This is a genomic window from Fibrobacter sp. (assembly GCF_017551775.1).
Classification (GTDB): Bacteria; Fibrobacterota; Fibrobacteria; order Fibrobacterales; family Fibrobacteraceae; genus Fibrobacter.
In genome coordinates, this window is record NZ_JAFZKX010000038.1 from 1 (window position 1) to 52616 (window position 52616).

The following is a 52616-nucleotide window of genomic DNA, read 5'->3' on the forward strand; positions in this document are numbered from 1 at the left end:
AAAAAAAAATGAAACTCTTCCGCGATTATTGGCGGTGAAATCGACACTTTTTACTCCATTTCACCGCCACTTTCACATTTCCAATTGCGCGAGCGCGAAGCGTCCCTCGTAGCAAACATTACCTGAATAAAAGCAGTTTAATCTTTCCCCTGCAGTTTAAAGGAAATCCGAAGTGACTAACAGTCACGAGGATTTCCTCCCTCCGCTCATCTCCTACATGCGCCATAGCAATAAACTATTCCCAAACAGAGCCTTTATCGTTTTTTTTGCGGAGAGGGGCTCTTCGCAAAGCGAATACTTAAACGAAGTGATTGTGCGAGCGTGCGGGGCGTGCCCGAAGCCAACATTTTTACTAAAAAAAACTAAATTTGGCGGCATGCCGTTCTACCCCAACGAAATTATTCAGCAGCTCAAATCACAAGCGGACATTTCGCTCGTGATCCAGCAGTTCTTGCCGCTGAAACGCACGGGTACGAACCGCTACGTGGGCGTATGCCCCTTTCATGATGACCACTCCCCTTCCATGACGGTGAACCCGACACTCGGCATCTATAAATGCTTTGCGTGCGGAGCCGGCGGGGACGTATTCAAGTTCGTGCAGGAGCACGAAAAAATCGACTTCAACGGTGCGGTAGAATGGGTCGCGAACTTCGTGGGTTTCGACCTCCCGAAATTCACGACGAAAGAGAACGCCGAAGTCACCGAAGAACGCGCCATGGTCCGCAAGCTGAACGAACTCGCCTGCGAATGGTTCGAACAGCAGCTCACGCTCAGCCCCAAGGCACTCGAATATCTCGCCAAGCGCAATGTCAGCGAAAAGACGCGCAAGGAATTTCACATCGGCTACGCACCCGATGGTCGCGAAGGCTTTATCGCCTATGCCGCGAAGAACGGATTCTCGCCCCGCGACTGCGTGAAGGCGGGACTCGCCACCGAAAAGAAAAACGGGGGAATCGCCGACAAGTTCCGCGACCGCCTGATGATCGCCATCCAGAACCAGTCGGGAATCGTGGTCGCCTTCGGCGGCCGTGACCTCGCCCCCAAGCAGGAAGGCTTCGAGCGTCCCAAGTACATGAACAGCCCGGATACCGCGCTCTACAACAAGAGCGAAATCCTGTTCGGCCTGAACCATAGCCGCGCCGCCATCTCCAAGGAGAACGCAGTCATCATCGTCGAAGGCTACTTCGACCTCATCAGCCTTTACCAGGGCGGCGTGCAAAACGTGGTGGCCGCATCGGGCACCGCGCTCACCGAAATTCATGCAAGCATCCTCGCACGCTACGCCAAGACGGCCTACCTCGTGTTCGATGGCGATGCAGCCGGCCGCAAGGCAACCCGCCGCTCCCTCGAAATCGTGCTTCCCAAGGGAATCGTCCCGAGGGTATTCGCACTCGCCCGCCCCGACGGCACCAAGATAGACCCGGACAACTTCGTGAACGAGCAGGGAGCCGACGCCTTCCGCGAACAACTCAAATACGCCGAAGACTGGCTCAGCTACCTTTCCAACAATTCGGACCTGCAGAGCATCGAGGCACGCGCCTCGTTCGTCACCTACGTCAAGTCCATCGTGAAGAGCATCCAGGACAGCGAACTCCGCAACCAGTACGTGAAGCTCATCTCGGAACGATTCAGCACCACGCGCTCGCTCGAAGGCATCCAGAGCATCAAGCCGCAAAGGGCGCCCAAGGCACCCGCGCCCCAGCCCCAACCGCAGCCTGATCCGGAATTTGCGGAATACGGCGATATGCCCCAGGTGCAGCAGGAACCCGAGCGCGTCCCGTGGGAAATTCTCTCGCCGGTCGAAATAAGATTCGCGAACCTGCTCGTGAGCAACCCCACCCTGATGGACCGCGCCTGCGAATATTTCGACGTGGAACTCGCCGCCAGCGGAATACAGTTCTTCGAATCCTCGCTCATCGAGGAATTCGTAAACACGATTATCGCAAACTACAGCGAAACGGGATACTTCTCCCCGAAGGTCCTGTACGAACAGCTTTCCCCCGTACTGCAGCAGTTCATGGAGAACCTGCCCGAAGAATCGTGGACGCCCCCGAAGGAAATCATCGAGCTCTACGAAAGCCTCATGGTGCTCACCTTCAGGCTGTGCGACCGTTTCCGCAAGACCATCGCGCTCGACACGCCCGAAGGCGTACAAAAGCGCATGGACCTGAACAAGTTCATGCAGAACATGGAAAAACTCGACAGACAGTACAAGGAAGGCCGGCTTTCTATCGACACGCTCGCCGACCAAGTCATCTCGAGCAAAAAAGCACTTATACCCATCCTAGCCGCCACACAAGGATAAAAACATGCTATCTATCAAGAACCTCAAAGCAAGCATCGAAGACGGGACGCAGATCCTGAAGGGAATCAACCTCGAGGTGAGACCCGGCGAAGTCCACGCCATCATGGGTCCGAACGGCTCGGGCAAGAGTACCCTTTCGAAAGTCATCATGGGCCACCCCGCATATAAAGTGGACGACGGTTCCGTGGAACTCGACGGCAAGAACCTGCTAGAGATGGAAATCAGCGAACGCGCGAACTCCGGGCTGTTCATCAGCACGCAGTACCCGACCGAAATCCCGGGCGTGAACAACGTGGAATTCCTCAAAATGGCGCTCAACAGCAAGCGCGCCTTCCTCGGCGAGCCTGAAATAAGCGACAGCGACTTCAAGAAGCTCTGCGAAGAAAAAATGGAACTGCTCGAAATGGACGAGCGCTACCGCGACCGCGGCGTGAACGAAGGCTACTCCGGCGGCGAAAAGAAGCGTAACGAAATCCTCCAGATGGCGATTCTCGACCCGAAGGTGAGCTTCCTCGACGAAACGGACTCCGGCCTCGACATCGACGCGCTCCGCATCGTCGCAAACGGAATCAACCACATCATGAGCCCGGAAAAGGCGGTCATCCTCGTGACGCACTACCAGAGGCTTCTCGACTACATCAAGCCCACCTACGTGCACGTGCTGCGCCACGGGAAAATCATCCTGAGCGGCGGGCCGGAACTCGCCCTCAAGCTTGAAGAACAGGGCTACGACTGGATCGAGGAGAAGTAATGGACGCACTCTCCCGCATACAACAACTGGGAATGCCCCGCAGGAACAACGAGCTGTGGACGTTCTTCCCCGTTTCTAAGATTCCTACGCCGGAATTTCCGGACGCATGCGCCTGCGCCGAAGACTTTTCTAGCGAAAACGATTTCGCGGCGCTCCTTCCCATCGCAAGCAACGCACGCACGCTCGAAAGAAGCATCGCCGACGGCGACAGCGAAATGGCGCTCCTGAAGTGCAACAACGACTTCGGCCGCACCGTGCTGAACATCGGCAAGAACGCGAAGGCCAGCTTCGAGATTCTCGACAACAAGGTGATGCACGCCCTCGACGCCGAACGCTTCGACCTCCATGTGGGTGAAGGCGCCGACGTGGAGATTTTCTTCGCCAATCCGGCGAACGACCTCCCCCTCAGGTTCCGCCACTTCAACATTGAGCAGGCGGCAGGTTCCAACGTGCGCTTCTCGAGCATCGAACGCGGAAACGGCATTTCACGCGTGAGCCTCGACTGCCACCTGCGCGGGGCCGGCGCCCATTTCGAAATCCGCACTCTGAACATTCTCGACGGGACGTCGGAGAGCCACCACAGGTTGCACATCTACCACGACTCCCCCGAAACGACAAGCGTACAGTTCTCGCGCAACCTGCTCGACGGCAGTTCCCGCGCAAGCTACGACGGCAGCGTCGTCGTAGGGAACGGATGCACCAAGGCGTATTCCAGCCAGCTCGTGAACACCATCCTCCTCTCAGAAGACAGTTCCGTCTCCGTGAAGCCCGTGCTCAAGATCTACCACGACGACGTGGAATGCACGCACGGCAATACCGTAGGCGAACTCGACGCAGATCAGATGTTCTACCTCGTTAGCCGCGGAATCCCTCCGGAAAAAGCGAAGATGATGCTCATATCGAGCTTCGCGCGCGAGTTGTTCTACCCGCTGCCCGACTCCCCCGCCAAGAAGCGGCTGCTACAGATCCTGCAATAGCGGAACTCGCACAAATTAAAAAAGGAACGGCACATAGGCCGTTCCTTTTTTGGGGGGGTCTTGATTGAGAGTTATTACGTAAAATTAGTCAGCAGAAATAAGGTAACGCCCATAAAGGCGACCATGAAGTTGGCGAAGAACGTGGTGGAGGCGAGGTCTTTCATAATTTGTGCTTTCATCCAGATTCCCTTTTGTTTTGTTCGTAACTCTAATATAGAATGGAAAAAACCTAATTACAAGTAACGACAATCACACTGAGACTGGGCTCACATTCATCTATCTGTAAAACGAGGGGATTGAGACAAATCCCCCCGAAAAATTAAAAATGTCACAAAAAAAACAGAAAAATTATTTCTCTTCTATCTTGACAATGGGCTCATCCATCATCTTTTCGGCGATGACTTCGGGCGTTTCCTCGGCAACAGCCGCGTTGGATTCTTCCGGCATCCACGGCCTATCGAGACTCTTTTCCCAAGAAACAGTCGGAGCGCTCTGCAATTCGTGAGCGGGGTCAACCACCGGCAGTCCGAGCAGCTCGCGGGCGCGGTTTAGAGCGGCATCGATATTGCCAAGAGCATTCTCTTCGCCGAGTTGCTTCAGCACCCCTGCGCGGGTAAGCGCCACCACAGGCTGGGCATGCACGCCACTGAGCAGGAGCTGCGTGCCTTCGCGCTTGCAACGGCCGAGCAAATCCTCGATCATCTGGATACCGGCGGCATCGATACTCGAAACGCTGCGCATGCGCAAAATGAGGATCTTCGGCTTGTCCGAGATGCGGGCCATCGTATCCTTGAACTTGTCGACCGCACCGAAGAAGAGCGAACCGGCCAGTTCGTAGACCACCACGCCCTTCGGCACCTGGCGGGAAAGTTCGTTGTGCGCGGCCTCCTCGTCGTCGTCCTTGAGGGCCTCGGTCACCGTCTCCATCTCGGAAACATCGCTCATGCGCTTGATGAACAGCACGGCGGCCAGCAGCACGCCCACTTCGATAGCGACCGTGAGGTCGATAATCACCGTGAGGAAGAAGGCCACGAGCATCACGATAACGTCGCTCTTGGGGGCCTTGAACATCTTGATGAAGCTGCGGTAGCCGCACATGTTGAACGCCACCTGGAACAGCACGGCAGCGAGGGCCGCCATCGGGATCATTTCGGCATACTTGCCGAGCACGAGCATAATAAGCAGGAGCACCACCGCATGCACAAGGCCCGAAATCGGGCTCACAGCGCCGTTACGGATGTTCGTCGCGGTACGGGCAATCGCGCCCGTCGCAGGAATACCGCCAAAAATCGGGGAAAGGATATTCGCGACGCCCTGGCCGAAAAGTTCGGTATTGGAGCGGTGCTTGGTAGAAGTCATACCGTCGGCAACGACCGCCGAAAGCAGGGATTCAATAGCGCCGAGAATCGCAATCGTCAAGGCCGGCTGGAACACCTTCTGCATCATCTCGATGCTGATATTGGGCAGGTGCGGCATCGGGAAGCCGGTCGGGATGTGGTTCTTCATGCCGATGGTCACGACGCCATGGCCGGTAACCGGGTCGTCCCAGCCAAGGACCTTCACCAGGAGCGTTGCGACGATAATCGCAATCAGCGAGCCGGGAACCTTCGTGGTAATCTTCGGCCACAGGATGCAGACGGCGAGCGCCACGAGACCGACAATCACGGCATATATATTAATAGTATCGAAAGAAGTCGCGTAAAGCTTGATTTTGCCGATGGCGTCGGCAGGGTCCTTGGCCAAAAAACGCAGCCCGAAGAAGTTCGGGACCTGGCCGAGCGCAATGATGATGGCGATACCGGCGGTAAAGCCCACGGTCACCGGGTAAGGAATGAACTTGATGATGGCGCCGAGCTTCGCGATACCGAAGATAATGAGCAAAATGCCCGCGAGGAGCGTCGCCGAGGCAAGGCCGTCGTAGCCGTACTGGCTCACGATGCCGTAAACAATCACGATGAAGGCGCCCGTGGGGCCGCCAATCTGGAAGCGGGAACCGCCCAGCAGGGAAATGGCAAAGCCCGCGATAATCGCCGTGTAGAGGCCCTGTTCCGGACCCACGCCCGAAGCGATGGCGAACGCGATGGCGAGCGGGAGAGCGAGAATGCCGACGATGACGCCCGACATGAGGTCACTCACGAAGTTCTTCTTGGTGTAGCCCCTGCGCAGAGCCCTCACGGACTCCGGGGTGACTGTCGCTTTGACACCCGAAAGGAAGTTCTTGAAGGATTCCTTGGCGTGAATGTTGGTCATTTTGCACTCCGTTCTGAGAGAGAACGCGGCCAAATTTAGAAAATTTTACAATTCCCGTTAAGGGGGTAAATAAAAAAATAATTTCTACATTTTCCCGCGAAATGAGAATCCCGCTTCAACTTGCCGTCATTTTTGCCATCTGCCTTGCAGGCGAATTCCTGCACCGCGTCGTGGGCATACCCCTGCCGGGGAACATCATCGGCATGGTCCTGCTGCTCATTCTCCTCTGCCTCAAGGTGCTCAAACCCGAGCAGATTTCGGGAGTCTCGGGATTCTTCCTGAACCACCTCGCGCTGTTTTTCTTGCCGCCGAGCATCGCCATCATGGCCGTAGGCGACGACATCCTCGCGAAATGGCCCCTGCTGCTTGTGCTCTGCATCACATTCACGCTCGTGACCATCGCCGCCACGGGAATTTCCACGCAGATCCTCATCCGCCTGCAAGAAAGGCACGAAGCCAAACGCGGCAAGGCCCGCATTCAGGCCGCAAACGACAACGGGGGCAAGGAATGAACGAACTCGTCAACACACCCCTGTTCGGCATCCTCCTCACGCTCGTCGCCTTCGAAATAGGCGTCCTCGTAAGCAAGAAGTGGAAACTCGCCATACTGAACCCCATCCTCATCGCGAACGTACTCATCGTGGGGTTCCTGCTTACGACCGGCATCAGCCTCGAAAGCTACAACATCGGCGGAAACTATATCTCGGTGTTACTCTCCCCCGCCACCGTCGTGCTCGCCGTCCCGCTATATAGGCAAATCTCCAAGCTCAAGCAGTTCTGGAAACCCATCCTCGCGGGCATCGCCATCGGGAGCCTCACCTCCATCGCGTGCGTCATCTTCTTCTCCAAACTGTTCGGCCTCGGCCGCACGCTCATGCTCTCGCTGCTGCCCAAGTCCATAACGATTCCCATGGGTTCCGTCGTCTCCGAGCAAATCGGGGGCATACCCTCCGTCACCATCATCGCCATCACGGTCACGGGAATCACGGGAGCCGTCGCGGCACCCGTCGTATGCAGGTTCTGCCGCATCAAGAACAGGGTCGCCCAGGGTATCGCCATCGGCACGGCAAGCCATGCTCTCGGGACCACCAAGGCAATGGAAATGGGAGAAGTTCAGGGCGCGATGAGCAGTCTGTCCATCGGGCTTGCCGGGCTATTCACGGCAATCGTCGCACCGATAATCGTAACGTGGTTCTAAGCCAGTTTATCGCCCGACCAGGACTTCGCAGAGCAGCGTTTCTTTCTCGGGGAAACGGCACGCCTTTTTAAGGTCTTCCTCGCAGAAGAACGGTTCGCGGCGAGCGAACTTGCCGAGCCCGCGGGCCGATTCGCGCAGCATTTCCGCCACGTATCCCGCATTCATGTTCAGGTAGCGGTAAGCGCGTTCACCGAGCATCTTGCAGGCTTCTTCCAGGTCGGCGGAGAAAACGACCGCGAAAGAAACGTTCCCCGCGGTTTCCCTATCCAGATGGCACTTCGCGAACTTCTCGCGATCCTTGAAATTCGTGCGCAGGTAGAGCGTCTTCTTGAGCGGCAGGTAACGGTACAGCCCGGGGTAAACGAGCTGCACGTCGAAACTCACCACCCAGATTTTCAGGAGCCCCGCGCCGAACGAATTGAGGTTGCAGATTTCCATCCAGCGCAGCACCGTCGAGAAATCATCGAGCGACGCCTTCCAGGGCTTGAAATTGCGGAAACTCACCGCGCCGGGCCCGAGAAACTCGTACTCGCGGAAGAAATACTCGTTCGGGAACTTGAGCGGCGTAAGCGGGAATTCCTCGCCTTCTACGGGCTGGTTCACCACGCGGCACACCTTCATGCAACGCGAAAGATCGGTAATGCATTCCACACGGTTCTGCATAAAGAACCGCGCCATGTAACGGCTGCCGCTCCCCGCAGTTTCGGGGAGTTCGCTGCGGTTGCTATAAGCGAATTCAGATACCGTCTCGTACTTCTTGAGCGACTTGGGCATTATGCAGAGCGCCGCCAGCGGCACCTCCGAAGGCGAAAGCCCGAGCGCCACCGCGACATCGTCGTCCACGAACGCGCTGAACGGGATAGCGGTGCCCCCGAGCGACCTCGCGAGAATCGAGACAAGCCCGGCGTAACTGCCCGCGTCGATTTGAAGTTCGCGGTACGCGGCCTCCTTGTAGCGCCATACCACGCGGTCAAAGATTCCCGTAAAGAACAGAGTGATGTTCGCCCCGCGGATATAATCACCCGTCGGGAACGCGGCACACAAGGTCTCGATATTCGCACGGCGCGCCTTCGCACTGTTTGGTGAGCCAGTCGAACCGCCGGCAGGCAAAGCGACCAGTTCGCCCGAAGCGCTATCAAAATAATATAGTCCGTCGGGAATGCGTTCACCCTGCAAAAGCGCATACACGCCGATGGACCTGAGAGCGTCGGCGCACACGTCGTTCTTGAGTTGCAAAAACACGCGGTTCAGCATCGAGGACGGAGTGCCGACCAGCGAAAACAGGTCTCCATCTACAGGTGCCGCGTGATTCTCGGCGATGGAATAGCGCTTCGCGCCCGCATAGCTCTTGTCGGGCGGCACGCGCTGTTCCCAGTGCAACGTCACCGGGTCCCCGGCAGACCGCGGGGAATAGCGAACGGATTCATGATATGCGATGGAAAAAAACGGCACTGGCGCAAAATATACTCACTTTTATCCCATTTTCGGGCAAACATCACACTTTTTTGTCTTTTTTTGGCCCGCGGGTGCCGTCCCGGAGTAAAACACTTGATACAGTTTGAAACATTCACATTCAATCACGCATAATTCGGGCTCTCCGAAAGTGTATATTAAGTTCGTAAAACAACAAGCGAGGCCATCATGTCTTTCAAGAAACTCATTACACTTTCGACAGCAAGCATCATCGCGCTGTCCATCGCCGCCTGCGGCGATTCTGAATCCGGCGAGCCGCTCGCCCCCCTATCCAGCGATTCCGTAGTCGATCCGGGTTCGTCTTCCTCCGTCATCGATACTGCGACGATTGACACGAGCAAGCAGGTACCCCCCGCCCGCACCGACACTACGCCTAGCGCCAACATCCCGGCCACAACGGGCCCCGGCGTACTCGTCGACGACTTCGAAGACGGCGACGGCGGCACCCTCATCGGCACCGGTTGGTACACCTACGACGACCACGACAACGGAGCCGAATCCGTCATCACGACACCGGAAGTGAGCGACAAGGGCTACCCCCTGCCCACAGCCACGAACAACGGCACACAATTCGCGTTCAAGGTCAACTACACGCTCAACAAGGGCGAATACGCCTATGACCCGTACGTAGGCTGGGGCGCACAGGTTCCCGACTCTCTCGACTGCAGCCGTTTCGGCGGAATCAGCTACTGGTACGTGGGCGGCAAGCACGAAATCCACGTGGAAACCTCCGACGTGAAGGACTACGACGTGCATCTCGCGACCGTCAAGGCATCCCGCACATGGACGCAGGTGTTCATCCGCTTCAAGGATCTGGCCCAGGGCGGCTGGGGCGAGGAAGTCGAATTCGATCCGTCACACATCACCGCCATCAGCTTCCAGGCAAAGGGCAACAACATCACCGACTCCGTCGTCATCGACCAGGTTTACCTGCAGGACACCAGCGAGATCGAGAAGGACAAGCCCGACATGACGATCATGGACCCGGTCATCCCCGAAGTGACCATCGGTGACGTCGCCATCGCCAACCCGCTCCAGGAAAAGGCGATGAAGTACCTCAACAAGGGCATCAACATCACCAACTGGCTCGAAGAAGCCACGACCCTCTTCAAGGGCACCTTCAAGTTCGACGAGAGCGACGTGAAACTCATGGCCGAGAACGGCATCAAGTCCCTGCGCTTCCCCATCGACCTCGACAGGTACGCCACCAACCGTGACGAGTTTGTCGCCGACACCACCAACACCGTAGAACTCAAGTTCGACGACGCGAACCTCTTCGGCGTGCTCGATTCCTTCGTGGAATGGACCGGCCGCAACAACATGTCGTTCGTCATCGACTACCACGAATACGACAACAGCTACAACGCAAAGAGCGCAAAGGACCCGAGATACACCAAGATGATGGCGAACGTCTGGAAGCACGTGGCAGCCCACTACGCCAGCAACGAACGTGAAGACATCTTCTTCGAACTCCTGAACGAACCCGACATGACCAATGGCGCCGTCAAATCCGACGTCTGGCGCGCCGCAGCGCAAGAAGACATCGATTCCATCCGCACCGTCGACAAAAAGCACACGATTATCTTCGGTGACGCGTCGTGGTACTCCATCGACCTGCTCGCTAAGGGCAAGCCGCTGAACGACGACAACATCGTCTACGCGATCCATACTTACGAACCGTTCGTGTTCACGCACCAGAGCGCAAGCTGGGCCGAGACCAAGACCATCAAGAACCTGATGTTCCCCTACGACAAGGAAAAGTGGTCGGAATACAGTGCCGACTTCGGTGTCAGCAAGAGCACTCCCAGCTGGGTCAAGACCGCCGTCAAGAACTACTACAAGAACGGCAGCAAGGAAGCCATCTTGAAGATTGTCCTCCCCGCCAAGGAATGGGCCGTCAAGAACAACGTCCCGGTGATCATCAACGAGTTCGGCGCCTACAACCTGAAGACCGACAAGCAGTCCGTGCTCAACTACATGGCCGCGATGAAGGAAATCAGCGACACGCTGCAGATTCCGCTCACGCACTGGGGCTACACCGGCGGCTTCGCCCTGTTCGAATCCGAAGGCGCAAGCCCGAAGGGCACCAAGCTCATCGAAGGCATGAAGGAAGCCTTCGGCCTGTAACCGAATACATTAGAAAGTACTCCTCCTAAACAAAAGGCTGTGCGGAAAACCGCGCAGCTTTTTTTGTGAAGCAAAGTTAAGGACGCATATAAATTAATCGCCCTAGAATTGCAAATGACCGAGTCCTACAGCGGAGGAATAAAGCATCTGCTCAAAACGATGCAAAAGACATCCATCTGCGGGAATGTCTAGACTTGTACGCCTTGTGAACGATATCAAATTCAAATACAGTCTTTTTCCCGTCTTTTGTAACAACAATTTTGAGACGACTTGAGGGTTCGGGCATTCTTTTGTCAATAAATATGCCAAGTTTTCCGTCTATGACAGTCCTATATCTGACAAGGGATGAATCGATCTTTTCTGTATTGCCATCATACGTAATGTAAGCTTCAACAAAGACCGGCATACTGAGGTTATATACATTCACAGAATCAATGTATAAACAAGAAGTTTTATAATAGTGCTCTTGAAGTGTATCGTCTACAAATTCATATGATCCATGATTCAAATAATAATCAACATCACGATATTTTTCGACGGCATCGACATCCACTGATTTTTCGATGGTATAGAAGCAGTCGCTCCCACAAATCGGACAACAATTCCAGAAGAACAGACAAAGGATTAGGCACGCAATTTTTTTCATAACCGAAAACCCATCCAAGAATCATATCTAAAAAGTCAAGCCTTTCACAAAATGAATATAAATAATTCTTTTCAAGTTAGCACACGAAAGCTATCTTGACAAGGCTTCCTCATACTCACGGAGCTTTTTGTAACCGGGGCTTTCAAGCGGGAGGATGGAGGGGTCGAGTTTCAGGGGCTTGTAGCCTTCAAGGTCCTTGGGGTTTGTACGAATAGTCAGAGAACGGACTGCACCTGTGGCAGGTAACGAAATCTCATAGAAAGGTCCGCCATAATACATTCGATCTCTTTTTTTCTCAAAATCTTTATCGAATACACATTTATTCCTATCCTTCTCGGCACAAATCATCCTATGATTGCAGTAAGTCCCAGCCACGACCTGTGCGCTATCGCCACTGTAAAGAATTCGATAGACAGAATCTTTCTTGACCCATAACTTTCGATAATTAGGCAACATTTTTCCTACAAAAATATCAATAAACCTATCCGTATTGATTGGATATGGTGGTTGGTAATAGCATTCTATCATCAAAACGTCCAATCTATCATTTAAAACAAATCGGGCTACATCAGAACTACTATGAATATCGCGACATACTTTTTCAAACGAAGAATCGCCTGGTACAAAAGTTCCAGCCCTTTTCGAAACAACCCCATACCCTGTTATTCGGAATACGCCCCATTCTTCAAAAAAAACGACTTTCACCTCACTGGCACCATAGATTTGTTCTTCCGGATTTGTATAAAAAAGTCCGGCACAAGAACATAGCAAGAAAAACGCAATAACAGGCAGAATAAATTTCATCGGCACTCCGGGAAAGCAATGGAACTACTCAATTTTTCGACAATCTTAAAGACTTTTCCATAAACGGCAAAATACTCAGGTTGCCTTTCCCAAAAATCCTCGTATTTAATGTAATAGAAGTATCGCCGTTTTCCAGCCTTTTGCGAAAAACCCAATATCACGTGATTCTGATCCTTCTTTATTTCGGTTGATGACACGCTTTCATCTTCAAAGTAGGGGTCGACATACAGATGCGAATCCAGCTGCAGCGAGTCTAGCTGTGGCAAAACAGAACTTCCGTCAACTCCGAGGTTCATGCATTTGTTTCTCGAAATACCGGCTTTCTGCAAACTGTCGCGTTTTTCCATATATTGTTCCGGATGCAACCACGGAATAATCTTTGTTTCCGGGAGTTGGAATACTGTTATTTCACCCGATTCATTTGAATTGAATATAAATAAGCGCTGGATCCCATCACGTTCATAGAAAAGATATATGGCATCTTTATTTTCATCGAACAACGAATCGCCAAAAAAAGCAGTAAAACTCTTTTCACGATAATCATATGTCGGTTTGCTTTTTTCAAGGGCATAAAAGTAGTAATTCTGTATGCGAATTTCCGCATCTACAGACAACGACATCAACAGCATGATCAAAAAACAACAGCTCAATCTCATAAAGCCGGACAATCCTTTTTTGTTAATATCAGTTCATATCCATTAATATGATATTTTTCTGCTGAAAACTTTTGGGGATCAGAAACAAGGTTATACCAGCTACATTTCTGAACATCGTCCCCAAAAATATCCACAATTATGGAATCCGCTGAATTGAACCGTCTGAAAATCGGTTCAATATCGAATCGAGATCCCAAAACAGACAAATCTTCTATTTCAGCCACACGAACAGTCCCGTCATTTTTCTTTTCATATAGTATTGCGCTATATTTTTGGTTACGCCAACAATAATGTTCTATGCCAACATAGTTCCCATCCATAATTGAAGTCAATCTAGCATAAATATCTTTTGACACCTTTGTCTGCTTGATACATGTTTTCGAAAAAAAATCAATATTAGCCTTAACATGCTTATCGATACACGGGAAAAAACGGTTTATGGCTGGAACGCGTTGAATTGATGGTTCCATGTAGATTTTTACATAATCTGAATCTTTAGGCATATAGGCAAAAACATCAACTTCAATATTCCCAAATGTGCCCAGAATATACAGACCAGGTTTAAAATCATCTAAAAAGGAAATATTGGCATAAACCCTAGAATAGTTTATCTTTCCATCATAGATGTGCATTGGAGTTTTTTGAGCATAATAGTCCTTTGTCTTATATATAAAGTAATCGCAGTTGTCTTGAGAAAAAACAAAAGCCGCAAAGAACACGCAAACAATTAAAAGAATCTTTTTCACAAGAATAACCTTATTCATAACCCGTTAAGGTCAAATATATCTATTTTTTCATATAAAATGGCATACCATTATTTGCGATACGGCCTATTTTGGCAGACAGTATTTCACCGAATCGAACGTCATTCAAAAAAGTTTTCCGAGGGATTCCTCGTACTCGCGGAGCTTCTTGTAGCCAGGGCTTTCGAGCGGGAGGATGGACGGGTCGAGTTTCAGGGGCTTGTAGCCCCAGCCCGGATTATTCTGAACGGTAATCGAATAAACCGGAGCATCCAGCGGAAAAACAAGTTCATAGGCGTATTCAGGACAACCCTTTCCTCTTTCGTAATCGGGATTAATGCTTCTACGTATATATTCTGCACAAACAGAGCCTTTTTCCTCGTCGTTCAGTTTTCTATGAACAAAATTTGAATCTTGTACCACACTAATTCTTTCACCGATATAATATGCGTGGAATTGCGCATCAACAACGTTCATCAAGAAAGTACGTCGAAAAGCGTGCCGAAAAAAAGCTTCCATACTTTCAAAATCATCCTGTCGCAAAGATCTCATTTCGTAAAGGCACTCTGCACTCAAGGACGATTTATCTCCATTTGAATTAAAAATCCTCTCTCCAATCAAGGCTCCGTGCACACCATATTTCGGGCAAAAACGAGACAACGCAAGAGAGTCGGGAACCTCATTGTTGATAGCTTTCACAACTGATTCGGAAAACTCATTCGACTTGTAAATCTGCAATCTATCTCCTAGAAGTTGCACTTCGCCCAACTCCCAATAGATATTCAACGTAGTCTTTTCTGGATCAATAAGATTTTCGCCAGAACCATTAAAAATACATACATTTGCGGGAAAAAAACTTGTCCCCCAGAAACATCCTTGCAAAAGAACCGCAATCATTAAGAACGACTTTTTCATTTGCATCCCTCCAATTCTACCGTAAATGGGTATTGTTCTAGTTTTTCAAAGATTGCGACAAATTTATTTAAGGGATACTGTAATTCAGCTCCTTCTTGCCGGAAATCCGTAAAACGGAAATACCTTGATTGGCCTTCACGTTTTACGTAGCCACAATAGAAAGCCTTATTATATGAAGGAACATATTTATATCTATAAAACGAATAAGAATTTTGTTCTTTTGCCCTTACCATTGGATAACTATCTAGATCCATCGAAAGAAGCTCTACTCCCAGTGTTTTTTCAATTTCAATTTTCTGCTGGCATCGATGTTTTTTTACCATTTTTTTAAGATTCTGCATTTGCTCCAGATATCCCGAGGGATTCATCCAGCGAGAAACTCTTGCAGATGGAATCTGATATAATTCAACACTGTCACCCTCAAGAAAAACAACGAGACGAGAAATCTCATCCTTGTCGACAAACACGTAAAGTTTGCCTCTATTCCAGTCAATTTTGTTATCAAAAAATCTATTTATTCTATTCTTTTGCGCGACAACATCCATAGAATCAGTATTGAAGGTTTGAATTTCAAATACAGATTTGGGATTTGCACAGGCAAGTTCAACCACAAAAAGAAAAAACAAGAAGAATAATTTCACCGAGCATCCTCCTCCACCTGCCTAAGGACATTCTTATCGAAAAAAACACACCCCGACAATTCTTTGCATTCCGTCATCAGCTCACTGGCATTACCAAGATTACTCCAGCGACAATCCTCGAAACCCGTCATTATGAGTTTACTAAGTCCATCATACAATTCAATGTATTCCGTCACAAAATTCTTTGGTTCAAAGTAATCAAGGAACTCTGCCGGAGGAAGCATCTGGAAGAAATGCTTCTTGCCGGACTTTTCAACATAAATGATATAAAGATTACCTGTATTCGCAGACTCCCCCATACCATCATATATTGACAATCTCTTTTCTTCAATAACCGAATGTATGTGTCGATATAAATCGACCTGGACAGGGCGAGTCTCCCTGCATCGAGAATTTACAATACCTGCATGTCTCTGTACAATGCGATAATTGCACTTAAGCCATTGTGTTTCCAAAGATCCAGGACAGAATGGAATTCGAGGTATACGGGAGATTAGGATCGTTTCATTTCCATATGGAATAAATCCGTAAAAAAAATCACCTTTTTCACTAGAAGAAGTCCTTTGATGCAAAAGAATATGGACCCCGACCTCATCAAGGTTCAATTTTTTTCCATAAACACCTTCGTATGCTCCACTAATGACAAGGGAATCACCCATTTTCCCATCAGAACCGGCAAACAGCACACCAAGACCAGGAAAATTCCTAGCAAAAGGGAAAATAATCAAGAATAGCAAAAAAATTATTATGCGCTTACTTATAACCACGATTCTTGAACCCCCAGTTGCCTTGAGCATCCAAACCATCCTCCAAATGCGATATTTCGTCATGCAGCCCAGCAACCGTAACCCCCGCAAAGAGCCCACAGCCCTCCACGCTCCCGGCGCCGGTCTCGCCGCCGAAAGCGGCAATACGATGGCATTTATCTTCTTTTCTCTGATTGTACACAGAATGAATATAAATTATTTACCGAACTAGAATGATATAAAAGACATCCATTTGCGGGAATGTCTGGACTTGTACGCTTTTTAAACGATATCAAATTCGAACACAGTCTCTTTCCCGTCTTTCGTGACAACAATCTTGAGGCGACTTGAGGGTTCGGGCTTTCTTTTGTCAATAAAATCAGTAGCTGAGGCACTTGTCCAACTGTTTCTTGTCAACAAGGTTTTCCCAGCGGCATTCTTCAAAGTTGCTGTGAAATATAGAATAGAACTGCTCGTACAGGTAAATGTACTCGTCGATGATTTTATTCTTTTTCATTTCGTTGTCAATACAGCCCGGCGGGACCATTCGGATAATTTTTCTCTCACTTTTTTCTTGAGAAAGGATATAGAAGTATTCGTAACATTGCTCCCCTCTTTTTGAATAAAAAATTTCAGAACTTGATTGTCGTAAAGAAAGTCTATTTTCATCAAAAAACTTCTTTATAAGAATAGCCACACTATCTGAAATCTGTTTTATTCCATAACATCTGTCATAAATATTCCTTTTATTTTTCCACATGGCATTTTCTAAGCACTCGCGGCATTTTCCCATACTTGGTCCATCCTCACACTGATATTGAGGTATATAAATCATCTTCATTTTTTTTGAATTCACAGGAATATACGCAGAATAGCTCCCATCACCCAAAATTTCCGTTTGAGAGACTCTCCATTTTCCCATCTCCAAATAAAAACCATCCTGATTAACATCTAGCAGAGTTTCTCCAAAAAAATTTGTCATTTGTTCTTTAAAATATTTTAGATCATTATAATATTTAGCTTTCTTTAATTTCGTCTTAACATTCTCTCCTGTTGCGAAGACGATTTTTTCCTTGGCGAAAGAACTTATCGTAACAATAATCAAAAAAAACATTAATTTCCTGACAATCATTTTGCCCCTCCTAGTTCGAGAACCAGTATCCAATCATATCCAAGAAGAAAGAAAGCATTCATAATAATGTTCCTGAAGGGTATCCTCAACAAAATCAAATCTTTGAGTATTTAAAAGATAGTGAACATCACGATACTTTTCAACGGCATCGACATCCGCCGATTTTTCGATGGTATAGAAGCAGTCGCTACCGCAGAATGGGCAACAATTCCAGAAGAACAGACAAAGAAACAAGCATGCAAGTTTTTTCATCTTTTCCAACTCATCATGGATATTTAGTACTGTTTGGGCCCACTGAGCCATTTTGCCGTCAACTTTATGGGTTTTCGGGGCTGAATTTCCTACATTTATAGAACGATGTTTTTTGATGCGAAAAAGATTTTATGTTGTGCCACGGCACTCCTCGCGGTAGCCGCAAACGCTGCCGGTTTTTACGGCAACCAGAGCGATATCAAGTGGAAGACCGCCGATACGAAGCATTTCCAGTTTATTTACCCGCAGGAATACACGGAGCATGCATCCGTGCTCTCGTCGTATGCCGAAGCAGTCTACGATTCCGTCGTGAGCCGCTACAAGAAGGACCTGCCGGGCCGCGTGAACGCGGTGCTCAACAATGCGCTCTACAGCAACGGTAGCGCCGTCCCGAGCGAAAACGCGGTGAACCTCTGGCTCACCAACTGGGATTTCAAGGTCCGCAGCAGCCACGGCTGGCTCGCCGACGTCATCACGCACGAATTCAGCCACCTGGTAAGCATCGAGAACGGCAGCAAGATCCTCCCGAGCATTTACGGCCTGCAAATCGGCTACACCGACTACTACAACGAGCGCATCACGAGCGACTTCTCGACTTTCATCCCGTTCACGCTACAACCGCTCTGGTTCGCCGAAGGTACGGCGCAGTTCGAATCCGCACGCATGGGCTTTGACGCCTGGGATACCCACCGCGACATGTTGCTGCGCGTCGCCGCCCTCAACGATTCGCTCCTCCCGCTCGAATACATGCACAACTTCTCCGACAACTCGCTATTCGCCGAACTCGGCCCCTACACGCAAGGGTTCGCTCTCGTGCGCTACATAGCGAAGCATTACGGAGAAAACGCCATCCCGAAAATTTGGACGGAACTTTCGCGCCCGTACAGGGTCACGCTCGACGGCGCCCTCAAGAAAGCCATCGGCATCAGCGAAAAGGAACTCTACGCAGCCTGGAAAAAGGAAATCACCGAAGCCTACAAGGCGCAGAAGGATTCTCTCGGCACGCTCGTCGAAGGCAAGAAGTTAACCACGGACGCCTTCTGGCAGGACTTCCCCGTAGTCGCGGGCGACCACCTGTACGGCGTTTCCAACTTCGGCGGGCAGTGGTTCGACGGCGCCGTTTTCAAGATGCCGCTCACGCCGGACAGCACGGCAAAGGATGCTCCCGCGGACACGGCCGCCAACAAAATTGACGGCATCGAAATCGGCCAGATATCTATCGAGGAAGAAACCGACGAAGATTCCACCATCAATATCGGCGACTACGCGAAGAGCGGGTTCCGCGCGAAGAAGCCCTGGTTCGACAAGGGCATCGACGTGTACAACGCTCCGGAGAAAGGCCCCATCCTCGCCTACGTGACATTCCAGAACCGCGACAAGGACGGGCACGCCCATTTCGATATCGCGGTGAGCGACACGAACAAGAACAAGCTCACGCTGACCTACCTCACCGACGCGGTCTACCCCGCATTCAACAGGCAGGGAACCGAAGTCGTCTTCGTGCGCCGCGAGCCCCACAGCACGCGCTTCGTCCTGAGCAAGGTTCCCTTTACCGCGAACTTCGACGAATACACCTCCGAAGACCCGATCGACATCTTCGTGCCCGACGCGAAATACCGGTACTACAACATATACAGCCCGAAGTACAGTCCCGACGGCATGCGAATCGCCTTCAGCTTCTTCGACGACGTGCACCGCGGCATCGCCGTCATCGACTCGGACGGCAAGAACATGAAAATCCTGAGTTCCGAAAACTTTGACGAACGCGACGTAAACTGGATAGACGACAACAGGATTGTTTTCGCAAGCAACAGGAACGGCATTTTCAACCTCATCGAGAAGGACCTAGCCACCGGGGCCGAACGCGCACTCACGAACGTCATCGGCGGCGCATTCACGCCGGTTCTCGCGGGCGACACGATGTACTACACGCAGTACGACAAGGACGGGTTCTCGCTCTACAAGCTCCCGTACGCAACAGTCGCGATGGTAAACGACACGACGGTGAACATCTCCCGGCGGGACAGCACCATCCAAGTCGCCGACACCGCATGGAACAACTGCGCAGATTCCAGCACAACCGCGGACTCTATCGCCGCCACGCAAATCCAGAATGACAGCGCCCAGGCCAACACGGCCGCGAACTGCACGTCCGGACCGGTCGTCACCATGCGCGATTCCGTCATCAAGATTCTCGATACGACCTACACCATCACGCAGAAGCCCGCCACCAACGAAATCGTACTCAAGGGCTCGCCCATCCCGCGCATCGAAAAGCATATCGAACTCGAAGACCGCGAATTCGCAGGCACCGAGCAGAACTACAAGCCCATCCCGACTGTCCCGCTGTTCATCCCGATTCTCTCCTTCAGCGAGAACGCGCCCGACCTCACCGTATTCGGCGAAGGCCAGCTCAAGGCGAAGGCGGGCCTCGCGATGATCATCTCCGACCCGCTCAAGAAGAACACCATCCAGCTGGGACTCCTCCTGGAACTCGGGCAGGGCTTCGATTACATCAACACCGACGGCCTCAACCCGAAACAGGAAAAGGAATTCTTCGTCGCGTGGGAGAACCACAGCACGCCTATCGACTTCGGCTTGTCGTACACCTACGCGAACTACACGAGCAAGGACACCGTCCGTTACGAAGACGTCCGCGCCAAAGAAGACAGCATCGGCGTAAGCCACTACGCTGTCCCCATGCAGGCAATCACGGGAGCCGCGGGCTACAGCCTGTTCAAGTCGAGCGACACCCTGCAGCTCGCTCTCGGCTACGACTGGGCAAACTTCGACCTTTACGAAGACAAGTTCGCCTGGACATACCATAAGCGCTTCAGCGCGATGGCCATGTTCGGAATTTACGGCGACGAGGAAGGCGAAGACGGCACGGGAATCAGCGGACAGGGCAACGGCTTCACCATCTACTACCAGTACTCGAACAGCGACCTTTACCGCCCGGGCACGTTCGCCGAAAGTTTCTACGTCACCGAAAGCGGCTCCATCAAGCCCAAGTACAGGAACTTCAACATCAACGAATTCGGCTTGAACCTCTACGGAAGCATCCAGAGCCCCCTCACCGGAGCACGCCTCGCCGCAGGCGCGAAGCTCGGCGGAATCTTCCACTGGGATACCGACGCGAAGGACTCCAACGGTGCCAAGGTAGACACGCTCGACTCGTACTACTACAGCGCCGTGTTCCTGGAAGGCTACCCCTACCTGCGCAATTCCGAGAGCTACACGCGCGCAGGCACCAAGACGGCCATGGCCGAAGTCCACTACCTCTTCCCCGTCTACGAGGACTGGCGCAAGGGATTCTGGATTTTCGAGACGCGCGGCTTCTACATAGACGCATTCGCGCAGATCGGCGCCGCCTGGAACAGCAAGTGGTTCGACACGGACAAGTTCACGGACCACGACTTCTGGGACCGCTCCGTGGGCATCTCCTTCAGGTGGAGCAACAAGCTGTTCTACAGCATCCCGCTCGACATCTCGCTCACGTTCGCCCGCGCCCTGAGCCGCATCGGCGACGAGAACGGGAGGGAAGGCAGCTGGAAGCCCTCGCCCATCGACATCCCGATTTTGCCGGACGCAGCATCGCCCACGCGAATCAAGTTCGCCATCGGCATGGGATTCATCAACAGCTGGCAATAAAAAAACGCCCCTCGGGGCGAAACCGTATTTTTCAGGAAACAGGCCGCGAGCAGAACCGCGGCTTTTTTAATACCTGTCGGCGACAAAGGTCTGGAGCTTTTCCCTCGCATCGGGCGTACGCGAAAGGACAAAGTCCTCGAGCAGGCAGCTCAGCCTGTACGGAATTTCCTCGTACGCGGGGAACGCTTCCTCGTCCGCGACAATAAAATCGAGCCCGCTCTTTTTCGCATGGTGCAGGAATACGGAATACAAGCCCCCCTTGATTTCCTCGTCGTCGAAATCAAGCCCGAGCAGCGCCGCATCGCCCAGCACATGGGCGTAGGGCAGGTTCGCCTTCACGTAGCGGCACACCTTGAAAAGCAGGTTCACGGGATCGGAAACGACCTCATCGTCATACTTCATGTTCGGTTCGAACACGATATCCTCGGCGAGGAAGTTCAGTTTGCCCACCAGCAGGCGGTACATGCGCTCGACAATCTCGCTCACGCGCTCGAATGTTTCGGCGGGGCCCTTCTCGTCTTCGGCGAAGCACACGACGGCAAAGCCGCGCTTGCGAATTTCAGCGGCCTTCGACAAGAAGGTTTCTTCGCCTTCGGAAAGGCTTATCGAACGCGCGATGCCCTTTCCCTGCACGCTTTCCATGCCGGTGAGCAGCACGTCCCATTTCGCCGACTGCACCATGACCGGACGAACCGTCTGGCCCGCGTTCACGACATCGCCGTCCCCGTCCAGGTTCACCGTCAATATCTGCGCACCGCCATTCCCGCCGATTACCACGCAGGGGCCCTCGTGCGAAATGTTCATCGGGTCCAGCCCGCTCAAAAGCATGTTGTAGCGTCGCGCCGGGATGCGCCTCGTGCGGCTTCCCTTCAGCGCCTTCACCATAAAGCGCACGGTCTCGGGGCTCGTCCCGCGGCTGCCGCCGATAACGCTCACGAGCCCGCCGTCGGAATAGCGCCAAATCCTCTTCGCGCATTCCTTAGCCGCATCGTTATCGTGCTGTCCAATCTTTTGCAGGTCGACGGTTTCCATCACGCTCATGCGGACCGGCGCCGTCCCCATGCCCTTCAGGTACGGGAACACGTCCTGCGTTTCGCCCGCGCCTTCGAACCCGATGCAGAACACCGGGAAACTGCTCACGCTGTACCACAGCGCCTCCGCCGTCTGCCCGGCAAGCAGGCGACCGCCGCGTTCCGACACCAGCGCCGAAACCATTATCGGAACAAGTTCCCCGCGCTCGTTGCAAACCTTGTCTATCGCGAACAGCGCAGCCTTCACGCATAAAGCGTCGTCCGCCCCGTCCAGAAGCAATATGTCGGCACCTCCGTCCAGAAGCCCGCGCGCCTGATCCACGAAGGCATCCACCAGTTCGTGGAATCCGACCGAACTTCCCGCACCCGCAGAAGCGATTCCCATGCAGCCCGCGACAAACTTGCGTTCGACGACCTGCCCGATTTTTCCCGTGCGGCAGTTCCGGAGGTCGTCGTCATATTCCGCCAGCGCCTCGCAGGCGACTGCGGCGCCCGCCTTCGCGATTTCGTAAGCCATGTCCTCCAGGCAGAACGGCCGTTGGCCGAACGCGTTCGCACCGCCGGTATTCGTGCGGATAATGTCCGCCCCCGCTTCCAAGTAGGCCCTGTGGACCTTCTTCACGCGATCCGGCGCCGTAACGCAAAGGACTGCATCATCTCCCAAAAGGTCGACCGGATGATCAGCGAACTTCTTCCCTCGGAAATCCTTTTCCTTGGGCATCTGGAGCGAGAGCTGCGAACCGAAATTCCCGTCCATGACGAGAATACGTCCGTTGCACGCGCGTGCGAAATCCTGGTAGGCCTGGGAAAGATTCACGGCAACCTACCTTCTGGTGTTCGGGACCTCACCGGGAAGCAGTTGCCCTGGACTCGTGCGCTGTGCGTCACGGCCCCTGAAATTCGGACTGCTCTGCTGGACTTGCGCCTTCTTCACCTCGGCCTGCACATCCATCAGATGCTTCTCCCAGGTTTTCATAGCGTCGTCAAGTTCCCCGCGTGCCTGGAGCATGAGCTCGCGCAGCTGCATCAGTTCTTGCATCTGCTCGCGCTTCATTATCCAGAGTTCTTCTTCTTCGGGCATGCGCTCGATATTGAAAAGCAAATTTAGGTAACGTTCCTCGGCTTCCTTGTAGGCCTTGTACGTTTCCTTGTACATCAGGTATCGATCGTCCACCATCGTCTGCTGAGGAGACGGATGCGTAGTACAACCCGTAAATACCGCTGCGCAGGCGACAACGGTAACGGCAAAGATGTTGCGGACAAGGACTCGCATAGGCTATTCCTTTTCCGCGCGCTTGATATTGTAGAGGCGTTCGTGGGTGATATGGCTTACGAAAGTCGCCGTGTCGTTCGTCGCGGGATTCACCATGGTGTGCTTGCCCACCTTCACTTCGCGTTCCTGGCAGGGCACGCCCGTCTCGGGGTCCATCATCACCTCGTATTCGGTATCGTATTCGGCCTTGTGCCCCTTGGTGTAGGCGATGAACTTCTCGGGAACAATCTTGCTGTTCACATGCTGCTCCCAGATGTAGTACGGGAAGCTTTCCGTCTCGTGCAGGTAAATCTTGTAGTCCAAGCAATGGCGGTGGTCGCGGTTCTCGAACCCGCGGGTCACCACGGAATCGATCTTGATAAGCGCGAAATTGAGACGGCCCTGATCCTTGAGCATCTGCGTGATGTTCGCCTTCACCGGGACGGTCCCCGTCAGCATGTGGTCCATTTCCCAGCGGTGCTTCTCGAGGCGCCTCAGGTGCGGCTTGTAATCCGGATTCAAAAGCTGCTTGCGCCAGCGTTCGGGCATCGGGATATGCGCGAGCAGCGTGTCATAGCCATCTTCGAGCCCCGTAATGCTCACCATATCGCGGTCAATCGCCGCGAAATCCACTTCCTTGACGCGCCAGGCGAGTTCCGACGGCATGAAGTTCTTGAGGTACCCGCGGGAATTGTCCACCCTGTAGAGACGCTTCACCTTGGTCGTATCGCCCGCTGTCGAATAATTCAAGTCCACATAGGCAGCGGTAATCGTGCCCATCTGCTCTTCACCCTTCAGGTCTATTGTCGCAAAGTAACTTTCGGTATAGACCTCCACGTCCACAGGCTCGGAAAGCTTGTAGTTGATGGTCACCTCGGATTCCCCGCAACCGGCAAGGAAAGCAGCAGGCAGAAGGCCTAGAACACCGATAATTTTTTTATAAAGCATGTATATCCTGTAGAAAGTTGAAATTCAGAATGGGGCACGAACGGGACTACGACCTAGATCTTGTTCTTGACGAGCGTAATCTCTTTCACGGCAAGGAGGCGGTCGCCCGTAGTAGCTTCGATGACGATCTGGCCCGGAGCCCTATGACGGGTAAGCTCGGCGGCAGTCATGAGTCCCCCGCGCTTGGAATGGCCCTGGAGCGTATAGACGCTCACCTTCTCGTTCACCTTGGTCTCGTAGTGCCAAATCTCCTTACCCTTATTTTTTTCCGTCCCTTCGTAGAACGCTATCTTGAGCGTCGGGAAATCGAAGCCCGTCCCGTAGCGGAACTGGAGAATCATCGGGTTGATGAGTTCGAATTCACTTGTCGTGTCGGCTACCAGCTGCATCGCCGGATTCCATTCGCGGCCGCACACGATATGCGGGTCTTCGGTGGAGCAGGACGAGAAAAATGCCCCCATGGCAATCACCAAGAGAAGGGCGATTCTTGCAAGTTTATTCATTTTGAGCCTCCCTGGAAAAATACCTAATTAACAAATTAGCAAAATCCCCCAAAAATGCCATATATATGGCGCAGTTTTTACATTTTATGGCGATTTTTGCGTTTAAAGCCGCTTTTAGCGGGCCAAAACGAGCATCATTTCGAGGTGAGGGGTCTGCGGATAGAAGGCAAAAGCCTCGGCGCGGCGGATTTTGAAGCCAGATTGGGCCAAAACGGCCGTATCGCGGGCAAGCGTCACCGGGTCGCACGACACGTAAATCAGGCGGTTCACGGAGGATGCGGCAAGGGCTGCGGTACAGCTCGGCGGGAGCCCCGTACGGGGCGGGTCCACGATAAGCGTCGCGGGGGTGTCCACGACGTTTTCTTGCAGCCAGTCTTCGGCCGGGGCGGACACCGACTCGCACTTTTCTGACAAATTAATTTTAGCGTAGCGGAGGCAGTTGTCGTCGCGTTCCACGGTCGTCACACGCTTGAACTTGTCTTCGAGCATCGCGGCAAAGAACCCTACCCCGCTAAAGAGGTCGATGAGCCAACTGTCGCTTGCTTCACCGATTGCAAGACCCTCGTCTACGGCGTCGCGCACGGCCTGCACCAGCGAGGGCAACAGCGAGAGGTTGCTCTGGAAAAAGACTTCCGCGCCGGCATGGACGTTTTTGCCCGCAACAGGCACGACGCACGAAGGATCGCTAGACTGAATCCCGGGAGCAGACGACCCGCGGGCATCATGTCTGTCCGTACCGCAGTAGAAGCGCACATCGCCCGCGCCATTGTCAAAGAGGTTCACGTCCGTTTCACTGCCCCGGCGGAACTTGCCCGCAAATATCTCGCGGGCCTTGCCCTGCAAAAAGCAGTTCAGCGCGGGCGACAGCACCGGGCATTCCTTGAAGAGCGCGATGCGGTTGCTTTCTGGCATGCGGAACCCGAAACGCACGATGTCCTTTTCCCCCGCACGGTCGCAGGTCACCACGACGCGGGCGCGGTTGCGGTACCCCCACGCGGGGCCCGTATGCACCTTGAAATCTTCGGGCAAATCGATGCGGGCGATGCGCCGGAAGTTTTCACGCTCGACACGCGCCAAGTATTCCGCCTGCTTTTCGCTGTCCAGATGCTGCAGGCTACAGCCGCCGCACTTGCCATACAGCGGGCAGCGCGGTTCCACGCGGTCGGGGCTCGGTTCAAGAATTTCTACGGCGCGTCCGCGGGTAAAATCCTTCTTCGCGAACGTGAGCGCCACCTTGCAGAGTTCCCCCGGCAAGGCTCCCGCAACAAAGCACACGCGACCATCGGGCAAGCGCGCCATGCCCTCGCCACCCTGCACCATCTTCTCGATACGGACCTCGAACGTTTCGCGAGCGGGCTTCAAAAAAGCGGGGCGGTTGGGAGTCGGCCTGCGCGACCTTCCTGGCTTGTAAAAATTGCGGGACATCGGGCATAAAGATAGAAAAAACACATATTCAGCGCCAAATACGAAAAAAGGCGCCCCCGCACACAGGGAACTTTCCTATATATTAAAAAAAGGAGAAATAAACATGAAGCGCTCCCTCTACACAGTATTTGCCTGCACAGCATTCCTCGTCGCCTGCGGTGATGACGACTCGTTTACCCCGAAAGTCCCCGAGTTGCCTGGCGAAGTGGCCGACATGGACGAGCTCAAGGAGTTCGAGTGCAACGACGACCTCATTGGCAAGAAGGTTTATGTGAAAGACCTCGAAACGGACTACGAATGCGATGGCGACCATTGGTTCGAGGCCGTCGATACGGGCAAGTCGAGTTCGTCTTCCAAGAAAACGTCTTCGAGCAGCGCAAAGTCCAGCAGTTCTGCAGAATCTTCGTCCAGCGAGAAATCCAGTAGTTCCGCAGAGTCTTCATCCAGTGGAAAGTCGAGTTCCAGCGAGACAAGCGTGTCCAGCTCCGCAAAGTCGAGTTCGAGCTACACAACCCCATTGCTCTCTCACTGCGATATAGGTACCGACGAAAACTGCTTTAAGGACGCCCGCGATGGTCAAACATACAGAACGGTCAAAATCGGAAATCAGGTTTGGATGAGGGACAATCTGAACTTCAGAACAGGAAGTAGTTCCTGCTATAACGATGACACCAGCTTCTGCACTAAGTACGGTTTGCTCTACACCTGGGCAACAGCCTTAGACAGCGTTGGCGAATTCAGTACAAACAGCAAGGGCTGCGGATATAACGCATTGTCGTGCCGACCAGTTTCTCCGACATACGGAATCTGCCCAGATGGATGGAGAATTCCTTCAACCATCGATTGGAGTATTTTGTTTGGTAAGGTTGGAGGCAAGGATGTTGCCGGCAAAGCCCTCAAATCCGCATCTGATTGGCTAAACGACGGCAACGGGACAGACGAAGCATCGTTCACGGCCTTGCCGGGAGGACGTTTCGAAGAAGGAATATTCTATCTCATAGGTAACGATGCATCTTTTTGGGCCAGCAATCCCAATACTACCACATATGTCAGATTAGTTGATTATGTAGCTATGTCTGACGATCTCGACAAGGCAGCTCAGTACCAGACTGAACCATACAACAAGCGTTACATTCGTTGCATCAAGATTGATACTACTCAAACAGCATCTTCGTCCAGCATCACACCGAAGTCGAGCTCTAGCGAGACAAGCGTGTCTAGCGAAGCCCTATCGTCGAGCAGCGAAGCCTCTTCGTCCAGCGTAGAATCGAGTTCCAGCGAATCCAGCAGCAGTTCCGTGGCGCTTGCTACTCCCTGCAAGACAGCAACCGAAGACAACTGCGAATACGGGTCCTTGACGGACGAACGTGACGGAAAGACCTACAAGACCGTCAAAATCGGCGAGCAGGTGTGGATGGCGGAGAACTTGAACTACGCCTACTTGCAGCCTACCGAAACCATGGATTCCAGTAGTTTCTGCTACAAAGACAATGCGAGCAACTGCGACAAGTTCGGACGTCTTTACCTATGGAGTGCGATAATAGATTCAACAAGGCTTGCAACAGATGCAAACAACCCGAAGGATTGCGGCTTTCAAAAAGAATGTGATCTAGGCAAAATACAGGGAATATGCCCCGATGGATGGCACATACCGACAAATGACGAATTTAAAACTCTGATGGCAGCGGTGGGTGGTGATTCCATAGCGTGCAAAATGCTCAAGTCTACCAGCGGTTGGAGCAACTACGGCAGTGGTACGGATCCGTTCGGTTTTACAGCACTCCCTGGCAATATCCGGTTCAACGACGGGACATTCAATTATGAAAACGAATATGCGCAGTTCTGGAGCACACGCGAATTCTCAAAGCTATACGGAAACACTTTGTACCTATTCACCAATAACAAGAATGCTTATATAAGCGTTACACAAAAAAACTACGCTGTATCCCTCCGCTGCATCAAGGACTAGCGCATTCAACCCGCAACTACTGCACTTTATCAAAAAAAAAGCCGCTCCGCATAAGCAAAAAGCATTTTATTGTTATCTTTGTGCTCTAAAATGACGACAATCATCTTGCCAGAAACGCTTACCGCGGCCAACAGCAAAGAACTGCTGAGGAATTGCACAAAGCAACTCCGCAGCGGTGCCTTGTGTCTCGACGGCAGCAATCTCGCAAGCATGGACTACAGCGGCGACGCCTTCTTCGCGCTTTTGGCGGAACTTTCCGAAAAGACGGGTAACACGCTCACCCTCGCCCACTTCAACGCAGACATCAAGGCGCACCTTTCCGCCCTCCGCAGAATGGAACCGCCCGAAAAGCCGCAAAAGGGCACGAACAACATCCTCGAGATGCTGGGCGGTGTCGGGTTCGCCGTATTGAAGGAAACCTTCGAGGTCCTGACGCTCCTGTTCATGTCCATCTACTGGACCATCTTCGGGCCGTTCGACAAGGGCAAGATCCACTTTGGCGGTGTCGCCAAGCAGATGTTCAAGTCGGGCAGCGAGGCCATGGGTATCTGCTTCCTGTTCGTCGGGCTCATTTGCCTTACGATGGCGCTCCAGAGTTCCATCATGCTGAATGCGGTGGGTGGCGGCTCCTACCTCGCCTCGGGGCTGGGCTTCCTGATTTTCGCGGAAATCGGCCCGCTCCTTACGACCATCATTCTCGCCGGGCGTTCCGGCAGCGCCATGGCCGCCGAAATCGCGAACATGAGCGTGTGCGAAGAGGTCAAGGCCATCAAGTCCATGGCCATCCCGCCAGTGCAGTACCTCGTGGTTCCGCGTTTCATCGCCCTGAGCATCACGACGCCGATCCTCTCGTTCTGCTCGTCCATCGTCGGCAGCCTCGCCGGGTTCCTCATCGCGTACTTCTTCTGCGACATTTCGTTCTCCAACTACATGATGGGCATCCGCGAAGGTATCGCCCCCATCACGTTCCTCAAGAGCACCATCAAGGCGCTCGTGTTTGGCTGGATCGTGACGCTTATCGCCTGCAACAAGGGGCTGAACGCCCACGGCGGTGCCGAAGCCGTCGGTAAGGCGACTACGTCGAGCGTCGTCGCCGCGATTTGCACCATCGTCATTTCCGACACCCTTTTCGCCTTCATTTTCTACTAGGAGCATTCGATGGAAGAAGAAATCCTCAAAGTAGATCACCTGAAGGCAAGTTACGGACGCGAGTCCATTCTGAAGGATATTTCCTTCGGCGTGAAGCGCGGCGAAATTCGCATGGTGCTCGGCAGTTCGGGCTGCGGAAAGTCGACGCTCCTGAACAACGTCCTGAAATTCATCAAGTCGGACGAAGGGACCATCACCTACTTCGGAAAGACCTTCGGCGCGAAGGAAGGCCTCGACAGCGAGACCCGCATGCGCACGGGCGTGCTTTTCCAGAGCGGCGCCCTCATAGCGGACCTTACCATCGCCGAGAACGCGATGCTGCCGCTCAAGCGCAGCATGCCCTACATGCCCAAAAGCCAGATGGAAGCGATTGTCGCCGACCGCCTGGAGAAGGTCCACCTGCTGCACGCCTTCCACAAGTACCCGGGCGAAATTTCGGGCGGCATGAAGAAGCGCGCTGCCCTCGCCCGCGCCATCGCGCTCAAGCCGGAACTGCTTTTCTGCGACGAACCTTCCACGGGCCTCGACCCGGTGACGGCCCGCTCGCTCGACGAACTTTTGCTCGAACTGCGCGACACACTCAAGGTATCGATGGTCATCGTGAGCCACGAACTCGAGAGCATCAAGATTATCTGCGACCGCTTTGTGTACCTGAAGGACGGCTACGTGCTCAAGGACGCGACCCTCGAAGAGGGAATGCAGTCCGACGATCCGACCCTAAGGCACTTTTTCAACCGGCAATGCCCCAAGGAAGAAAACTCCGCCGGGCTTTACCACTTTAATTTTATAGATTGATTCGGAGAAGCAATGGAAACCACCCGATCCGAAAGAATTAAACTTGGCGCATTCATGCTGTTCTGCGGCGTGCTTATATGCGTGTTCCTCGGCTACGTGCTCAAGCGCTACCTGAGCGAACAGTACGACAACTACTACACCATATTCAGCACCTCGGTGAACGGACTCTTTGTAGACGCGAAGGTCAAACTTAATGGTATCGACGTAGGTAGCGTCACGCGCATCACCATCAACGAAGAGAACCTGAACGAAGTCGTGGTCGCCTTCAAGGTCACGCACGGCACTCCCATCAAGATCGGCACCCGCGCGGGCATGACGGCGGGCATGAACCTCACCGGCGAAAAGCAGGTGGTGCTCTCGGGCGGCGCATTCTCGGAACCGAACGTCCCCGAAGGCGGACTCGTGCCGGCGGAAGTCTCGCATTTCGACCACATCACGAGCCAGGCGGGCGACATCGTCGCGCACGTGGATTCCGTGCTCGTGAACGTCAACACGCTGCTCTCCAGCGAAAACGCGCAGAACCTGAGCAAGGCCATCAAGAACTTCGAAGAAATGACGGCCAACCTGAACCGCGTCACTCAGGGCCTGGCAAAGCCCCTCGCCAACATCTCGAAATCCGCCGAATCGATACACCGCGTGATGGGTGAAATCGAAGAAGCGAAAATCGCGGCAAAGGCGGGCGAAGACCTCGACATCCTGAAGGAAAAGATCGACGCCATCGACACGAAGTCGATGAACGAGAACCTCACGAAGGCGATGGAATCCATCAGCCAGCTTTCGAAGCGCATCGACGGCATGGTCTACAAGAATCAGGACCAGGTCGGAGAGGCCATCGTGGAACTGAACACCGTGCTCGAGAACCTCGAAGAATTCAGCCAGAAAATCAAGAACAATCCCTCCGCGCTCATCCGCGAACCCGCGAAGACCCGCCGCAAATAAGGAGAGAGCATGAAGAAGTTTACGTTTGCAATTGCTATCGCGGCCCTCGCCGCCATGACCCTTACCGCATGCTTCGGCGGGAACACAAGCGAACCCACCCGCTACTACACGCTCGCCATCGAGAACATCGACATGCCGAATGCGGGAGCCCCCGGCGCTCGCCTGCAGGTGCGCAAGTTCGGCATCGAGCCCGCCTACCAGCGCAACAACATCGTCTACCGCGAATCCGCCTACGACTTCATGTTCTACGATCTCGACCTGTGGGCATCTCGCCCCGAGCAGATGCTCACGCAGGTTGCAAGCGAATACCTCGCGAAGAGCGGGCTTTTCCAGTCCGTGGAGACCAAGTCCGCCTCCAAACCGCAGTTCGAATTTACGGGCCACATCGACGCCATCGAAGAAGTCGACGAAGGCTCCTCGCAATACGCGAGACTCTCGCTCAGCCTTTCCTTCGCCAAGACCGAAGGGGACGCCCCCCTGTGGGAAAAGCGCTTCGACGAAAAATTATCCGTCGACAAGCGTGAACCCCGCCTTGTGGCCGAAGCAGTCTCCAAGCTGTTCGCCAAGTACATGGAAGAAGCCATCGGCGCCATCTCGCAGGCAGCTCCGTCCGCGCAGTAAGCCCGCGCATAGCGGCATACAATCCGCAATCCCGTGATTCCACGCAAAAAAGCGGGGACTATTCCACTTTGAAATAGCCCCGAAGTTTGCGTTTTTTTGCTTACATATATATCTTTAATACAAAATCATTTTTTGTGGAGATAATGTTATGCAGAAAAGCGCGATTTCCATAATGAAGAAAATGGCCGTCCTGCTCCTGACCGCAGGCATCGGCCTCTCCATGGCGGGCTGGGACGGCAAGTCCAAAGAAAAGCCCGAAACGACGGTCATCGACCAGAAGACCTTCTACCTCATCAAGAACGAGGCCAACCTCGCCTGGTTCGCCGATACCGTGAACCGCACCGCGGGCAAGAGCATGCTCAACGCCAAGCTGACCGCGCCCATGAACATGAGGCACAAGCTGTTCGTGCCCATCGCGGCAGGCAAGGGCGACACGCAGTTCGGCGGCATATTCGACGGCGACGGCTACACCATATCGGACCTCTACATCGACGCCGCCAAAATTGGCGAAATCGAGAACCCCAACTGCGAAAAGGAAAAGGCCAAGTGCAACGCCCAGAACGTCGCCTTCATCGCGGTTCTCGGCGGGGGCACGGTCAAGAACCTAGTACTCGAAAACGTCGACATCACCGCCTCCACGAACGCGGGCGACATCCTGAGCAAGGAGCAGCCGATTACGGTCGGTAGCGTCGTCGCCTGGCAGACATCCGGAACCATCGAAGCCTGCTTCGCCACCGGCAACATCCAGACCAGCGGCAAGGGTAACGTCGTGGGCGGCATCGTCGGCAACATGAAGGGCGGCACCGCCAAGAACAACCTGAGCACCGTAAACATCCACGTGAGCGGCGACGAATCGTACGCGGGCGGAACCGTGGGCGTCATCCGCGGGAATGTCACCCTCCAGTCGAACGCATACGACGGCAGCAGCATCGTCAACAACGGGGACGGCTCCATCGGCGGCGTGATAGGCCACCTCGAAAACGGGACGGCGACCTTGTCGCACTGCTACTACGACACCGACATCGCTGACGACGGCATCGGCTTTACCACGAAGGATACCACGAAGGTGGAACTCAAGGGATCCACCTCCGGCGAAAAGAACCTCAACAGCGCCACAGTCGTCTGCGGGCTCAACAACGGCAATCTGGCCGAGGGCTCATGCCCCGAGGGAATCTGGAACCAGGGCGCCACGCACATCTCGCTCAACAAGGCCTCGCTGAACGAAAACGGGAAAATCGTCTACCAGATTACCTTCGACGCGAACAAGGGCGTGTTCTCCAAGAGCGCGAAGACGAGCAAGCTGCTCGAAGCGGGCGAAACGATTACCGCGACCGAAATTACCGAGCCCCTCCGCGGCGACACCGTATTCGCGGGCTGGGCGCTCACCGCAGACGCCGAAACCCCAGCCGCAGACCTCGGGGTTGCCGCGAAGGCCACGACTGTCTATGCCGTATGGAAGAATATGTTCGCAATAACCTTTAACGCGAATGGCGGCGCATTCCTCAACGAAGCCGGAGAAACCGTAATCGGGGACGCTTCGAAAATCGTCGCCGAAAACGCAGAAATCAACATGGAAGGCATCCGCATAGGCACGACCTACGGGGTCGACGAGACCACCTTCTACTTTGTCGGCTGGGCCACCGAAGCGGACGCCGAAGAGCCGCTGGAATCGCTCGGGACAGCGACCGGCAACGCCACCTTCTATGCGCTCTGGCGCGAAGAAGTGACCTACACCGTGACATTCGACGCGGGCATCGGCGGGTATTCCGTCGCGTTCGTGAAAGAAGACGGCAAGGCGGTAAAGCCCGACGATCCGAAAGCCGAAGGCTACACGTTCGGAGGCTGGTTCAATGGCGAAACGGCTTACGACTTCGACGAGGTCGTCACCAAGGACCTGACGCTCACCTCCCAGTGGAAGCCGGTCGAATACAAGATCACCTACGAGCTCGGTGAGGGCAAGAACCACAAGGACAATCCGGCGACCTACACCGTCGAGACCGCGACCATCGCGCTTGGCGCCCCCACAAAAGAAGGCTACTCCTTCGACGGCTGGTTCTACGACAACAAATACACCGACAGGGCGACCCAGATTACGAAGGGCTCTACCGGCGACATGACGCTGTACGCCAAGTGGGAAATAGAGACCTTCACGGTTACCTACATGGCGGGCCGCTACGGGAAGGGAATCGTCGCATCCGACCTGAAGGAATACGGATTCGAAATCAACCTGAGCAAAAAGACCTATACCCGCGAAGGCTACAAGCAGACCGGATGGTCCACGACCGACGGCGGAAAACTCGCATACAAGCTCGGCGAGAAATACGACAAGAACGAAGGGCTTTCGCTATTCCCCTACTGGGAAGAAGACCCGGACGCCATCAGGCATAGCACCGTCGCGGCCGGCCCGAAGTTCGGGGCTGTCGCACACGGAAGGACGCTCGAGATCTACGGCATCGCCCCGGGCACAAGCCTGACCGTGTTCGACATGAACGGGCGCGCAATCCACAGGACGCTCTCGACATCCGCCAGCAGCTCCGTCACGATCGCGAAACCCGGCATCTACATGGTAAAGGCCGGCAACAACGTCGCGAGAGTCGGTATCAGGTAATCAGCCCTTCAGCAAGAAATCCACCGCGCGTTCCAGGTCTTCGACCTGACGCGCATGCACCTCAGCATAGCGTTCCGGAGCCCGGGACGCATATTCTTTATAGATTCCGGCATCGAGCAGCTGCACAAGGCGGTTCTTGATTTCGCTTACGGAATACGGGTCGAAATAGAGCACCGCGTCTCCGCATATTTCGGGCACGGAAGTCGTGCCGCTCGCCGCCACGGGCACGCCATAGCGCATGGATTGCACCGGTGGGTAACCGAATCCCTCGTTCAGCGAAGGGAACACGAACGCGTACGCATTCTTGTGCAGGAATTCCAGTTCCTTGCTTTCCACATAGCCGAGCAGCACAAAGCGGTCCCTGTGCTTGAGGTGGCGCAGGTACGCACGCGCATTCGTCGCCCCGGTAATGACCATCTTCATGTCGAGCGACTTGCCCTGCGATTCGTACATGCCCACCAGCTCGTCGAACGCGATGGCGGCGCGCAGGTTGTTCTTTTCCCAGCGGGCCCCGCTCGTGAGCAAGAAATACTTTTTCGCGGCAACTCCCGGCGGCAAAAATCCTTCCGGTTCATATTCCGTCATGGGGCTGTAGAATACCGGTATTTCCAAATCCATGAGTTCCGGGAAGAACGACTTGATGGACGCGCGGCTGTGTTCGCTCACGGTAATGGCGCGGACCTTGCCCTCGGCCATGCGGGCGGCAAGAGTCTGGTACTTGGGCTTGTAGAAATACTTCTTCCAGGATTCGCGGTAGCGAACAAGCGCTTCCATCTTCTGCCCGAACTTCTTCGCGAAACCCACGCCCGCCCAGCTGTACTGCATTTCGAGGGCGCGGACGCCGTGCCATGTGAACACGAAATCCTTCACGGAAATGTCCCAGCGTTTTTCGAGAGAGTAGAGCGGCGTGTAGAAAGTGTCGATGCCGTTTTCGTCAACGATCTGCTGCGGGGTCTTCTCGTTGATATCGAACAGGGGGATGCCCTTTTCCTTGCAGGCCTCGACAATCGCGGGGGCCAGATACTTCTTGCTGTCGAACGCACAGCAGAAACCCGCACCGCGCTTCACCAGCGCCCAGAAAATCACTTCGCCGTAACTTCCGCCGCCATGGAACTTGGCGCTATGGATGGGCTGGACCGCAACAAGGTTAAAAAGCAGGTTCATCCTCACCTCCCCAGGATTTTTCCGATAACCCTCAAGGGGAACACGAGGAACGGCATCTTCTTGTACAGCCACGCAAGCGACTTGGCGAAGGCGTAACTGCGGATGATGTAGGCGCCGGCGGCCCCCACCTTGCGGGTCTGGAACTCGAACGCTTCCTTCGCGTGCGCAATCACGTCGTCGTAATATTCGTTGATGGTAATGCTCTTGTCGGCATTCACCGTCACGGGAATGTTCTTCAAATTCGTGTAGAAATCCCTGCGCAAAATTTTCGGCAAGAAGAGATCCATGCTTGCGGGCACCTTGTGGCCGCGGGTATCGATGATTCGCGAGCCGAAGAAGTGCAACACCTTCGCCGTGGGCAAGAAACGGTTGCCGTAGGCCAGCTGGCAGTTCCAACCGCCGGGCATCTTCTTGGTGATGTAGCCGAACTTGAAGTTCGTCTCGGCGAGGCTAGCCATGTCGTAGGGGAAGTTCTTGGACACGCAATAAAGCCACAGCTCGTGCCAGGTCTCGAAGAACTTGCGCGCCTCGGGAGTATCCGCCGCAAACATCACTCCCCCATTGAAAATTTCGTCGTTCAGGATAGGCGAAAAGCCCATCATCTTCGCATTGTTCAAGACCTTCTTGCGGTTGATGGCCTTCGATAGGTTCGTGTGGAAATCGAGCACCGCGTAGATGCCGCCCATCCATTCCTCGGGAATCGAGAGGTCGCCCACGATCGCGATGTCGGAATCCATGTACAAGAAGTCGCCATCGACCACGTTGCGCATGACCGTCTTCAGGTAACGGGAGCGCAGCATCGGCGTGAACTTCTCGTCGAGCGTGAGCACCTTGAGCTCATCCACCGCATCCTTGAGAACCGCGCGCGGCCCCGTGAGAGTCGCCGCCGTCTTGTCGTCGGTCAAGAGCGTCACGAAGGCGCCCGGGTTATGCACGCGCAAAGAGGCGATCGCCACGAGCGTCTGCTCGCAGAAAAAATCCTTCGGGGAACTGGTCAGAACAAAAAGGTACTTCACCATGTCACAATCCTCCTAGTCCTTCCACCACGCATTGCTATCATGCGTAATGCGCTTTTCTTCGGGCGGGAGCTTCATATAGTCTCCATACATACGCTTGAGCAAATAATCGTAATTGGCAAAACTCGTGTACTCGCGGTTTTCGAACGGGAATACGGTCTGCGGAAGCATTTTTTCCTTGTCCAGGACGGAGTCGACGCGATTGTCGAAAAAGAGGCTCGTCACGTACTTGGACTTCTTGATATCGTAACGGCGATGGAACCATTCCACGAACCGGCAGAAGCGCTTGCGGCCCACGACATAGGTAAACGCATTCAGCACCCTCTTGTAAAAAAGATTCCAGGCATTCAGCGTCTTCGACGAAAAGTCCGTATCCATGGCAAGGCAAATGACGCGGATAAAAGCCGCAATCTGGCAATAGATTTTCGCAAAGAACATCGAAGACGGAAGTCCGTCGTACGGGAACACATCGACCCAGAGGCCGCCGGCTTCCTTGTGCCGATCCGCCTTTACCACGGTCCTGCCGTCGCATATCTTCGCGAACGGGTAGAAATAGTCGTCGCAGGTATCGTCCTTGACTTCCAGCCATTCCGCCTTCTTGACATTCTTGTCTTTCAGCAGGGCCAAAAGCTTGTCATAGTCATCGCGCATGACGATGATATCCAGGTCGTCATCCCAGGGGATAAAACCCTTGTGGCGCACAGCCCCCAGGAGCGTACCGCAAGCGATGTAGTAACGAAGCCCGTTCTCGTTGCAGATACGCGCAATCTCGTCCATGATGCCCATCAGGATTTCGCGATATTCCGCGTGTTCAATCTTTCTCATTTTGCACCTTCCGCCTGCTTACGGTCGTCATCGAGTTTTTTCTTCGCCACCATCCAGTAGAGCCCGAGGAGAGCGAGGATCACCACATAGACAACGGCCTTCTGCCACAGTTCAAGGATAAAGATATCCATGTTGATGACTATATAAAACACGATCAGGCCAACAATCCATACCGCTTGCGAAATGAGCCGCGAGGAATACGGACGGAGCCCCATCTTGAAAAGGTAGATGTTGTTGCAGACAATCGCTACAATGTTGTATGTAAGCATGGAGAGGGCGGCCCCCACCAGGCCAAACGCGGGAATCAGCAAATAGCCCGAAACCAAAGCGACACCGAGCGAAATCACATCCATGATAAGCGAATAGAGGCTCTTGCCCATGCCGTTCAGGACCACGATGGACATGCCGCCAAAACCTGCCACCAGGTGCACCAGCAAAAGGATTCCCAGGGTTTCCGGCTGCACGATAAAGTCCTTGCCCGCAATTCCGAGAATGAGGTCCGGGAAAAGCACGATGAAGAACCCGATGAGCAACTGGATAAACGTCACCATGAATACGCAATAGCTGTAAACCGGCTTCAAATCCGTATGGAGCCTTCCCTTGTCCATTCCCGCGACAACAGGCGTAAGGATAGGCGTAAAGCCCACGCGAATGGTCTGGAGCGCATTCGAAATGGTCACCATGATGCCGTAGGCGCCCGCCTTTTCGGGCCCGAGGAAAAGCATCACCATCCAGAGGCTGGAACGCACCAGGAACGAAGACACGAACTCGCCGAAACCGAGGGGGAGCGAATACTTCAGGAGAGCGCCGGAAACCGTTTTGCCCGGGCGGAGGGGCATATCGGGGAACTGCCCGCGCAGCAGCACAAAATGGACGCAGAAGCCGACAACCTGTCCGGCGAGAAGACCGAGCGGAAGGGCGTGCGGAATGTCCAGGAAATAAAGCGCGATGGACACCGCCGGAGCAAGTGTCACCGTCAAGAAGGAATTCACGAACACAGCATTCTGCGGGCGGCGATTGCCTTCCGACGCCGTGCTGAACACATAGGTGCCCACATAGAACAAGAGCGAAAGCGCGTACCAGGGCATTTCCTTCGAAACGAGCGGCGTGAAGGAGCCCACGAAAATGACCGCCGTACAGAACAGGGCGATGGCGGCCGAAATCCAGAAGGATTCCATGATGCCGTCGTGCGGAGAACGCCCGGAAAGCTTGTTCTGCGGAAGGTACCAGTAAAGGCCCTTGTCGAGGCCCAGTGTAGCGGAGTGCGCAATAGTGAGGAGGAGTGTCTGCGACGACACGAAAATACCAAACTCGGCAGCACCGAAAATACGCGCCATAACGAACGTCAGGAGCGGGCCGCAAACCTTGAGGATTGTACCCACGACATTGACGATCATGGCTTTTTTCAGGAACTTGCTATCAGTCTCTAAATTGCCCATGGTTTTCCAAATATAGATTTATTCCTCAAGGGAACCAGTCCAAGCATGGATAAGTCCCGATGAATTAACTATATTGTACGACAACACGACAAGGAGTCTGAATGTACTACGTAAATCCCATCATCAAGAGTTTTTTCCGCACGAACCAGCCCGAAGGACGCGGCAAATACGTGAGACTCGACCAGAACGAAAACCCGGATGGGATACCGCAATGGCTCTTTGACAAGGCGATGGCGAAAGTCACGCCGGAATACCTTTCCATCTACCCCGAAGAATCCAAACTCACCGAAGAATACGCGAAGGTCATCGGCCTCACCGCAGAAAACATCGCGCTCACCGACGGTAGCGTCGTCGCGATGGGTTATGCCATCAAGGTGTTCGGAGAACCGGGCAAGGACCTCATCTGCGTCACCCCGACGTTCGGCATGTACAAGGTCTACGCCGACATGCAGGGCATGAACACGAAGTTCGTCCACTACGAAAGCGACTACACGTTCGACATCAACAAACTGCTCGCCGAAATCAACGAGAATACGAGCCTCGTTTCCATCGTGAACCCGAACATGCCTATCGGCAACGCCTACACCATGGACGAAATCCGCAAGGTTCTCGACAAGGCCAAGGCGAACAACGCGCTCGTCATCGTCGACGAGGCGTACTACCTGTTCCACAAGGAAACGGCCCTCCCGCTCCTCAAGGAATACGACAACCTCATCATCCTCCGCACCTTCTCGAAGATGCTCTCCATGCCGGGGCTGCGCATCGGTGTCGTCATCTCCAGCGCCGAAAACGCCCAGTACATCCGCAACTACAAGCCGCACTACACGGTGAACGCGGTGGCGCTCGCCGTCGCCGAAGAAATGGTCGCGAACTACGACCGCGTCGTGAAAGAACTCACCGAGAAGTTCGAAGCCGGCAAGAAGTGCCTGCTCGAAGCCCTCGACAAGACCGGATATTCCTACATCCCGACGGAAGGATGCTTCATCTGCATCACGCCGAAGCACAGGACCGCCGAGTACATCACCGACGAGCTCAAGAACCGCGGCATCCTCATCTTCTGCGGCAAGGGCGATTCCGCAGGGTTCCTGCGCGTCACCATCTGGGACAAGAAGTACATGGAAATGTTCATGAAGGAACTCGTTCAGATCGACGTTCCGGAAGGAGCCTAATATGAAGCATATCGCCATCATCCTCGCGGGCGGAGTCGGAAAGCGCATGGGAGGCGCAATGCCCAAGCAGTTCCTCTCCCTCAACGACAAGCCCGTAATCGTCTACACGCTCGAGAATTTCCAGCGGAACGAGAACGTCGACGGCATAGTCGTCGTGTGCGTGGAAGACTGGATTGAGCACCTGAAGGAAATCCTCGACGAATACAAGATTACCAAGGTGAAGTGGATTGTCGCAGGCGGCGACACCTCGCACGATTCAACGAGAAACGGCATCTTCTTCTTGCGCGACAAGCTCGAGGACGGCGACCAGATTATCATTCACGATGCCGCCCGCCCGATCCTCCCGCAGGCGGCCATCAACGAGATGTTGCGCATCTCGCACGAGAAGGGCAACGCCTCGCTCGCCATCCCCTGCCACGAAACCGTGCTCTTCACCGACGACGGCAAGAGCGGCGACAAGGAACTCGACCGCAGTTCCATCATGCGCGTGCAGACCCCGCAGGCCTACAACTACAAGTTCATCCGTGAACTCTACGAACAGGCCGAAAAAGACGACAAGCACGACTTCATCTACGCGGACCTCGTCGCCATCTACTACGGCAAGCGCATCTATTTTTCCAAAGGTTTCACGAACAACATCAAGATTACCCGCAAGGAGGACATCCCCCTGTGCAAGTCCTTGATGAAGTTCAGCGAAGAAGACCTGTTCAATTCGTAATATCAGGAGTCAAAAATGTTCAAGACCATCGCCATCGGCTGCGACCACGCCGCCGTAGAATACAAGGACAAGCTCAGCGCCATCCTCAAGGAGCAGGGCTACAACGTCCTCAACATGGGTACCGATTCCACCGAATCCTGCGACTACCCGATTTACGCCAACAAGGTATGCGACAAGGTCGTTTCGAAAGAAGCTGACTGCGGCATCCTCATCTGCGGCACGGGTATCGGCATGAGCATGGCGGCAAACAAGAGGAAGGGCATCCGCGCAGCTGTCTGCGGCGACCTCAAGTCTAGCGAATTCACCAGGCTCCACAACAATGCGAACGTGCTCTGCATGGGCGCGCGCATCATCCCCTTCGAACTCTGCGAGCAAATTACGAAGAAATTCCTCGAAACCGAGTTCATGGGTGGCAAGCACAAGGTGCGTATCGACATGTTCGAGCCCGCCGAATAAAAAGGCCTCTGGAATCCCGTTCCGGCGGGATTCCTTCCAAATCACACTTTTTTACACTCGCTACGCATTTTTTTTACTAAATTAATTGATGTATGGTACAGTTTAGTCAAACGTCCTGGCAAGAATTCTCGCTTCCCAATGTTATGGAAACGCTTCAATATGCGCCCCTGAATTTGACTATCGGCCAAAATCCGCTGCTCCATTACATCTTCCCGAAGGAACTCGAAGCCGGAGCTACCATCAAGTACCAGCTCCAGTACGGTTTCAAGATCATCCGCTGGACCGGCATCATCAGTTCGATAAAGGACAACTGCATCACCGTCCGTCTCGGACAGGGCCCCTTCCGCGGATTCACGGCCAGCCACAAGTTTGTATCCGAAGGGCACATGACCGCCTGCTACGACGACCTCTCGTTCCAGGGCTTTACGGCAGTCCCCGAAGAAACTTTCGCGGAAATCGCCTCCAAGGCGAGCCTCGTGTATGCGATATTTGCCCGCAAGGCGGCACGCGACGTGTACCTCGCCGTAGAAACCCGCAAGAAGACGCAATCCTTCGGCGCTCTCGATATCGGAGCCACCGCCGGCTAACGCAACCGGTAACATTCCCATGTACAGGAACATGAGACAGGCCCTGCAGGATCTGGAGAAAGCAGGTTTGCTCAGGCGTATCCGCGAAGAAGTGGATCCGCACCTCCAGATGGCAGAAATCGCCCGCCAGGCATTCGACCGCGGGGGCCCTGCGCTCCTTTTCGAGAAGGTGAAAGGATGCCGTTTCCAGGCGGCGGCGAACATTTTCGGGACCCGCGAGCGCATGGAATTTCTGTTCCGCGATACGCTAAAAAGCACGCGGACCGCAATCTCCTTCAAGTCGAACCCGGTGGATTTTTTCAGGCACACGACACCCGCAGCGCTATTCCGAGCGGCGAAAGCGGGCATCCGCGCGCTCCCGAAGCGCTCGGGCAGCATCCGCGACTTCGAGGAATGCACGCTGGCCGACCTCCCGCAAATCGTGGGCTGGCCCGAAGACGGCGGCGCCTTCGTGACGCTCCCGCAGGTGGCATCGCGCCCGGCCGAACACGCAGGCTTTCTGCAGACGAACCTCGGCATGTACCGCGTGCAGATTTCCGGCAACGACTACGCGGCAGACGAATGCGGGCTGCATTACCAGATAAAGCGGGACATCGCGCGCCACCACAGGAAGGCAATTGAGGAAGGCCGCCCGCTCAAGGTGAGCGTGTTCATCGGAGGTCCGCCCGCCCATACCGTAGCCGCGGTGATGCCCATGCCGGAGAATTTGTCCGAACTGACTTTCGCCGGAATGCTCGGCGGGCGGAGATTCCGCTATTTCGAGCACGATGGTTACCTTGTCTCCAGCGATGCCGAATTTTGTATTTTAGGGGAGATGGCTCCAGACCTGAAACCAGAAGGCCCGTTCGGCGACCATGTGGGGTACTACTCCGGTAAGCACCCCTTCCCCTACATGCGCGTGAAGAAGGTGCTCTGCAAGAAGAACGCCATCTACCCGTTTACTTCCGTAGGCCGCCCCCCGAAAGAAGACACCATCTTCGGGGATTTCATACACGAGCTCACGAAGCCGATGGTACCCGCATCCATCCCGGGGGTACACGCGGTTCACGCGGTCGACGCCGCCGGAGTGCACCCGCTATGCCTCGCCGTCGCAAACGAGCGGTTCGTGCCCTACGCCAGGCCCGAAAACCGCGAACCGATGGAACTTCTCAAGACAGCGAACGCGCTGCTCGGATTCAACCAGGTCTCGCTTTCCAAGTACCTGATGGTGGCCGCGAAGGAAGATGCAAGCGGCACGCTAGGTGCCAGCGAAATTTCCGCCGATAGAAGCGCAAGGCAAGACGCCCGCAGGTCACTGGATGTCCGCGACGTGCCCGCATTCTTCGCGCATATCCTCGAGCGCATCGATTTTTCCCGCGATCTGCATTTCCAGACCTCCACGACCATCGACACGCTCGACTATACGGGCACCAGCCTGAATCACGGGTCGAAACTCGTCATCGCCGCCGCCGGACTAAAGCGCCGCGAACTGCGCAACGACGCCGCGGACCTAGCAAGCCTGGCGCTACCCGCCGGCTTCACGAGCCCGAAAATCGCCATGAAGGGCGTTCTCGCCATCCAGTGGAACACAACGGGGGCCGTACCTTCGTCCGGCGACATCTCCCCCCTGCTGGATTCGCTAGCGAAGTGGGAGTACCGCGAGAACTACCCGTGGGTAAGCATCGTGGACGACACTTCCACCATCGGCGCCAGCACTCCAAAGAGCCTCGACGATTTTATCTGGATGACATTCACACGCTCCGACCCCGCGCAGGACGCCTACGGGCCGGACGCGCACTTCGTAGACAAGCACTGGTCCATCCAGGCACCTATCGTAATCGACGCGCGCATCAAGCCGCGCCACCAGAAACCGCTCTGCGTTCCCGAAACCGTTATCGGAAGCGCAAGCAAGATTCTCGACAATGCGGGTTTTCCCTTAAGGAGGAGGAATGCGCACTAAGTTCATCGTTTTTTTATTGTCAACATTGTTCGTTCTTTCGGGTACGGCGGCCGCGCACAAATGCGGCATGGCATTCGCCTACCAGAATAGGAAAAACGCAGCCGCCAACCCCAAGGGCTTCGCGGCAAAGCGCATTACAATCGCCAGAGCCCAACAGAGCTGCGATGCCGACGCCTACTACGATACCGTCCTCACCCGCGAAACAGAGCACTTCCAGATTTTCTACACCCTCGACGAAGGCCCGCACGCCACGATTCCCGAGTTCATCGATTCGCTGGCCGTCGCGCTCGAAGACGCCTTCCATTTCCACACGGTAACCATGGGCATGCGCATCCCGATGGGTATCGACACTACAAGCCATTACCAGAAGCCCGTCAAAAAAGGACTCTACCCCATCGAAGTCGCCGACATAGACTTCTTGCGCGACCCCTACAACACCTTAGGCTCGGATTACTGCCACGGCTGTTACGGAATCACCTTCCCCGATCCCAGTGCCAATGGCGACCACAACAAATCAGGAATCATCATCGACAACGACTTCCACTATGTGCCCAAATATTCCAGTCGCGAGGGTTCTCTCGTAAAAGACGGGAAAGTCTGCAACTACCCCCTCGCCTCGGAGGTCCAATACAACCGAGCCCATGGTTATTCCTATGCCGACAATTGGGACAAGGCCATCCGCGTAACAGCCTTCCACGAGCTCTACCATGCCGTCCAGTTGCGCTATACCCACCTGTTCGAGCACTGGTCCCACTGGATAGAAGCCTCCGCCACGGCAAACGAAGAAATCGGGGTCCCCGACGTAAACGACTATTTCTTCTACATTCCTTATTTCTTCAACAGCATGAACGAATTTCCGCTTTACCTAGTAGATACCATCGCTTATGGCGACTACGGAGAAAGCATCCTGTACCTGTACCTCTACAAGCACGTCGACAAGCATTTCGACAAGGAAATCTGGGAGAACTTTGCAAAAACCCCCAACATATCTTTCGAAGAGAATCTCGAAAAAGTACTCAACAAGCGCAACCTTTCCGCCGATTCCGTATTCCACGATTTCGCGACACGACTCACCCTTTCTGGAGAAAACGCCAATACAGTCGACAAAAAACTCTGGGTATGGGATGACCAGCCAAACTGGGAATCACCCAGGATAAGGTCGGCAAACAGCAACTATTCCGACAGCAAGGAAGATTATTACTACGGCAAAGAAACCTCCGCCTCCAACAAATTCGTACCGGACACTTCCTTGTACTCATTCCGTTATTACGCAGGCGGAGAACCGGACCTTGAAAACTACAGGGGGCGCGCCTCCGTGCTCCTGTTCAACGGGAACAAGACCGAAATCCGCAGGATCGCCAACACTGGCACAATCGATTCCATCAACAGGGAAACCTTCCTCGCCGATTCCATCTTGTGGGTATTCAGCCGGTTCGCGAACCCGAAGAGCATCCCCGAAGTCATCAAGGATTCCACGCTGCGCGCATTCCCCGTTCCCTGGCGCGGTTCCGGCATGCTGTGCTTCACTCCGCTTCCCGACACCAAGAAATTCATCGAAATCCGCACGGGCCGTGGTGAACTCGTACTGCGCGAGCCGTACACCAAGACGACGCACTGCATCAGCGAAGAACGCATCAAGGAAAAGATGAAGCCGGGCGTATACCGCTTCCGCGCAGGCGCCAGCGGAAAACTCGAGAAATTCCTGGTAGTGTACTAAAGCAACTCGCCGATCCAGGGGAAGAGATTGTCCTGGTTCTCGAGTTTCGCGAGGAGCGACGTGTCGGGCTTCTTGCAGCCCTCCGCAAGCCCCGCCATCGCAGAGGCATAGAGCGAGCACACGTTTTTGTAATGCCCGTTCAACCGCGACTTCGCATAATCCGCCGCGGACTTGTTGTGAATCATGAACGCCCAGTCAGAAGCCTGGAACAGCAGGAGTTCGCGGGCCATCTGCTCGTAGAAGCGCCGGTAGAGTTTCGCCTGCGCGCCACCATTGCAAGCATCTAGCGCCTTCTTGAGCGCATCCATTATCCCGCGCATGCGGAAGAACAGCGGGTACTCCCAGCATACCTCGTCGTTCATCCAGACTTCGCCGAAACCGCCCTCGCCCCACGAGGAGAACGCCGGGTTATGTACGTCCCCGTCGCACGAGGAATGCATCGTGGATTCCAGCGACGCCATCTCCACCGTATTGGAACAGGCGGCGCGTTCGAACATCTTCTCGATGAATGCGGGGCCTTCGAACCACCAGTGCCCGAAAAGTTCCGCATCGTAAGGGCAAAGGATGGATACCTTGTTGCCCTCCATCTTCGGGAGGAGTTCGGTGACGGTAGCCTCGCGGTTAGCCACAAAGAGCCTCGCGTGGTCTTCGACCAGGCGGAGCGCGTTCCACGGGCGGTAAACTTGCTTGTCCTCGCTACCCGTAATGCGGTAGTACTTGAGCCCCGTCTCGATGGGGGTCGAACCCGCCATGAAGTAGTCGCCCAGGTAATCGGGCTCGCGTTCGTATGCGATATCCTTGAAGAACTCGCGGTATTCGGGATGCCCGGGGTAGCCTGTCTTGCGGCTCCATACTTCCATGGAACTGCCCTGTTCGCGGCCCATGCAATAAAGCCCCGCAGGGGTCTTTATTGGCGCAAATACTCCGTATTTGGGCGCGGGCTTTGCCAAAAGCACGCCGTGGGTCTCGAGGAAAAAGTACTCGAACCCGAATTCGGCGAGAAGGCGGTCAAGACCTTCGAAATACCCGCATTCGGGGAGCCAAAGCCCGCGGGGCCTAAACCCGAAGGCTTTTTCGAAAGCCTTCACGGTCACGCCGAGCTGCAGGCGAATCGCCGTCACGTCGGACTGGTAAGCCGGCAAAAACGGATGCGTCCCCACGCACGTAAGGAGCGTGAGCTTGCCGCAATCCGAAAGCCTCTTCAGCGAAGGCACGATTTCGCAATTGCAGATGCGTTCCCAGTAGTCGATAAGCGAGCGCTGCCTGCGGGCATAGAAATCGATTACGGGCAATCGTTCCGGATCGTCCGCGAAGCGCACGCGTTCCTTTTCGAGAAGCCGTTCCTGCATGTGCAGGTGGCGCGTGAATTTTTTCAGGAGCGATTCATCGGTGAGCATCGCGAGGAGCGCCGAAGATACGCTCAGGTTGAGCGTCCCGGGCACGCCCTTCTCCTCGAGCCGGAAAAGCATCTGCACCACCGGCAAATACGTCTCCGCCATAGCCTCGAAAAACCAGTTCTCTTCCAAGAACCGGTCGTATTCGGGTTCGCGCACAAAAGGCAGGTGCGCATGCAACAGCAGGTGTATCTTACCGGGCGCGGACAATTTGCCCTCGGGGTCTATCGAGCAGGCGCGCCTACTCGGTACGCTTCACGACGATGGGGACAATCGTTGTCGGGAAATCGCCATCCTTGTCGGTCGCGAACACCGGGATAATCTTCGTAGAATCCGGCAGGTCTTCTTCAAAGCTGAAGGTGCCGTCCGGGTTCAGCGGGAACGGTTCGCCGCGCACCTGCAGGTGAGCGTCGGGGCGCGTGCCGCCGTAAACGATCAAGCGGGTCTTCACCCACAAGAAGAAATCCTTCCCGTAGTTCACGGAATCCTTCGGGAGTTCAAGCTTGTTGCTCTTGAGGGCCGCACTCGAAAGCGCGCCCGAGAACATGGAACCCGAAGAGCTGGAAAGCGATTCGAGCCAGTTCTTGGCCGACATGCTCGAAAGGCCCGAGCTGCCGAAACCGCCCATGGCAGCGCCCCCGAGGGATGCGCGCACAAACACGTCATCGACATTCACTTCGGAACCGTTCGGGGTATAGGCCTGCACCGGCGCGGATTCGACCAGCGGCATAAAGTTCTTGCCATCGGCAAAGCCGAGTACGGCCACCGTATTGTCCGTAGCCTTGTTCTCCACATACCAGCTGCGGGCATCGGCAGGCACTTCCACATCGTGGAACTTGCGCTTCTTGGCGCGCTTCACGGTGAGGTCGCCCAGAACGTCGAACAAGCGGAGCACCAGTTTGCCCTTGCCCTTCTTCGCCTTCTTGATACGGTCTTCGGAAACATCCCAGAAAGCCTGCATCCAGTTCGGATCCTTCTGCATGAGCACGAGGTATTCCGGGTCGAAGGTCTGCGCCATGCTGGCAGTCTTCGTGACCGGCTTCGCGGCGGCCTTCACCGCAGTCGCCTTTTCGGCAAGTTTCCTCACCGCGGCAACCTTCTTGGCCACCGGCTTCGCAGTGACCTTAACTTTCACATCGTTCTGTTCCGATGCCTTCGGGGCGGACTTGGCCACAGCCTTGGCCGGGGCCTTCGCGGCCTTTGCCGCGGGCTTAACAGCAGACTTCACAGAAGCCTTGGCAGCCGACTTCACCGTCTCCTCGACAGCCTTCACAGCCTTCGCGGGCTTCTCCGCCGCAGTCTTCGCCTTCTTAGCGACGGTCTTCACCGCAGACTTCACAGCAGTCTTTATCTTGGAGGTCGTTTCCTTTACGGCCTTCTCCACCTTCTTGGTGGTATTCGTCTTCTCTGTTTTTTTCGTAGCCATTTCTAGCCTCCTACAGTAAAAAAACTATCGACGGGACTGACCCCAGTTGCCTATGCCCATAAGGCCCAGGCGTATGCCGAAGAACACCTCATCCCAGTTGCCCTCGGATTCCGAGAAGCGCTTGCCGCCCTGGAGCGCCAAGTCGAGAGAAATGCCCTTGCGACCGAGCGGGAAACCGGCACCGATGGAGCCGCCCACTTCGTAGACATCCGCGACATACCAGTTCTTGAACCATGCGCCAGCACGGTAGGTTACCCTATCCAGGAACGGATCGTAATAGAGCGTACTTCCGTCACGCTGGTAACCGATAGATGCGACAAAGTCATCCTGCGTCTCGGTCGTGCTTCTCATGTCGTAGCTGCGGCCGACGTTTTCCACGTCCTCGTCCCACTTGCGCCACTGCAAGTCCATCATCACGTTGTGGCGCTTGGCCAGGCGGTAGTTCACGCCCGTAGCGAACAACGCCGGAATCTTCACCTTGCGTTCGATGCGGCTCGGGACAAGCGTATCCAGTTCCGAGAAACGGAGCGTGTAATCCAGCTTGTTGAGGAGCGTATAACCCGTGGTGTACGAGAAGTAGAACGAAGACTGGCGCCCGCGGTACTGCACCGATCCGGAGTAGTAGGCCGGATGGTGTTCGATTTCCCAGGAGCCTTCCACGTAGTCCGTCAGTTCGGCGCTGTTCGTCGCCCAAATATCCTCGTCGGCGATGTCATCGTTGTTCGGGCCGAGCGTAAGGCTACGCATCATGCTGCCCATCACGATGTGCACGGATGCGCCGAGGGAGATGTTGCGGAGGTACGGGAGCCTCACGGCGTAAGTCGGGACAATCTCGTAAATGCTGCCCGAGTACTCGATTTTCGCATCGGCATGGGTCAAGGTATCCACGACGCTCTCGCGGATAGACGAAGAATAGTGCTGCCACAGCGAAACGCCGAACGCGCCAAAATCGCCCATCGGGAACGACAGGTTGAACGAAGGCGTCGAGATGTTCTTCGTGAAGTAGCTATCGCCGTTCGATTCGATGGCGTACATGTCCATGAGGAAGTTCAGGTTGAACACGACCTTCGTGTCGAAAGCCATGCGTGCCGGGTTCACGACAGAAAGGCCTTCCGCCTCGCCCGTCTTGGCCCCGCCCGCAAAACCGCGACCCGCGGCAGCGGCAGAACCGCCAACAGTCTGTTCTTCGCCCAAGGCGTCAATACCAATCATGGAAGCCGATGCGAAAGCGGCACAACAAAGGATCAATCCTAAAAACTTTTTCATTCTTCACCTCCGCGCTTGGTAGCAAGCCAGAGTTTGAGCTGAGCAGGCTGGCTGAACGTCTTGCCGAAATCGTATCGGGCGTAATCGAAATATTTGAAGAACACGTAGACCGAGTCACCATCCGCAGTCTTGTAGTCCGTATAAAGGGAATCCTTGTCCTGCAGCACCGGGTAGCCGAGACGCACCATCATCTTGAAGTTGCGTCCGTCCTTCGCCTGGTTGATGAGGTCGCGCAGGCCATAGGTCACCTGGAGCGAGAGCGAATCGCCGTCGTAGAACACCATGTTCGGATGGCCCGATTCAGCGACGAGTTTGCGGTTCACCTTGTACATTTCCATGCGGCGGATTTCTTCGTCGAGGCTGTCGACAAAGGAACCAACGACAACCTGGATAGGCAGTCCCAGTTCAGCGTAGCCTTCGGCGTCGTCTCGAACCAGATTGAGCTGGGCCAGGACGACCGCCTGACGCACGTCGTTGCCGTCGCCCTCTTCAAACGGGAAGGCATCGCCGTAGAAATCAGAAAGCGCCTCGAGAATCTTGTCCGACGGGTATTCCACGACGATGGAATCGAGCACGCCGCCATGCACAACGAGGCAATCCTCGCAGGAATCGTTGTAGACGACAATATTGCTCATGCGGAAAGGCGGAAGCCTCTTGATGTTCGTGTCCGAAACGGAGCGCATGCGGAACTCGGGCGGAAAATCGCTGTTCGGCCCGTAGAAGCGGTAAAGGCGCTTGGCCTCCGGTGCGGAGACGCGCAGCTGGAGGTGGCATGCGGGGCCGGCCTTCTTCATATCCTCGACAAAAGTCGAAGGCAGGTCAATCCTCACCAGGGAATCCTTCGCCCCGATGGAAAGATCGTAGGAGGTATCCGCGGAATTGTCCGCCTTCCATTCCTTGAGTTCTTCGAGCCAGTCAGTAACAGAGACCTTGCCCACGCTGTCGACAAAGGACTTCTTCTGCCCGTTGTCGAGAATCCATTCAAGCTTCAGGTCGAGCGTTTCCTCGTACGGGAGCGAATCCTTGGGGAACTGCTTGGCGCTATAGAACTCCTGGTTCACGAACAGCACGACGAAGGCGGCAGCCGAGTCCGCATCCTTCATCTCGCCGAGGAACGAGGAATCGATAAACGCGAAATCGAAGACGGCGTCGTGAGACAGGCCCGCCTGCGTACCGAAAACCACCCTTTCCGTCACGGCGAATACCGAATTGCCGGCATACGCTTTCGCGGACACGGGAGTAAGGTCTTCCACCGTGAGCATCTGGACCTTGTAACTATCAGGCAGCCCCTGGTCCGAAAGCCAGCTGCTCAAGCTCGAATCGCTAGAATCGAAAAGACAGGCCGTCAAGGCAATCGCCCATACGACCAAAAAAGACAATAACGCGATATTTTTCTTCTTCACTCGGAACTCCGAATCGTGTTGAACATTTTTTCGGACATTAATATAGAAAAAGAGCCCTGTTTTCGCCCAAATTCGGCAAAAAACACCCCCGTCTACGCACCTACACCCCCCAAAAAAACATATATTAGAGATAAAGTAGGAGACTATTATGAAATTACGTTTTCGCCTGGGTAAGTTTTTATTGTCCGTAACCGCCGTATTCTGGGCAAGTTGCAGTGACGACGCCCAACCCCTCTATGGCACCATTGGCATCGACGATTCCGTCCCGGAATCAAGCGAAACCCTGGAATCCAGCAGTTCAGTGGCCGTCAGTTCCGAAAGTACCGAATTGTCGTCAAGCGTCACTCCCGAATCGTCATCCTCGGCTCCCGACGAAAAATCGTCCAGCAGTTCCGTACAATACAGGCTCGCCAGCGACACGAGCGTGACCTGCAAGGCAGAACAATTCATTTACAATGAATGCGTATATACAGCCTCACCCATCAAAGACTGCTCGTCTCTCAAAAACAAACTAAACAGCAACAAGACTCTTTCCACTGAAGAAATTGCAGAAATCGAAGACGACCTGGAAGAATGCTTTGGTGAAGCCCCCCTTTACGGAGTCCCCTCCTGCATGAACCAAATGAGAGTACGCACAGATTACAAATGCTCTAACGGCACGACTTATTCCTATGCGAAGGACGGGCTCGTCTATACGACCCAGGAATTTATCGACCTGTTCGCGAGTAGTTCTAGCGCCGAATCCAGCAGTTCCGCCGCACCCTCCCCGCTCTGCCAGAAGACGGACTTCGTTTTAAGGGATATAGTCGCCGACAGTTGCATAGCCCAGAAATTGGATAGCCTTGTTGCCGCAGGCGAAGACGTTTCGGACAACTTAAAGAATTGCGTCAATTCTTCGTACCGCAGAGCGTACAATGGAGAATACGCGCAAACCCAGATTTGCGACGGCGAAACGACAGTAAACCCGCGCTACCAGGCCAAGCTGGACTCCATCCGCAAAGAAGTCGACAAGACAATCAATCTTTGCAAGGCGCCCGATGTTCCGGCCGATAGCGCCAAAACCCCTGCGGACAGCACCGTGACGCCGATAGACACCGCCGCGACATCACCGGAATAGCGCCTTATAAACACTTTTTCCTGCATCCCTAGTAACTAGGAACTAGGAACAAGGAACTCCAATTACTATATTTGCCCTCGTAAAATCAAGAGGACATTATGGCCCAATTTAACGCGCATTTTAGGAACATCAACGGGGACGATACCTACCCGCTGACCGACGTCATTTACCGCAGCAAGGTGGACGGAAGCCTGCTCGAAGTCGAGCACGACCGTAAGGCCCTTGCAAGCAAGAGCCCCGACGAATGGAAGAAGCTGTTCGCCGAACGCCGTATGAGCTTCGAACCCGCCGACATGAGCGGTATCTGGAGCAAGCGCGAGATGGTTCTCCCCGACATGCCGCTCGAAGACATCGTGACGATGCGCGAAGGCTGGAGCCCGCTCTTTGACGCCGCCCCGCTCGCCCGCGAACTCGGCATCGGAAGCCTCAAGGTCAAGCTTTGCGGCAACTCCCACACGGGTTCCTTCAAGGAC

42 protein-coding genes and 2 pseudogenes are annotated in these 52616 nt (G+C 54.4%); 22 read left to right on the plus strand and 22 right to left on the minus strand.

Annotation, left to right across the window (positions count from 1 at the left end; all coding sequences use genetic code 11):
- The first annotated feature begins 376 nt into the window (after positions 1-376).
- Genes dnaG through IK012_RS04450 form a run of 3 tightly spaced genes read left to right on the plus strand, consistent with a single transcriptional unit; the run spans position 377 to position 4033 of the window.
- On the plus strand, positions 377-2305 hold the full coding sequence (gene dnaG, locus IK012_RS04440) for a DNA primase (protein ID WP_290951073.1): 1929 nt from the start codon (positions 377-379) through the stop codon (positions 2303-2305).
- Positions 2306-2309: 4 nt separating this feature from the next.
- Positions 2310-3056 (plus strand): Fe-S cluster assembly ATPase SufC, encoded by a 747-nt coding sequence (sufC, locus tag IK012_RS04445; RefSeq protein WP_290951076.1) that lies wholly within the window; start codon positions 2310-2312, stop codon positions 3054-3056.
- Positions 3056-4033 carry a SufD family Fe-S cluster assembly protein gene (locus tag IK012_RS04450; RefSeq protein ID WP_290951079.1) on the plus strand — a complete coding sequence of 326 codons (978 nt, stop codon included), beginning with the start codon at positions 3056-3058 and terminating at the stop codon, positions 4031-4033. The genes sufC and IK012_RS04450 overlap by 1 nt, the downstream gene beginning before the upstream one ends.
- A gap of 348 nt (positions 4034-4381) precedes the next feature.
- Here IK012_RS04450 and IK012_RS04455 read toward each other — a convergent pair whose 3' ends face one another.
- Positions 4382-6283, minus strand: a complete 1902-nt coding sequence (locus IK012_RS04455) for a SulP family inorganic anion transporter (protein WP_290951082.1) — start codon at positions 6281-6283, stop codon at positions 4382-4384.
- Positions 6284-6384: 101 nt separating this feature from the next.
- Between IK012_RS04455 and IK012_RS04460 the strand changes: the two genes are divergently transcribed.
- Both IK012_RS04460 and IK012_RS04465 read left to right on the plus strand, forming a co-directional pair.
- Entirely contained in the window at positions 6385-6795 is a 411-nt protein-coding gene (locus IK012_RS04460) for a CidA/LrgA family protein (protein ID WP_290951085.1), read from the plus strand.
- A complete protein-coding gene (locus IK012_RS04465; protein ID WP_173343542.1) occupies positions 6792-7481 on the plus strand; it encodes an LrgB family protein in 690 nt (229 codons plus the stop codon). The genes IK012_RS04460 and IK012_RS04465 overlap by 4 nt, the downstream gene beginning before the upstream one ends.
- 6 nt (positions 7482-7487) lie before the next feature.
- Here IK012_RS04465 and IK012_RS04470 read toward each other — a convergent pair whose 3' ends face one another.
- Positions 7488-8933 carry a nitroreductase family protein gene (locus IK012_RS04470; RefSeq protein WP_290951089.1) on the minus strand — a complete coding sequence of 482 codons (1446 nt, stop codon included), beginning with the start codon at positions 8931-8933 and terminating at the stop codon, positions 7488-7490.
- A 279-nt stretch (positions 8934-9212) separates the two neighbouring features.
- Between IK012_RS04470 and IK012_RS04475 the strand changes: the two are divergent.
- Positions 9213-11081: pseudogene (locus IK012_RS04475) on the plus strand (cellulase family glycosylhydrolase); the annotation flags it as partial.
- A gap of 736 nt (positions 11082-11817) precedes the next feature.
- Here the strand turns inward: IK012_RS04475 and IK012_RS04480 are convergent.
- The 7 genes from IK012_RS04480 to IK012_RS04510 all read right to left on the minus strand — a co-directional run bounded on the left by IK012_RS04480 (position 11818) and on the right by IK012_RS04510 (position 17364).
- Complete coding sequence (locus IK012_RS04480; protein ID WP_290951092.1) at positions 11818-12531, minus strand: hypothetical protein; 714 nt, start codon at positions 12529-12531, stop codon at positions 11818-11820.
- Positions 12528-13160 (minus strand): hypothetical protein, encoded by a 633-nt coding sequence (locus IK012_RS04485; protein ID WP_290951095.1) that lies wholly within the window; start codon positions 13158-13160, stop codon positions 12528-12530. Before IK012_RS04485 ends, IK012_RS04480 begins: the two co-directional genes overlap by 4 nt.
- Positions 13161-13183: 23 nt before the next feature.
- Positions 13184-13951, minus strand: coding sequence for a hypothetical protein (locus tag IK012_RS04490; protein ID WP_290951098.1), 768 nt, complete (start codon positions 13949-13951; stop codon positions 13184-13186).
- 105 nt (positions 13952-14056) lie between these two features.
- Complete coding sequence (locus IK012_RS04495; RefSeq protein WP_290951100.1) at positions 14057-14845, minus strand: hypothetical protein; 789 nt, start codon at positions 14843-14845, stop codon at positions 14057-14059.
- Positions 14842-15486 (minus strand): hypothetical protein, encoded by a 645-nt coding sequence (locus IK012_RS04500; RefSeq protein WP_290951103.1) that lies wholly within the window; start codon positions 15484-15486, stop codon positions 14842-14844. Before IK012_RS04500 ends, IK012_RS04495 begins: the two co-directional genes overlap by 4 nt.
- Positions 15483-16283 carry a hypothetical protein gene (locus tag IK012_RS04505; RefSeq protein WP_290951106.1) on the minus strand — a complete coding sequence of 267 codons (801 nt, stop codon included), beginning with the start codon at positions 16281-16283 and terminating at the stop codon, positions 15483-15485. The genes IK012_RS04500 and IK012_RS04505 overlap by 4 nt, the downstream gene beginning before the upstream one ends.
- A gap of 328 nt (positions 16284-16611) precedes the next feature.
- Positions 16612-17364: a hypothetical protein gene (locus tag IK012_RS04510; protein ID WP_290951111.1), complete on the minus strand. Its 753-nt coding sequence runs from the start codon at positions 17362-17364 to the stop codon at positions 16612-16614.
- A 120-nt stretch (positions 17365-17484) separates the two neighbouring features.
- On the opposite strand from IK012_RS04510, the gene IK012_RS04515 reads away from it, so the two are divergent.
- Both IK012_RS04515 and IK012_RS04520 read left to right on the plus strand, forming a co-directional pair.
- Positions 17485-17643, plus strand: coding sequence for a hypothetical protein (locus tag IK012_RS04515; protein ID WP_290951114.1), 159 nt, complete (start codon positions 17485-17487; stop codon positions 17641-17643).
- A gap of 78 nt (positions 17644-17721) precedes the next feature.
- Complete coding sequence (locus IK012_RS04520) at positions 17722-21267, plus strand: hypothetical protein (RefSeq protein ID WP_290951117.1); 3546 nt, start codon at positions 17722-17724, stop codon at positions 21265-21267.
- Positions 21268-21333: 66 nt separating this feature from the next.
- Here IK012_RS04520 and IK012_RS04525 read toward each other — a convergent pair whose 3' ends face one another.
- The 5 genes from IK012_RS04525 to IK012_RS04545 form a co-directional block, all read right to left on the minus strand.
- Positions 21334-23115 (minus strand): homocysteine S-methyltransferase family protein, encoded by a 1782-nt coding sequence (locus tag IK012_RS04525; protein WP_290951119.1) that lies wholly within the window; start codon positions 23113-23115, stop codon positions 21334-21336.
- A 6-nt stretch (positions 23116-23121) separates the two neighbouring features.
- Complete coding sequence (locus IK012_RS04530) at positions 23122-23571, minus strand: hypothetical protein (RefSeq protein ID WP_173383903.1); 450 nt, start codon at positions 23569-23571, stop codon at positions 23122-23124.
- Between the two features lie 3 nt (positions 23572-23574).
- Entirely contained in the window at positions 23575-24498 is a 924-nt protein-coding gene (locus IK012_RS04535; RefSeq protein ID WP_290951125.1) for a hypothetical protein, read from the minus strand.
- 53 nt (positions 24499-24551) lie between these two features.
- Positions 24552-25001 carry a hypothetical protein gene (locus tag IK012_RS04540; RefSeq protein ID WP_173378183.1) on the minus strand — a complete coding sequence of 150 codons (450 nt, stop codon included), beginning with the start codon at positions 24999-25001 and terminating at the stop codon, positions 24552-24554.
- A gap of 114 nt (positions 25002-25115) precedes the next feature.
- The gene (locus tag IK012_RS04545) at positions 25116-26426 is read right to left on the minus strand and encodes a class I SAM-dependent RNA methyltransferase (protein WP_290951130.1); all 1311 of its coding nucleotides are present in this window, start codon (positions 26424-26426) and stop codon (positions 25116-25118) included.
- A 103-nt stretch (positions 26427-26529) separates the two neighbouring features.
- Here IK012_RS04545 and IK012_RS04550 point away from each other — a divergent pair, with 103 nt between their 5' ends.
- From IK012_RS04550 to IK012_RS04575, 6 genes are all read left to right on the plus strand, one after another.
- A complete protein-coding gene (locus tag IK012_RS04550) occupies positions 26530-28395 on the plus strand; it encodes a fibrobacter succinogenes major paralogous domain-containing protein (RefSeq protein ID WP_290951133.1) in 1866 nt (621 codons plus the stop codon).
- 90 nt (positions 28396-28485) lie between these two features.
- Positions 28486-29544 carry an ABC transporter permease gene (locus IK012_RS04555; protein WP_290951136.1) on the plus strand — a complete coding sequence of 353 codons (1059 nt, stop codon included), beginning with the start codon at positions 28486-28488 and terminating at the stop codon, positions 29542-29544.
- A gap of 9 nt (positions 29545-29553) precedes the next feature.
- Entirely contained in the window at positions 29554-30339 is a 786-nt protein-coding gene (locus tag IK012_RS04560) for an ABC transporter ATP-binding protein (protein ID WP_173378186.1), read from the plus strand.
- A gap of 12 nt (positions 30340-30351) precedes the next feature.
- Positions 30352-31278, plus strand: a complete 927-nt coding sequence (locus IK012_RS04565) for an MlaD family protein (protein WP_290951140.1) — start codon at positions 30352-30354, stop codon at positions 31276-31278.
- Between the two features lie 9 nt (positions 31279-31287).
- Positions 31288-31899 (plus strand): ABC-type transport auxiliary lipoprotein family protein, encoded by a 612-nt coding sequence (locus IK012_RS04570; RefSeq protein WP_173378188.1) that lies wholly within the window; start codon positions 31288-31290, stop codon positions 31897-31899.
- A 172-nt stretch (positions 31900-32071) separates the two neighbouring features.
- On the plus strand, positions 32072-34507 hold the full coding sequence (locus tag IK012_RS04575; RefSeq protein WP_290951144.1) for an InlB B-repeat-containing protein: 2436 nt from the start codon (positions 32072-32074) through the stop codon (positions 34505-34507).
- Here IK012_RS04575 and IK012_RS04580 read toward each other — a convergent pair whose 3' ends face one another.
- From IK012_RS04580 to IK012_RS04595, 4 genes are read right to left on the minus strand one after another with little or no spacing between them, the layout of a single operon-like run.
- Positions 34508-35671 carry a glycosyltransferase gene (locus tag IK012_RS04580; RefSeq protein ID WP_290951147.1) on the minus strand — a complete coding sequence of 388 codons (1164 nt, stop codon included), beginning with the start codon at positions 35669-35671 and terminating at the stop codon, positions 34508-34510.
- Positions 35672-35673: 2 nt separating this feature from the next.
- Positions 35674-36690, minus strand: coding sequence for a hypothetical protein (locus IK012_RS04585; protein WP_290951150.1), 1017 nt, complete (start codon positions 36688-36690; stop codon positions 35674-35676).
- A 12-nt stretch (positions 36691-36702) separates the two neighbouring features.
- Positions 36703-37512 carry a LicD family protein gene (locus tag IK012_RS04590; protein ID WP_290951153.1) on the minus strand — a complete coding sequence of 270 codons (810 nt, stop codon included), beginning with the start codon at positions 37510-37512 and terminating at the stop codon, positions 36703-36705.
- Complete coding sequence (locus IK012_RS04595; RefSeq protein WP_290951156.1) at positions 37509-38951, minus strand: polysaccharide biosynthesis C-terminal domain-containing protein; 1443 nt, start codon at positions 38949-38951, stop codon at positions 37509-37511. Before IK012_RS04595 ends, IK012_RS04590 begins: the two co-directional genes overlap by 4 nt.
- A 101-nt stretch (positions 38952-39052) precedes the next feature.
- Between IK012_RS04595 and IK012_RS04600 the strand changes: the two genes are divergently transcribed.
- The 6 genes from IK012_RS04600 (at position 39053) to IK012_RS04625 (ending at position 45537) form a co-directional block, all read left to right on the plus strand.
- A complete protein-coding gene (locus IK012_RS04600) occupies positions 39053-40120 on the plus strand; it encodes a histidinol-phosphate transaminase (RefSeq protein ID WP_290951159.1) in 1068 nt (355 codons plus the stop codon).
- 1 nt (position 40121) lies between these two features.
- Positions 40122-40838 (plus strand): 2-C-methyl-D-erythritol 4-phosphate cytidylyltransferase, encoded by a 717-nt coding sequence (locus IK012_RS04605; protein ID WP_290951163.1) that lies wholly within the window; start codon positions 40122-40124, stop codon positions 40836-40838.
- Between the two features lie 15 nt (positions 40839-40853).
- Complete coding sequence (gene rpiB / locus IK012_RS04610; protein ID WP_173343510.1) at positions 40854-41294, plus strand: ribose 5-phosphate isomerase B; 441 nt, start codon at positions 40854-40856, stop codon at positions 41292-41294.
- 143 nt (positions 41295-41437) lie between these two features.
- A complete protein-coding gene (locus tag IK012_RS04615; RefSeq protein WP_290951167.1) occupies positions 41438-41881 on the plus strand; it encodes a hypothetical protein in 444 nt (147 codons plus the stop codon).
- Positions 41882-41912: 31 nt separating this feature from the next.
- The gene (locus IK012_RS04620) at positions 41913-43820 is read left to right on the plus strand and encodes a UbiD family decarboxylase (protein WP_290951170.1); all 1908 of its coding nucleotides are present in this window, start codon (positions 41913-41915) and stop codon (positions 43818-43820) included.
- The gene (locus IK012_RS04625; RefSeq protein ID WP_290951173.1) at positions 43810-45537 is read left to right on the plus strand and encodes a hypothetical protein; all 1728 of its coding nucleotides are present in this window, start codon (positions 43810-43812) and stop codon (positions 45535-45537) included. The genes IK012_RS04620 and IK012_RS04625 overlap by 11 nt, the downstream gene beginning before the upstream one ends.
- On the opposite strand, the gene IK012_RS04630 is transcribed toward IK012_RS04625, so the two are convergent.
- The 4 genes from IK012_RS04630 to IK012_RS04645 are packed head-to-tail and all read right to left on the minus strand — an operon-like array spanning position 45534 to position 51026.
- A complete protein-coding gene (locus IK012_RS04630) occupies positions 45534-47141 on the minus strand; it encodes a 1,4-alpha-glucan branching protein domain-containing protein (protein ID WP_290951175.1) in 1608 nt (535 codons plus the stop codon). The genes IK012_RS04625 and IK012_RS04630 overlap by 4 nt on opposite strands.
- A gap of 31 nt (positions 47142-47172) precedes the next feature.
- Positions 47173-48357 carry a DUF4912 domain-containing protein gene (locus tag IK012_RS04635; RefSeq protein WP_290951177.1) on the minus strand — a complete coding sequence of 395 codons (1185 nt, stop codon included), beginning with the start codon at positions 48355-48357 and terminating at the stop codon, positions 47173-47175.
- A gap of 24 nt (positions 48358-48381) precedes the next feature.
- Positions 48382-49623, minus strand: coding sequence for a hypothetical protein (locus IK012_RS04640; protein ID WP_290951180.1), 1242 nt, complete (start codon positions 49621-49623; stop codon positions 48382-48384).
- The gene (locus IK012_RS04645; protein ID WP_290951183.1) at positions 49620-51026 is read right to left on the minus strand and encodes a hypothetical protein; all 1407 of its coding nucleotides are present in this window, start codon (positions 51024-51026) and stop codon (positions 49620-49622) included. Before IK012_RS04645 ends, IK012_RS04640 begins: the two co-directional genes overlap by 4 nt.
- A 148-nt stretch (positions 51027-51174) precedes the next feature.
- Here IK012_RS04645 and IK012_RS04650 point away from each other — a divergent pair, with 148 nt between their 5' ends.
- Positions 51175-52143 carry a hypothetical protein gene (locus IK012_RS04650; RefSeq protein WP_290951187.1) on the plus strand — a complete coding sequence of 323 codons (969 nt, stop codon included), beginning with the start codon at positions 51175-51177 and terminating at the stop codon, positions 52141-52143.
- Between the two features lie 98 nt (positions 52144-52241).
- A pseudogene (locus IK012_RS04655) lies at positions 52242-52616 on the plus strand (threonine synthase); the annotation flags it as partial.

Bases quoted from the DNA above. Each gene is read 5' to 3' on its own strand.
- dnaG (WP_290951073.1), top strand. From the start codon at position 377: ATGCCGTTCTACCCCAACGAAATTATTCAGCAGCTCAAATCACAAGCG.
- sufC (WP_290951076.1), top strand. From the start codon at position 2,310: ATGCTATCTATCAAGAACCTCAAAGCAAGCATCGAAGACGGGACGCAG.
- IK012_RS04450 (WP_290951079.1), top strand. From the start codon at position 3,056: ATGGACGCACTCTCCCGCATACAACAACTGGGAATGCCCCGCAGGAAC.
- IK012_RS04455 (WP_290951082.1), bottom strand. From the start codon at position 6,283: ATGACCAACATTCACGCCAAGGAATCCTTCAAGAACTTCCTTTCGGGT.
- IK012_RS04460 (WP_290951085.1), top strand. From the start codon at position 6,385: ATGAGAATCCCGCTTCAACTTGCCGTCATTTTTGCCATCTGCCTTGCA.
- IK012_RS04465 (WP_173343542.1), top strand. From the start codon at position 6,792: ATGAACGAACTCGTCAACACACCCCTGTTCGGCATCCTCCTCACGCTC.
- IK012_RS04480 (WP_290951092.1), bottom strand. From the start codon at position 12,531: ATGAAATTTATTCTGCCTGTTATTGCGTTTTTCTTGCTATGTTCTTGT.
- IK012_RS04485 (WP_290951095.1), bottom strand. From the start codon at position 13,160: ATGCTGTTGATGTCGTTGTCTGTAGATGCGGAAATTCGCATACAGAAT.
- IK012_RS04490 (WP_290951098.1), bottom strand. From the start codon at position 13,951: ATGAATAAGGTTATTCTTGTGAAAAAGATTCTTTTAATTGTTTGCGTG.
- IK012_RS04495 (WP_290951100.1), bottom strand. From the start codon at position 14,845: ATGAAAAAGTCGTTCTTAATGATTGCGGTTCTTTTGCAAGGATGTTTC.
- IK012_RS04505 (WP_290951106.1), bottom strand. From the start codon at position 16,283: ATGCTCAAGGCAACTGGGGGTTCAAGAATCGTGGTTATAAGTAAGCGC.
- IK012_RS04510 (WP_290951111.1), bottom strand. From the start codon at position 17,364: ATGATTGTCAGGAAATTAATGTTTTTTTTGATTATTGTTACGATAAGT.
- IK012_RS04520 (WP_290951117.1), top strand. From the start codon at position 17,722: ATGTTTTTTGATGCGAAAAAGATTTTATGTTGTGCCACGGCACTCCTC.
- IK012_RS04530 (WP_173383903.1), bottom strand. From the start codon at position 23,571: ATGCGAGTCCTTGTCCGCAACATCTTTGCCGTTACCGTTGTCGCCTGC.
- IK012_RS04535 (WP_290951125.1), bottom strand. From the start codon at position 24,498: ATGCTTTATAAAAAAATTATCGGTGTTCTAGGCCTTCTGCCTGCTGCT.
- IK012_RS04540 (WP_173378183.1), bottom strand. From the start codon at position 25,001: ATGAATAAACTTGCAAGAATCGCCCTTCTCTTGGTGATTGCCATGGGG.
- IK012_RS04545 (WP_290951130.1), bottom strand. From the start codon at position 26,426: ATGTCCCGCAATTTTTACAAGCCAGGAAGGTCGCGCAGGCCGACTCCC.
- IK012_RS04550 (WP_290951133.1), top strand. From the start codon at position 26,530: ATGAAGCGCTCCCTCTACACAGTATTTGCCTGCACAGCATTCCTCGTC.
- IK012_RS04555 (WP_290951136.1), top strand. From the start codon at position 28,486: ATGACGACAATCATCTTGCCAGAAACGCTTACCGCGGCCAACAGCAAA.
- IK012_RS04560 (WP_173378186.1), top strand. From the start codon at position 29,554: ATGGAAGAAGAAATCCTCAAAGTAGATCACCTGAAGGCAAGTTACGGA.
- IK012_RS04565 (WP_290951140.1), top strand. From the start codon at position 30,352: ATGGAAACCACCCGATCCGAAAGAATTAAACTTGGCGCATTCATGCTG.
- IK012_RS04570 (WP_173378188.1), top strand. From the start codon at position 31,288: ATGAAGAAGTTTACGTTTGCAATTGCTATCGCGGCCCTCGCCGCCATG.
- IK012_RS04575 (WP_290951144.1), top strand. From the start codon at position 32,072: ATGAAGAAAATGGCCGTCCTGCTCCTGACCGCAGGCATCGGCCTCTCC.
- IK012_RS04580 (WP_290951147.1), bottom strand. From the start codon at position 35,671: ATGAACCTGCTTTTTAACCTTGTTGCGGTCCAGCCCATCCATAGCGCC.
- IK012_RS04585 (WP_290951150.1), bottom strand. From the start codon at position 36,690: ATGGTGAAGTACCTTTTTGTTCTGACCAGTTCCCCGAAGGATTTTTTC.
- IK012_RS04590 (WP_290951153.1), bottom strand. From the start codon at position 37,512: ATGAGAAAGATTGAACACGCGGAATATCGCGAAATCCTGATGGGCATC.
- IK012_RS04595 (WP_290951156.1), bottom strand. From the start codon at position 38,951: ATGGGCAATTTAGAGACTGATAGCAAGTTCCTGAAAAAAGCCATGATC.
- IK012_RS04600 (WP_290951159.1), top strand. From the start codon at position 39,053: ATGTACTACGTAAATCCCATCATCAAGAGTTTTTTCCGCACGAACCAG.
- IK012_RS04605 (WP_290951163.1), top strand. From the start codon at position 40,122: ATGAAGCATATCGCCATCATCCTCGCGGGCGGAGTCGGAAAGCGCATG.
- rpiB (WP_173343510.1), top strand. From the start codon at position 40,854: ATGTTCAAGACCATCGCCATCGGCTGCGACCACGCCGCCGTAGAATAC.
- IK012_RS04615 (WP_290951167.1), top strand. From the start codon at position 41,438: ATGGAAACGCTTCAATATGCGCCCCTGAATTTGACTATCGGCCAAAAT.
- IK012_RS04620 (WP_290951170.1), top strand. From the start codon at position 41,913: ATGAGACAGGCCCTGCAGGATCTGGAGAAAGCAGGTTTGCTCAGGCGT.
- IK012_RS04625 (WP_290951173.1), top strand. From the start codon at position 43,810: ATGCGCACTAAGTTCATCGTTTTTTTATTGTCAACATTGTTCGTTCTT.
- IK012_RS04635 (WP_290951177.1), bottom strand. From the start codon at position 48,357: ATGGCTACGAAAAAAACAGAGAAGACGAATACCACCAAGAAGGTGGAG.
- IK012_RS04640 (WP_290951180.1), bottom strand. From the start codon at position 49,623: ATGAAAAAGTTTTTAGGATTGATCCTTTGTTGTGCCGCTTTCGCATCG.
- IK012_RS04650 (WP_290951187.1), top strand. From the start codon at position 51,175: ATGAAATTACGTTTTCGCCTGGGTAAGTTTTTATTGTCCGTAACCGCC.